This window comes from Paenibacillus sp. O199 (genome assembly GCF_001636635.1).
In the GTDB taxonomy this organism is placed as follows: Bacteria; Bacillota; Bacilli; order Paenibacillales; family Paenibacillaceae; genus Paenibacillus; species Paenibacillus marchantiae.
In genome coordinates, this window is sequence record NZ_LGRP01000005.1 from 163895 (window position 1) to 221565 (window position 57671).

61 protein-coding genes and 1 other annotated feature (1 of these 62 cut by a window edge) are annotated in these 57671 nt (G+C 45.2%); of the genes, 11 read left to right on the forward strand and 50 right to left on the reverse strand.

Annotation, left to right across the window (positions count from 1 at the left end):
* Positions 1–41 precede the first annotated feature (41 nt).
* From A6049_RS09835 to A6049_RS09850, 4 genes are all read right to left on the reverse strand, one after another.
* Positions 42–530: a DinB family protein gene (locus A6049_RS09835; protein ID WP_063564468.1), complete on the reverse strand. Its 489-nt coding sequence runs from the start codon at positions 528–530 to the stop codon at positions 42–44.
* 26 nt (positions 531–556) lie between these two features.
* A complete protein-coding gene (locus A6049_RS09840; protein WP_063564469.1) occupies positions 557–1468 on the reverse strand; it encodes a helix-turn-helix domain-containing protein in 912 nt (303 codons plus the stop codon).
* Between the two features lie 221 nt (positions 1469–1689).
* The gene (locus A6049_RS09845; RefSeq protein ID WP_063564633.1) at positions 1690–2658 is read right to left on the reverse strand and encodes an alpha/beta hydrolase; all 969 of its coding nucleotides are present in this window, start codon (positions 2656–2658) and stop codon (positions 1690–1692) included.
* Between the two features lie 28 nt (positions 2659–2686).
* Positions 2687–3751, reverse strand: a complete 1065-nt coding sequence (locus A6049_RS09850; RefSeq protein ID WP_063564470.1) for an LLM class flavin-dependent oxidoreductase — start codon at positions 3749–3751, stop codon at positions 2687–2689.
* 306 nt (positions 3752–4057) lie between these two features.
* Here A6049_RS09850 and A6049_RS09855 point away from each other — a divergent pair, with 306 nt between their 5' ends.
* The 3 genes from A6049_RS09855 (at position 4058) to A6049_RS09870 (ending at position 6059) form a co-directional block, all read left to right on the forward strand.
* Positions 4058–4642 carry a TetR/AcrR family transcriptional regulator gene (locus A6049_RS09855; RefSeq protein WP_063564471.1) on the forward strand — a complete coding sequence of 195 codons (585 nt, stop codon included), beginning with the start codon at positions 4058–4060 and terminating at the stop codon, positions 4640–4642.
* Positions 4643–4851: 209 nt separating this feature from the next.
* Entirely contained in the window at positions 4852–5115 is a 264-nt protein-coding gene (locus A6049_RS09865; protein ID WP_063564473.1) for a DUF2642 domain-containing protein, read from the forward strand.
* 371 nt (positions 5116–5486) lie between these two features.
* Entirely contained in the window at positions 5487–6059 is a 573-nt protein-coding gene (locus A6049_RS09870; protein ID WP_063564474.1) for a hypothetical protein, read from the forward strand.
* Between the two features lie 119 nt (positions 6060–6178).
* Here the strand turns inward: A6049_RS09870 and A6049_RS09875 are convergent, their stop codons facing one another.
* From A6049_RS09875 to A6049_RS09915, 10 genes are all read right to left on the reverse strand, one after another.
* Positions 6179–7231, reverse strand: coding sequence for a flavin-containing monooxygenase (locus A6049_RS09875; RefSeq protein WP_063564475.1), 1053 nt, complete (start codon positions 7229–7231; stop codon positions 6179–6181).
* A 199-nt stretch (positions 7232–7430) separates the two neighbouring features.
* Entirely contained in the window at positions 7431–7667 is a 237-nt protein-coding gene (locus A6049_RS09880) for a hypothetical protein (RefSeq protein WP_063564476.1), read from the reverse strand.
* A gap of 91 nt (positions 7668–7758) precedes the next feature.
* The gene (gene groL, locus A6049_RS09885) at positions 7759–9390 is read right to left on the reverse strand and encodes a chaperonin GroEL (protein ID WP_063564477.1); all 1632 of its coding nucleotides are present in this window, start codon (positions 9388–9390) and stop codon (positions 7759–7761) included.
* Between the two features lie 74 nt (positions 9391–9464).
* Positions 9465–9746, reverse strand: coding sequence for a co-chaperone GroES (gene groES, locus A6049_RS09890; protein ID WP_024630746.1), 282 nt, complete (start codon positions 9744–9746; stop codon positions 9465–9467).
* Between the two features lie 228 nt (positions 9747–9974).
* The gene (locus tag A6049_RS33230; RefSeq protein ID WP_161490575.1) at positions 9975–10172 is read right to left on the reverse strand and encodes a hypothetical protein; all 198 of its coding nucleotides are present in this window, start codon (positions 10170–10172) and stop codon (positions 9975–9977) included.
* Between the two features lie 23 nt (positions 10173–10195).
* Positions 10196–10978: a twin-arginine translocase subunit TatC gene (gene tatC / locus A6049_RS09895; protein WP_063564478.1), complete on the reverse strand. Its 783-nt coding sequence runs from the start codon at positions 10976–10978 to the stop codon at positions 10196–10198.
* A 78-nt stretch (positions 10979–11056) separates the two neighbouring features.
* Entirely contained in the window at positions 11057–11305 is a 249-nt protein-coding gene (gene tatA, locus A6049_RS09900) for a twin-arginine translocase TatA/TatE family subunit (RefSeq protein ID WP_063564479.1), read from the reverse strand.
* Between the two features lie 202 nt (positions 11306–11507).
* Positions 11508–11993: a MogA/MoaB family molybdenum cofactor biosynthesis protein gene (locus A6049_RS09905; protein ID WP_024630749.1), complete on the reverse strand. Its 486-nt coding sequence runs from the start codon at positions 11991–11993 to the stop codon at positions 11508–11510.
* Between the two features lie 37 nt (positions 11994–12030).
* Positions 12031–12534, reverse strand: a complete 504-nt coding sequence (gene moaC, locus A6049_RS09910; RefSeq protein ID WP_072734325.1) for a cyclic pyranopterin monophosphate synthase MoaC — start codon at positions 12532–12534, stop codon at positions 12031–12033.
* 15 nt (positions 12535–12549) lie between these two features.
* A complete protein-coding gene (locus A6049_RS09915) occupies positions 12550–13188 on the reverse strand; it encodes a 5-formyltetrahydrofolate cyclo-ligase (protein ID WP_063564480.1) in 639 nt (212 codons plus the stop codon).
* Between the two features lie 278 nt (positions 13189–13466).
* On the opposite strand from A6049_RS09915, the gene A6049_RS09920 reads away from it, so the two are divergent.
* Entirely contained in the window at positions 13467–15425 is a 1959-nt protein-coding gene (locus A6049_RS09920) for an ABC-F family ATP-binding cassette domain-containing protein (RefSeq protein ID WP_063564481.1), read from the forward strand.
* A gap of 524 nt (positions 15426–15949) precedes the next feature.
* Here A6049_RS09920 and A6049_RS09925 read toward each other — a convergent pair.
* The 8 genes from A6049_RS09925 to A6049_RS09960 form a co-directional block, all read right to left on the reverse strand.
* The gene (locus A6049_RS09925) at positions 15950–17506 is read right to left on the reverse strand and encodes a 2-isopropylmalate synthase (protein WP_063564482.1); all 1557 of its coding nucleotides are present in this window, start codon (positions 17504–17506) and stop codon (positions 15950–15952) included.
* A gap of 213 nt (positions 17507–17719) precedes the next feature.
* Positions 17720–18064: a binding site (T-box leader), on the reverse strand.
* A complete protein-coding gene (locus tag A6049_RS34560; protein WP_063564483.1) occupies positions 18039–18230 on the reverse strand; it encodes a hypothetical protein in 192 nt (63 codons plus the stop codon). It overlaps the preceding feature by 26 nt.
* 529 nt (positions 18231–18759) lie before the next feature.
* On the reverse strand, positions 18760–19815 hold the full coding sequence (tsaD, locus tag A6049_RS09935) for a tRNA (adenosine(37)-N6)-threonylcarbamoyltransferase complex transferase subunit TsaD (protein WP_063564484.1): 1056 nt from the start codon (positions 19813–19815) through the stop codon (positions 18760–18762).
* On the reverse strand, positions 19812–20333 hold the full coding sequence (rimI, locus tag A6049_RS09940; protein WP_063564485.1) for a ribosomal protein S18-alanine N-acetyltransferase: 522 nt from the start codon (positions 20331–20333) through the stop codon (positions 19812–19814). The genes tsaD and rimI overlap by 4 nt, the downstream gene beginning before the upstream one ends.
* Before the next feature lie 17 nt (positions 20334–20350).
* Positions 20351–21199, reverse strand: coding sequence for a tRNA (adenosine(37)-N6)-threonylcarbamoyltransferase complex dimerization subunit type 1 TsaB (gene tsaB / locus A6049_RS09945; protein WP_063564635.1), 849 nt, complete (start codon positions 21197–21199; stop codon positions 20351–20353).
* Positions 21200–21201: 2 nt separating this feature from the next.
* On the reverse strand, positions 21202–21684 hold the full coding sequence (gene tsaE, locus A6049_RS09950; RefSeq protein ID WP_063564486.1) for a tRNA (adenosine(37)-N6)-threonylcarbamoyltransferase complex ATPase subunit type 1 TsaE: 483 nt from the start codon (positions 21682–21684) through the stop codon (positions 21202–21204).
* Between the two features lie 193 nt (positions 21685–21877).
* Complete coding sequence (locus A6049_RS09955) at positions 21878–22054, reverse strand: H-type small acid-soluble spore protein (RefSeq protein WP_053783520.1); 177 nt, start codon at positions 22052–22054, stop codon at positions 21878–21880.
* Positions 22055–22056: 2 nt separating this feature from the next.
* The gene (locus A6049_RS09960; RefSeq protein ID WP_063564487.1) at positions 22057–22353 is read right to left on the reverse strand and encodes a hypothetical protein; all 297 of its coding nucleotides are present in this window, start codon (positions 22351–22353) and stop codon (positions 22057–22059) included.
* 197 nt (positions 22354–22550) lie between these two features.
* Here A6049_RS09960 and ku point away from each other — a divergent pair, with 197 nt between their 5' ends.
* From ku to ligD, 5 genes are all read left to right on the forward strand, one after another.
* Positions 22551–23462, forward strand: a complete 912-nt coding sequence (gene ku, locus A6049_RS09965; RefSeq protein WP_063564488.1) for a non-homologous end joining protein Ku — start codon at positions 22551–22553, stop codon at positions 23460–23462.
* Positions 23463–23769: 307 nt separating this feature from the next.
* Entirely contained in the window at positions 23770–24639 is an 870-nt protein-coding gene (locus A6049_RS09970) for a VOC family protein (protein WP_063564489.1), read from the forward strand.
* A gap of 217 nt (positions 24640–24856) precedes the next feature.
* Positions 24857–25954: a GerAB/ArcD/ProY family transporter gene (locus A6049_RS09975; protein ID WP_063564490.1), complete on the forward strand. Its 1098-nt coding sequence runs from the start codon at positions 24857–24859 to the stop codon at positions 25952–25954.
* 68 nt (positions 25955–26022) lie between these two features.
* Positions 26023–26988 (forward strand): ATP-dependent DNA ligase, encoded by a 966-nt coding sequence (locus A6049_RS09980; protein WP_063564491.1) that lies wholly within the window; start codon positions 26023–26025, stop codon positions 26986–26988.
* 79 nt (positions 26989–27067) lie between these two features.
* Positions 27068–27958, forward strand: coding sequence for a non-homologous end-joining DNA ligase (ligD, locus tag A6049_RS09985; protein ID WP_063564492.1), 891 nt, complete (start codon positions 27068–27070; stop codon positions 27956–27958).
* A gap of 59 nt (positions 27959–28017) precedes the next feature.
* Here the strand turns inward: ligD and A6049_RS09990 are convergent, their stop codons facing one another.
* Together A6049_RS09990 and cls are read right to left on the reverse strand one after the other, a co-directional pair.
* Positions 28018–28926, reverse strand: a complete 909-nt coding sequence (locus A6049_RS09990; protein WP_053783466.1) for a YitT family protein — start codon at positions 28924–28926, stop codon at positions 28018–28020.
* A gap of 347 nt (positions 28927–29273) precedes the next feature.
* Complete coding sequence (cls, locus tag A6049_RS09995; protein WP_063564493.1) at positions 29274–30713, reverse strand: cardiolipin synthase; 1440 nt, start codon at positions 30711–30713, stop codon at positions 29274–29276.
* A gap of 376 nt (positions 30714–31089) precedes the next feature.
* On the opposite strand from cls, the gene A6049_RS10000 reads away from it, so the two are divergent.
* Positions 31090–32433 carry a hemolysin family protein gene (locus tag A6049_RS10000; RefSeq protein WP_063564494.1) on the forward strand — a complete coding sequence of 448 codons (1344 nt, stop codon included), beginning with the start codon at positions 31090–31092 and terminating at the stop codon, positions 32431–32433.
* A 349-nt stretch (positions 32434–32782) separates the two neighbouring features.
* Here the strand turns inward: A6049_RS10000 and A6049_RS10005 are convergent, their stop codons facing one another.
* The 24 genes from A6049_RS10005 to A6049_RS10115 all read right to left on the reverse strand — a co-directional run bounded on the left by A6049_RS10005 (position 32783) and on the right by A6049_RS10115 (position 55249).
* Positions 32783–33862, reverse strand: a complete 1080-nt coding sequence (locus tag A6049_RS10005; RefSeq protein WP_240321363.1) for an AI-2E family transporter — start codon at positions 33860–33862, stop codon at positions 32783–32785.
* Between the two features lie 220 nt (positions 33863–34082).
* Positions 34083–34877, reverse strand: a complete 795-nt coding sequence (locus A6049_RS10010) for an ABC transporter permease (RefSeq protein ID WP_063564496.1) — start codon at positions 34875–34877, stop codon at positions 34083–34085.
* On the reverse strand, positions 34870–35778 hold the full coding sequence (locus A6049_RS10015) for an ABC transporter ATP-binding protein (protein ID WP_063564497.1): 909 nt from the start codon (positions 35776–35778) through the stop codon (positions 34870–34872). The genes A6049_RS10010 and A6049_RS10015 overlap by 8 nt, the downstream gene beginning before the upstream one ends.
* Before the next feature lie 32 nt (positions 35779–35810).
* Positions 35811–36062: a hypothetical protein gene (locus A6049_RS32935; protein ID WP_143038119.1), complete on the reverse strand. Its 252-nt coding sequence runs from the start codon at positions 36060–36062 to the stop codon at positions 35811–35813.
* 243 nt (positions 36063–36305) lie between these two features.
* On the reverse strand, positions 36306–36824 hold the full coding sequence (locus A6049_RS10020) for a hypothetical protein (RefSeq protein ID WP_063564498.1): 519 nt from the start codon (positions 36822–36824) through the stop codon (positions 36306–36308).
* Positions 36825–36912: 88 nt separating this feature from the next.
* Entirely contained in the window at positions 36913–37485 is a 573-nt protein-coding gene (locus A6049_RS10025; protein ID WP_063564499.1) for a VanZ family protein, read from the reverse strand.
* Positions 37486–37523: 38 nt separating this feature from the next.
* Entirely contained in the window at positions 37524–38441 is a 918-nt protein-coding gene (locus A6049_RS10030; RefSeq protein WP_063564500.1) for an LCP family glycopolymer transferase, read from the reverse strand.
* Positions 38442–38480: 39 nt separating this feature from the next.
* Complete coding sequence (locus A6049_RS10035; protein WP_063564501.1) at positions 38481–39812, reverse strand: UDP-glucose dehydrogenase family protein; 1332 nt, start codon at positions 39810–39812, stop codon at positions 38481–38483.
* Positions 39809–41197, reverse strand: coding sequence for a sugar phosphate nucleotidyltransferase (locus tag A6049_RS10040; protein ID WP_063564502.1), 1389 nt, complete (start codon positions 41195–41197; stop codon positions 39809–39811). Before A6049_RS10040 ends, A6049_RS10035 begins: the two co-directional genes overlap by 4 nt.
* A gap of 47 nt (positions 41198–41244) precedes the next feature.
* Positions 41245–42237 carry a polysaccharide pyruvyl transferase family protein gene (locus tag A6049_RS10045; protein ID WP_063564503.1) on the reverse strand — a complete coding sequence of 331 codons (993 nt, stop codon included), beginning with the start codon at positions 42235–42237 and terminating at the stop codon, positions 41245–41247.
* Positions 42203–43588, reverse strand: coding sequence for a lipopolysaccharide biosynthesis protein (locus A6049_RS10050; protein WP_095206037.1), 1386 nt, complete (start codon positions 43586–43588; stop codon positions 42203–42205). The genes A6049_RS10045 and A6049_RS10050 overlap by 35 nt, the downstream gene beginning before the upstream one ends.
* Positions 43588–44484, reverse strand: a complete 897-nt coding sequence (locus A6049_RS10055; RefSeq protein WP_063564504.1) for a glycosyltransferase — start codon at positions 44482–44484, stop codon at positions 43588–43590. Before A6049_RS10055 ends, A6049_RS10050 begins: the two co-directional genes overlap by 1 nt.
* Before the next feature lie 31 nt (positions 44485–44515).
* Entirely contained in the window at positions 44516–45661 is a 1146-nt protein-coding gene (locus A6049_RS10060; protein WP_063564505.1) for a glycosyltransferase family 4 protein, read from the reverse strand.
* Positions 45662–45700: 39 nt separating this feature from the next.
* The gene (locus A6049_RS10065; protein ID WP_063564637.1) at positions 45701–46783 is read right to left on the reverse strand and encodes a glycosyltransferase family 4 protein; all 1083 of its coding nucleotides are present in this window, start codon (positions 46781–46783) and stop codon (positions 45701–45703) included.
* A complete protein-coding gene (locus A6049_RS10070) occupies positions 46776–47930 on the reverse strand; it encodes a glycosyltransferase (protein ID WP_063564506.1) in 1155 nt (384 codons plus the stop codon). Before A6049_RS10070 ends, A6049_RS10065 begins: the two co-directional genes overlap by 8 nt.
* A 5-nt stretch (positions 47931–47935) precedes the next feature.
* Positions 47936–48253, reverse strand: coding sequence for a hypothetical protein (locus A6049_RS10075; RefSeq protein ID WP_145921914.1), 318 nt, complete (start codon positions 48251–48253; stop codon positions 47936–47938).
* A gap of 122 nt (positions 48254–48375) precedes the next feature.
* Positions 48376–49569 (reverse strand): glycosyltransferase, encoded by a 1194-nt coding sequence (locus A6049_RS10080; protein WP_063564508.1) that lies wholly within the window; start codon positions 49567–49569, stop codon positions 48376–48378.
* 25 nt (positions 49570–49594) lie between these two features.
* On the reverse strand, positions 49595–50557 hold the full coding sequence (locus A6049_RS10085) for an SDR family NAD(P)-dependent oxidoreductase (RefSeq protein ID WP_063564509.1): 963 nt from the start codon (positions 50555–50557) through the stop codon (positions 49595–49597).
* Between the two features lie 33 nt (positions 50558–50590).
* Complete coding sequence (locus A6049_RS10090; RefSeq protein ID WP_205412004.1) at positions 50591–51259, reverse strand: sugar transferase; 669 nt, start codon at positions 51257–51259, stop codon at positions 50591–50593.
* Positions 51256–52164 (reverse strand): UTP--glucose-1-phosphate uridylyltransferase GalU, encoded by a 909-nt coding sequence (gene galU, locus A6049_RS10095; RefSeq protein WP_063564639.1) that lies wholly within the window; start codon positions 52162–52164, stop codon positions 51256–51258. Before galU ends, A6049_RS10090 begins: the two co-directional genes overlap by 4 nt.
* A gap of 260 nt (positions 52165–52424) precedes the next feature.
* The gene (locus A6049_RS10100; RefSeq protein ID WP_063564510.1) at positions 52425–53108 is read right to left on the reverse strand and encodes a CpsD/CapB family tyrosine-protein kinase; all 684 of its coding nucleotides are present in this window, start codon (positions 53106–53108) and stop codon (positions 52425–52427) included.
* The gene (locus A6049_RS10105) at positions 53086–53838 is read right to left on the reverse strand and encodes a YveK family protein (protein WP_063564511.1); all 753 of its coding nucleotides are present in this window, start codon (positions 53836–53838) and stop codon (positions 53086–53088) included. Before A6049_RS10105 ends, A6049_RS10100 begins: the two co-directional genes overlap by 23 nt.
* 66 nt (positions 53839–53904) lie before the next feature.
* Positions 53905–54663, reverse strand: a complete 759-nt coding sequence (locus A6049_RS10110) for a tyrosine-protein phosphatase (protein WP_063564512.1) — start codon at positions 54661–54663, stop codon at positions 53905–53907.
* Positions 54664–54814: 151 nt separating this feature from the next.
* Positions 54815–55249: a hypothetical protein gene (locus A6049_RS10115; RefSeq protein WP_063564513.1), complete on the reverse strand. Its 435-nt coding sequence runs from the start codon at positions 55247–55249 to the stop codon at positions 54815–54817.
* A 332-nt stretch (positions 55250–55581) separates the two neighbouring features.
* Here A6049_RS10115 and A6049_RS10120 point away from each other — a divergent pair, with 332 nt between their 5' ends.
* Positions 55582–55950 carry a helix-turn-helix domain-containing protein gene (locus tag A6049_RS10120; protein ID WP_063564514.1) on the forward strand — a complete coding sequence of 123 codons (369 nt, stop codon included), beginning with the start codon at positions 55582–55584 and terminating at the stop codon, positions 55948–55950.
* A 102-nt stretch (positions 55951–56052) separates the two neighbouring features.
* Here A6049_RS10120 and A6049_RS33235 read toward each other — a convergent pair whose 3' ends face one another.
* Entirely contained in the window at positions 56053–56208 is a 156-nt protein-coding gene (locus A6049_RS33235) for a hypothetical protein (protein ID WP_157258495.1), read from the reverse strand.
* Positions 56209–56429: 221 nt separating this feature from the next.
* A protein-coding gene (gene gltB / locus A6049_RS10125) for a glutamate synthase large subunit (RefSeq protein WP_063564515.1) crosses the window boundary here: on the reverse strand, positions 56430–57671 show its 3' portion. 3357 nt of this gene lie beyond the right edge of the window; the window shows 1242 of its 4599 coding nt (coding positions 3358–4599); the start codon falls outside the window, past its right edge; it ends in the stop codon at positions 56430–56432.

The window sequence follows — 57671 nt, forward strand, 5'->3', positions numbered from 1 at the left end:
TTAGGCGGAGCTAATTACACAAAACTCATATTCTAAGATTTTTAAGCATACAGCATGAAAAAGTTCAACTCATGCCCCTGTTGTTTGAGGTAATTATACAACTGTGAACGGTGATGGAATACGTGAGTTAGCGTTTCAATCTGCCATTGAGCCTGCAAATGACCGTGCTCCATATAAAAAGCTTTGGTTGAGCGGTTCAACAGATCTTCTTCGCTGAGTGATACAATATAAGCTTTGTAGGCTTCCAAATTGCCCCAAAGTGTTGCCTCCAGTTTTTCAATATCCTCGATCCCTGACAGGATATTCTCTACCACACCAACCTCGGCTTCGCTCTTCTCCTGCATAATGGCAAGGTCCGATGCCGTGATTTGAATAAAATGATGGACCAGTTCCACCAGTGAACGCATATTGTCCTGCGGGCGGTACGCCCAATCCTCTGGACGGATCAGGCGGATCAGACTCACCCCCGTACGTACTCCCGTCTCCAATTCATTGAGCAGATGATCCCGAATTTGCAATGTTCCATTCATATATGATATCTCCTTTACTATTATTCTCACGATCTCAGTATATCTGAAGGGGCAACCGACTTATTGTACAAATCGGACAACCTTTGTTGATGTTCTTTGGCAGCGGTCAGCGGAGTTTCTCCATAAAACTTGCGGAATTGACGAATCAAGTGGGCTTGGTCAAAAAAACCATGATTCAGGGCCAGCGCTGCCCCATCCGCCGTATGCCCCTGATGGATACTGCCCAGGACGCGGTGAAAACGAACCACCTCACTGAATCGCTTCGGACTGATTCCGATCCATTCTGCAAACTTCCGATTCAGCTGGCGTTCGCTAACAACTTCACGCATGGCCAGCTCACTGACGCTCATACGTCCCCCATCGATAAAGATGCGATGCAATGCATTTTTCATCAAATCATTCTCGTATGTATTGGTTTGCACGGATAGTGGACTCAGATAGGCATTCATAACCTGTACCCGTTCTTCAAAGGTTCTTGTTCCAGCTATCCGCTCCTGAAGCTCACTTAACCTGACTGGCCAACATTCCTCAAGCGGAATTCGCATGTCCGTAAATCCTTCCAATGGCAAACCATGAAAGACGTACGCCCCACCCGGAAAAAAACGTACGCCAAATGTGTAATCTGCGGAAGGACTTACATCGGATGCCTCGGACACAGCAAATGGATGCGAATAATTGCCACAGTATGCATAGGAATGAGCCGAACGGACCGAGTCGTATGTAATCAGCATGTCCGTGCAGCCATCCGGTAATACCCGAGCGGGCACTGATATAGGTTCCTGATCTCGCTCTCCTGTGTGCGGAATAGAACCGGATTCCCAATAACAGGCTACATGAGCCATTAGGGAAATAGAAGGTATTTGTTCAATATAATACGTGTTCCGATCTGACCCATTCATCTGAATGGGTCTGAACAGCGGATGCAGGCTGGGGTCCACGAACCATCCCTCCGTTACTAGCATTTATGTATTTATCTATCATACCATCAACCGATGAAATGAAGAAAAAAAGTACCCCGCCGGACGATCCGACGGGGCTAGTCACACATCTATTTAACACGAGAAGGGGTTTACAAGACTTATCTTACCCCTGTTACCTTAACGGAATCTGAAATGAAGATGAAAAGAACATCAATTTTTATGGGCAACACCGGAGACATTTATTGCTCCCATGAAGGATTAAGTGCTCTAGCCATGGCACGGATATAATCCTGACAAGCCCGCTGACTAACTTCCGCATCAGGCACAAATACTTCGAAGCAGTGATAAGCACCGGGATACAGGTGCATTTCGACATCCACTCCCGCTGCCGCAAGACGTGTCACATATTCAATAGTTTCATCTCGAAACAGATCAAGCTGGCCAATACACGTATACAATGGGGGTAGCCCTGCCAGATTTTCAGTTCTTGCTGGGACAGCGTAAGAAGGCATGTTGTGTTCTTCGTTCTCCCCCAATCCCTCCATCTCTCCTCCAAGGTACATACTCCATGCCTCCAGGTTATTCGTCCGATTCCATGTGGCATTTTGTTCCGTAATTTCGTGGCTCGAAGCCGAAATATTCCGATCGTCCAGCATCGGGTACAGCGGCATTTGGAAGATCAGGCTCGGCCCACCTTTATCGCGGACCATTTGTGCAAGTGCTGCAGTCAGTCCTCCACCTCCGCTTGCTCCCGCAATTGCGACCCGGCTAAGATCAATACCGAGCGACTCTGTTTCGTCCGTCATCCATACCAGACCTGCATAGCAGTCATGAAGGGCAGCTGGATAAGGATGCTCAGGAGCCAGGCGATAATCAACCGATACGACTACACAGTGAGCCGCTTGTACAAAGCGCTCACATAACGCATCATCCATATCCGGATGTCCCAGCACATAACCTCCTCCATGAATCCACAGCATCGCCGGCAGCTTATCTCCAGTACGCTCAGACGGTTCATATAGTTTGACCAACATGTTTCCTGCTGCCCCAGCAATAATTCGATTTGTGGTGCGTACGTCGTTCGATTTCACAATTGGTGGGTTCACGAGCATCGCCCGGCTAACCTGCAATCCCCCCTTCAAATTAAAGCCCGGAAACTGGGTCAATGCATCTCTTAATTCAGGTACCACCCGATCTACAAAACTCATATGCAATTCCTCCTTCAGTGTATGTTCTTTATGCTCTTTGTCCATTCTCAGCTTCCCACTCAGCCAACTCTGTCCGCACTCGAGGTGCCACCTCTGTTCCGAGCAATTCAATCGCTCTCATCACCTGATCATGTGGCATCGTGGCAATCGGTACGTACATCATGAAACGTGTAATGCCCAAATTCTTGCGAAGGTGAATGATTTTCCGGGCAACCGTCTCTGGATCACCTACGTACAAAGCACCCTCATGGCTACGTGCAGCATCAAAACTGGCACGACTGTAATGTCCCCATCCGCGTTCCTTGCCAATTTTGTTCATGCCCGCCTGGGTAGAAGGAAAGAACAGATCAGCCGCCAGTTCTGTATTTTCAGCCACAAATCCGAGCGAATGCGACCCTACAGTAAGCTTCGAAGCGTCATGTCCGGCATGTGCCGCTGCCTGCTTGTACAACTGTACAAGGGGGCCAAAATTCCTTTCCGGGCTCCCGCCAATAATAGCCAACGTCAACGGAAGCCCCAGCAATCCTGCACGCACCACCGATTCCTGATTGCCCCCGCTGCCAATCCATATGGGCAAAGGGCTCTGCACAGGCCGTGGATATACGCCCAGATTATGTATTGCAGGTCTGTGCCCACCTCGCCAGTTGACTATTTCGGACTTTTGCAGGTTAAGCAGCAGTTCCAGATGTTCATCGAACAGCTCATCATACTCACCTAGCTCATATCCAAACAAAGGGAATGATTCGGTAAAGGAACCCCGCCCTGCCATAATCTCCGCACGTCCATTCGAAATGCCATCCAGTGTGGCAAAATCCTGAAACACACGTACCGGGTCAGCGGACGAAAGTACCGTTACTGCACTAGTCAGCCGAATACGCTTGGTCAGGGATGCAGCTGCGGACAGCACCATCGCAGGGGAAGAAGCCGCATAATCTTTACGATGATGTTCTCCTACGCCAAATACATCCAACCCCACCTGATCGGCAAGCACGATTTCTTCCACCACTTCACGCAATCGCTGTGCGTGACTTATGACCTCACCTGTCCGAAGATCGGGTGTTGTCTCCACAAACGAAGTAATTCCTATTTCCATAACTGATTTCTCCTTATTCAAAATTGGACTATCACTACTCGTAAAATAAATTACCGATCGGTATGTTATTTAGGTAGTTAATATATCTCAGTGTTTCTCTTACTGTCAATCTATTTATTTTGATTAAAAATGTATCTCATTTCTTAAATACATCCTCAAAAAGACGTTGGTTTGACAAATTATTGAGAGTTATATATTATATATCATACTGATGAGTACGAAATATAATTAGCAAAACACGATCTATATGATCCAATACAAAAAAATCTATACTTTAGAAAATATAAGTAACAAGGAGTATTTATTATGGCGAGAACTCGCGAATTTGACGAAGAGAAAGTGCTGGATGCAGCGATGCAGCTTTTTTGGGAAAAAGGATATGAAGCCACTTCATTAAGTGATCTGACTTCAAGAATGGGCATCCAAAGACCCAGTATATATTCCACTTTTGGAGATAAAAGAGAACTGTTCGAAACTTCGCTACGGAAATACACGATGGCTCGTGCCGCAGAGATGCGAACCAGACTGGCGGGTATTACATCGGTTAAAGAGGCCTTTCGTACTTTTTTTGCAGAAATCGTGGACGAAGAATACAACGCAGAGCGACTCAGTCGTGGATGCTTTTGCATCAATACGATGGTTGAGCTTGCACCCCATGATGAGAAATTTGAAATTCTCACCCGGGAACATCAGATGTACCTGTCGGTCATCTTTCAGGAAAATATCGAGCGGGGAATGCGATCAGGGGAACTTAACCCCTCCCTGGACGCTAAGGCTGTCGCGCAAGCACTTATTGTATCCCTAATTGGACTGACCGTTTTCATGAAGTCCCGTCCCAATCGTTCATTTATAGAAAACTCGATTCGAGTCACACTTTCCTTGCTGGGTTAAGTCCAAGTGATGATAAGAAAAAATAGCACTGCTGGCTAAAACGCCGGCAGTGCTTCATTCATTTCACTGTAAACTTGACCCTCTGCGATTGGCTGACAAACATAATACCTCATTCGGATTTTCCAAAAGTATATACTTTGGTCAAACGCCCAGTCGTTCGCGTGGGCAATCGCATAGGATGCCGTATAAATGATTTGGGAGGTTTTTTCTTGAATAAGTATCAAATGATGCATCCAATGGCTAACTCACATTATGTGCCCCATATGCCCCATAACATTGTTGTTCATCCAGTGGATCATTGCGTAGTCGAAAGTCTGATGTCCCTGGTGGGAAAAGTGGTTATCCTGGAAACGACTCGCGGTAGACTGGATGGATGTGTGGTCGCTGTTAAACATGACCATGTTGTACTAGAGGAAAGAAATAGAAAATTCTTCGTGCGCATTGCCGAAATCGTCTGGATTATGCCTGACTAAATACCGATTGAGGGCTAACAAACCAAACGCCTCTTAACAGGGGGATTAGACCACACTTAAGAGATGATTCCTGTACTGCACAGGGGTCATCTTTTTCGTCTGCTCGCTCCACTGTTCATATTTTTTAAAGAGACGAGTACAGGTTTAAAGTTTCTCGAAGGAACATTATAATGAGAGTACGAAATAACGATGCATTACGAGGTGAGAATTTGCAATATCTGTTTACAATACTATTCATCCTAGGCTTTATGGCTTTCTTCGTATTTATTGTTTTGATGGTCTTATCCATACGAAAACATAACCGGATACCAATAAGGCATGTGATTCTAACGGTGACATGTTTTGCAATTGCTTCGATAGGAATGTATGGCATGTTGACTTTACCTTCAAATCCTCCGCAATTATCTGGGACAGACCACACGGAGAAACACGGATCTGGCGCTGATACAACAGAGGAAGATCACGCACCTCTAACTCAAACGAATGCCTCTGGCTTCCATATGACAACGGAGGAATTCAAAAACAAGTTTAATGCCGCCGTGGGCAAATACCGACTGAATGGTTTGAGTATTACCCGCTTGAATATGAAAGACTCTTCAGAGCAGGGAACCGGCACTTTCGAGTATGTATTCAATGATGAATTACGATTGGTTGGTACATTAAATTTGGATCAAAAAGTACAAGAAGTCAGGTTGTACGAGAATGGTGATGTCAGCGAACCAACGGGTGGAATCTTTTTGACTGCTATCGCTACACTTATTCTGACAACCAATAACGAGTACACGTATAATGATGCGCAAGACGTGATTCAGGATATCGGCATATTGGATCGCGATGTAAGTCAGAGTAATTTTGATGGAGCGAAGGTTCGAAATGGATTTGAATATCGCTTCAGCATACAGGATCATGATCACTCTACTTTTGAAATAACTGTTGCGAAATAAGACCCAATGTGTAAAGAGGCCGCTCCATGAAGGAACGGCCTAACGTGTGATATGTACTGTTTGGATAGTTCAGTAATAATGAACACCTCCATAATGCGAGAGTTACTCAATGATGTGTCTTACCTTTGAATCACATGATTAACGATTCTCTGAGCATCGTATTTAACCCATCCCAACAGTGCTGAACCTCGTGATGTTTGCCAAGGCAGCCCTACAAAATATAGTCCAGCAACCGGTGATACTCCTCTCTCGTGTAAAATTTCACCTTGGGAATCAAAAGCAGTAGCGATATCAATCCAATCATCATTTCGTTTAAACCCAGTAGCCCAGATAATATTGTCTATTGGTGCCTCACTCCCATCCTCATATAGGATGCGGTTATCTATTGCATTTATAGCACGTGGACGCTTGTTAACTTTCCCTTTAGTGATCAACTCTTTTAACTCATAGCCATATACGTACTCAGGCTGATTTCGTAACCATTTTCCGACCATACGATCTGCACTTGCACGTAATACTCCGAGCTTTTCGAAATACCAGAATATACTTCGTTTCATGATATGCAAAGGTCTAAATGTTATATTTCGAGCTATGGATATGTATACGGTTTGTCTATCATCTGATGCTAACTCTACAGCAATTTGGGCGCCTGAATTCCCTCCGCCTACGACTACTGTTGTTCCAGGAAGCAATTGAGAGCGGTTTTTATACTCTGATGAATGAAGTTGAATTACATTCTCGGATAATGATGTCGCAAAATGAGGAACATTCTTGGTCTGGAAAGGTCCCGTCGCAACGATAATATTGCGCGCTTCTATCATTCCATCATTGGTTTCAGCATAGAACATCTCATCTCGTTTCGAGAGACGAGAGATTGAACAGTTTAACTTTATTGGAAGCTCCATTTGTTTAGCATAGTTTTCAAAATAATCTGCAATTTCATCCTTGCTTGGCAGGCTATTTTTATTTCCACTAAGAGGCATTCCGGGTAATCCGTCATACATTCGTGGGGTAAAAAGACGCAAGGAGTCGTACCGTTTACGCCAAGATTCCCCGACAGATGAGACAGCGTCAACGATTAAAAAGGTTAACCCCGACTGTTGAAGATAGTAACCTGCCGCCAAGCCTGCTTGCCCAGCCCCGATAACTAATACATCATACATATGTATCATCTCCAATATCGCTTATGTATTAATATATGAGCAATTATTCATATGTTTATTTTACTTAACTACTGTCTATTTAGCAATAGAAGAGACTATCATCATACTAATCAAAATTAAAAAGACTCCCTCACGGGAGCCTTTACTCATTTAATCCTAGTTTGCTTGTAACGTATCTTTAATGCTATTCCTGATATGCTGGTTAGTTTTACCTGGTGTATTGATCGATGTCATCAATCGCAGTTTGATGCTCTCTTCTATGATGATCTTCATGCTGTCGAACGTCGTTCTTTAACTTGGCTAAGAACCCCCATCCCATAAATACAAGTAAAAGCACGGTAATCAGCGCATAAGCAAAGCTATATAGATTCATATAGAAGTTGATAAAAATTGCAGCGAGCATCAAGCCCAGAATCCACAATGTCCACTTCGTACCCTTTCTCAAATGATTTCCTCCCTCGATCTTAGTAAATGAAAAAAGGCTCCCTTTCGGGAGCCTTCATCTATCGGCATTACAAAAGGTTTTTACACCTTTATTACATCATGCCGCCCATTCCACCCATACCGCCCATGTCAGGAACGCCAGCAGCGCCTGCAGGTTCTGGTTTGTCAGCGATAACCGCTTCAGTAGTCAGGAACATTGCTGCTACGGAAGCAGCGTTTTGCAATGCATAACGTGTTACTTTGGCAGGGTCAACGATACCCGCTTCGATCATATTAACCCACTCGCCAGTCGCAGCGTTGAAGCCTACGCCAGTTTGTTCTTTTTTCAGACGTTCCACGATTACGGAACCTTCTTCGCCAGCGTTAGCTGCGATTGTACGGATTGGTGCTTCCAAAGCGCGCAGGACGATGTTTACGCCTGTTTGCTCGTCACCGGACAGGGCTACGCCTGCAACCGCGTTGTATACGTTCATGAGCGCTGTACCACCACCGGATACGATACCTTCTTCAACCGCAGCGCGAGTTGCGTTCAGGGCATCTTCGATGCGAAGTTTGCGTTCTTTCAATTCTGTTTCAGTAGCCGCACCAACTTTGATTACTGCTACACCGCCGGACAATTTAGCCAGACGCTCTTGCAGTTTCTCTTTGTCGAACTCGGAAGTTGTTTCTTCCAGTTGTGTACGGATTTGGCTAACACGTGCATCGATATCGGATTTGTTACCAGCACCGTCAACGATGATTGTGTTTTCTTTCGTTACACGGATCTGACGAGCTGTACCCAGTTGTTCCACAACAGCGGATTTCAGGTCTAGACCCAGTTCTTCCGTGATCAATTGGCCACCAGTGAGGGCAGCGATATCTTGCAGCATTGCTTTACGACGGTCACCGAATCCTGGAGCTTTAACAGCTACAGCGTTGAATGTACCACGCAATTTGTTCACAACCAGCATCGCCAGTGCTTCGCCTTCGATATCTTCAGCGATCAATACAAGCGGTTTGCCTTGTTGAACGATTTTTTCAAGCAATGGCAAGATTTCTTGCGTGTTGGAGATTTTTTTGTCTGTGATCAGGATGTACGGGTTGTCCAAAACAGCTTCCATTTTGTCCGTATCCGTGATCATGTATGGAGAGATGTAACCGCGGTCGAATTGCATACCTTCAACCACTTCCAGCTCTGTAGCGAATCCACGGGATTCTTCAACAGTGATAACGCCGTCTTTACCCACTTTTTCCATAGCTTCAGCGATCAGTTCGCCTACTTCTTCGTCAGCTGCAGAGATCGCCGCAACTTGTGCGATGGATTGTTTGGTTTCAACTGGTTTGGAGATGGATTGCAGTTCAGCTACAGCAGCTTTAACCGCTTTGTCGATCCCTTTACGGATACCGATTGGGCTAGCGCCTGCAGTTACGTTTTTCAAACCTTCTGTGATCAGCGCTTGAGCCAATACAGTTGCAGTTGTTGTACCGTCACCGGCAACATCATTTGTTTTGGTTGCTACTTCTTTAACCAGTTGTGCACCCATGTTCTCGAATGCATCTTCCAGTTCGATTTCTTTAGCAATCGTTACACCGTCATTCGTGATGAGCGGGCTTCCGAATTTTTTCTCCAGAACCACGTTACGGCCTTTAGGACCGAGTGTTACTTTAACTGCATTAGCCAATGCGTCCACACCACGAAGCATGGAACGACGAGCGTCTTCACTGAATTTAATGTCTTTAGCCATGGTAAGAAAACCTCCCTAGTATATTGTGTAAAATGGTGTTGCTATATGGTTCGGTTAACCGATTAAAATTTGAATTAGTCGAGAATCGCGTGAATATCGCTTTCTTTCATAATCAAATATTCTTTACCTTCGAACTTGATTTCTGTACCGGCATATTTGGAGAAAATAACGCGATCTCCTTCTTTCACTTCCAGAGCTACACGTACTCCGTCTTTCAATACTCCTGCGCCAACAGCAATAATTTTACCCTCTTGCGGTTTTTCTTTAGCGGAGTCCGGCAGTACGATCCCGAAAGAAGTTGTTTGCTCTTGCTCCAGTGGTTCTACCAATACGCGTTCACCTAAAGGTCTGATCATGAAAAATAGCCTCCTTTTGAAATTATATAACGTTACATTGTAGGTTGTAGCCATATGTATTAGCACTCGACAGTGTTCAGTGCTAACAACCAACTTTATGATACTTCAACTTGAAGCATGATTTCAAGTCCTTTTCATGAATTCCTGCGAGATTTTACGTTGTATTTACACCAACCCAGCCAAAAAACTCCCGATTGGCCTGCGTAAATGCCATAATACCTCATTAACTTATTCCACAGAATCCGTAAGTCCTCCTGCATCGTTCTCAGGCAGCCCTTTTCCATTGTATCCATTGTTGAACATAATATGCCTGCCTGTCCCGTCCATCAGAATATATAACCGTAAAAGCTTGTCTCCCTTTAGTTCCCGGGTAAGAACTGGTCTCCTTATCCCGGGATGGGCACCATACAAGATTATCATAGTCATAACAATCAGATGGATCTCTCTTGTTATACTGCGCTCTGCTTATCCTCGGCACGGATGTAACGGGATTCAGCCTCTGCATCAGCTGCAAGCTGTTTGCGATACACAAAGCCAGACAGAAACACACTGATCTCATATAACAGGAGCAAAGGAATCATCACAAGAAAATCGGAAATAAAGTCAGGCGGTGTAACCACAACCGCAATGAAAATCAGGACAAAATAAGCGACTCTGCGCATTTTGCGAAGCCGGATGGGATTCAATATGCGCAGTCCTGTCAGGAACATAATGATTAACGGAAGTTCGAACAACAGGGATACCGGCAGTACAATGCCAAACAAAAAACTGAAATACTGCTTCATTCCGTAAGTCTCGACAAGCCCCATTTTTTCCGTAATCGATGAAGTAAAAGAAAGTGCCATCGGGAAAACAACGTAATAGGAGAAAGCTAACCCGATCAGAAATAACAGAAATACATAAGGTACATACTTCAACGTGGCTTTTCGCTCACGCGGCCTGAGACCTGGACTGACAAACTTCCAGAGCTGAAACACCGTAAACGGCAGCGTGATGACCAGTGAGAACAGACCAGCAATCTTCATGTAGATGCCAATCCCGTCCCAGAACGAGAATGCATGCAGTACAAAGCCCTGAGCGGTCTCTGCCTTCGTCAGATATTGATACACCGGGTCCGCCACCAGAAAGCCTGCCACCAGCCCCAAAATAAAAATACTCAACACATAAATCAACCGCTTGCGCAGCTCACTCAAATGTTCTGTAAGCGTCATTTCTTCCTTCTGCTGCGTCATGCCTGCCCCCCATTGTTGCCAGCTTAAAATACAAAACCCTTCCGGCAGGAAGGGATTTCTCTTTCATTGCCGTCAAAGTTATTCCGGCAGGCGTTTGTCCTCAGGCTTGTCTGCAGATGCAGTTTCAGATGCCAGCGGCTTCGCCTTTTCCTGCTCCTTGCGACTGGATGAATCATCATCCGCAATAATCTCACGTGCGCCTTCTTTGAATTCACGGAAAGTGCGTCCGACGGCCCGCCCCAATTCCGGAAGCTTGTTGGGTCCAAACAAAAGCAACGCGATAACGGCCAGCAAAATAAAACCTGTTGGTCCAATGGAACTTAACATTGATATTATTCCTCCTCGTTTCAAGCTTCAAAGATGCACACGCTAGGCCATAAGGTCATGGATGTCTTTGCTTCATTTTGAATTATGTCAATCATACCATAGATGTAACCACTTACATAACCCACATTATTCACAAAAGAGACCCCGACATCCAATCATTTTTCCTGCTTAATTCACACCTGCTACTATAGCTGTTTCACCCTTATTGCTTGAACTGACCCGTAACCATTAACAATGCTTCCGGAAGCTGGTCCATAATGGCCGCCAAATGCTCATGCACACCCTTCGGTGTACCTGGCAGGTTGACAATCAATGTACGTCCGCGAATGCCGCATACGCCTCGGAACAGCATGGCAGAACGATTCTTGCCCATAACACTGTATCTCATGGCTTCAGCCATGCCTGGAACTTCCCGTTCAATAACCCGCCGGGTCGCTTCTGGAGTAATATCACGAATCGCAAGCTCCGTTCCCCCAGTGGTCAATACCAAATCAGCGTGAAAATAATCTGTCATTTCAATCAAAGCCGCAATAATCTCATCGGGTTCATCCGGAACGATGCGGTACTCCACGATTTCCCCACCCAGTTCTTCTTCCACAAGTTCCCGGATCACTTGGGCACTCGTATCCTCACGTTCCCCGCGGGCCCCTTTGTCGCTGGCTGTCAGGATTGCTGTTCTCCACACCATAAAGATCACCCTTCTCCTCTATGAAAATAAATGTCCCTTATCGGCTGAAATCGCCGTTTTTGCCACCACTCTTGGAATTAAGCATGGTTGGACCGATAATCATATCTTTTTGCATGGCTTTACACATGTCATAGATCGTCAGTGCCGCAGCCGACGCCGCCGTGAGCGCCTCCATCTCGACACCTGTCTTTCCTTCGGTTTTGACCGTAACTTCAATCTGCAATTCATCGACACCGTTGTCATGAAAACGAATATCCACACCCGTCAATGCCAATGGATGGCACATCGGAATCCAGTCCGACGTTTTCTTGGCGCCCTGAATGCCCGCAATTTGAGCCACAGCCAGAACGTCACCTTTGCCGATTCGGCCCTCCCGAATCGCTTCAAGCGTAGCCGGACTCATCGTCACTTTGGATACCGCCACAGCTGTACGCACGGTACTTTCCTTACCCGAAATATCAACCATCCGAGCTCGTCCCTGTTCATTAAAATGAGTCAGTTTATTGCCGGAAGCCTGGTCGTTATTCGTTTCTGAATTCAATCACATCACAACCCTTTATACGATATGTAATATACCTTCGGTTGTTATCAACAGATCAATTCGCAGATCAAGTGGGTCCATCGGAATTTCATCCTGTAGCTGGCCTGGCAATACCAATGCAGCCATCCGTGGCCTTTTGTCCGTCATCGCACATTTCGCTGCAAGTGTCTCTGCAAAACGATCATAATAACCGCCGCCATAACCAATGCGCCCTCCATGAAGGTCATATCCCAGCCCCGGTACGATGATAAGATCAATATCCGGCCAGCTTTCAGGTTGCAGCACTTCAGAGGAATCCTTGGGTTCAGGTATCCCCCATATTCCCGGCTGAATATCCTGTTCACCCATGACACGTCGCAATTCCATGCGAGCCGGATTCGTCAGCACTTTCGGCGCGAGCATCTGATCTCCATGCTTCCAGCCTTCTTCAAATAAAAAAGCTGTAGATGCTTCGCTTCCATAAGACAAATAGCTGAAAATCATAAGCCGCTTGTTCCCCAGCTTCCATTTGTCCCGTCTAAGGCGCTCCAGCTCCCGTTTCGTCACATCATTAATCTCACTCATCGCCTGCTGACGCATGCTTTCATCCATCAGATCCCGGCTCTGTCTCAGCTTGGAACGAAGACGGATTTTCTGTTCCGTATGATCCTGCATGTCCTTGAATAACCTCCTGTTGATCGGGAAGGTAAACTAGCTCTCAATTAAAACCATTTATATGTTATGCACCAGTTGTCATCGTGTTGGAATCGTTAAAATGATTCATTTTCTGCAAAATCCTCATGTATTAACATGCCTTCTTTCAGTTTATCATTGATTGACCAAAAAGACTACACGCCCCAAGCACTCCTAATCGGTGCATTTGCTCTGTATTTCATGTAAACTGGGATATAGTTGTCATATCAAGAACTGGACCTATGGAGGAACTTAATTTTATGCTGCTGCAAGTATCCGGAATTATCAAACGTTTTGGTGTCGATCCAATCCTGGACGGCGTGAACTTACAAATATTAGAACGCGAGCGCATCGGACTCGTTGGTGTTAACGGCGCAGGGAAATCCACTTTACTCAAAATTGTGGCTGGAGAAATGTCCTACGATGGTGGACAAATTTTCAAATCCAAGGAAACAACGCTTGGTTACCTCGCTCAGAACAGCGGACTGCAATCCGATCGCTCCATATGGGAAGAAATGATGAACGTATTCGGCCACCTGACTCAGGCGGAAGCAGATTTGCGTCAGATGGAACAGGATATTGCTGATCCCGCGCAAATGGAAGATGAAAAAAAGTATGCCGATCTGCTTGAGCGTTATGCGAAACGCTCGGACTGGTTCAAGGATCATGGCGGTTATGAAATGGAAACCCGCATTCGCAGTGTACTGCACGGGATGGGCTTCGGTGAATTCTCACCAGATACCCAGATTGCCACACTGAGCGGCGGGCAAAAGACACGTCTTGCGCTTGCTCGCATTTTGCTTCAGGCCCCTGACCTGCTAATGCTGGACGAGCCTACCAACTATCTCGATATCGCCACCCTGACGTGGCTCGAAGATTACCTGAGAGGTTATTCTGGCGCCCTGCTGGTTGTATCTCATGACCGGTATTTCCTTGATCGGCTTGTAACGAACATCGTGGAGATCGAACGGCACCGCTCCAAAAAATATACGGGCAATTACAGCCGGTACATGGAACTGAAAGCTGCCGAGTACGAAAGCCAGATGAAGCAATACGAGAAACAACAGGATGAAATCTCCAAGATGGAGGAGTTTGTTCAGAAGAATATCGTCCGTGCTTCAACAACCAAACGGGCACAGAGCCGCCGCAAGGCACTCGACAAGATGGATCGACTCGACAAACCGATGGGAGATTTGAAGAAAGCTCATTTCTCGTTCGAACCGGCTGTGATGTCCGGCAAGGAAGTGCTCCGTGTGGATCAGCTTTCCGTTGCCTACGATGAGGCTTCGCCGTTATTCCGCAATGTATCTTTTGATCTAAGACGCGGGGAAACGGTTGCTTTGATCGGTCCGAACGGTATCGGAAAATCTACCTTGCTCAAATGCCTCACCGGAAGTTTGCGTCCTGTAAGCGGTGAGATCCAATGGGGTACCAAGGTGCAGATTGGCTATTATGATCAGGAGCAGACGGGACTTAATCCTTCCAATACCGTATTGGAAGAACTGTGGAGCGCATATCCAGGCATGGAAGAATCACGGATTCGTACGGTGCTAGGCAACTTCCTGTTCAGTGGAGATGATGTACTCAAAAAGATCTCATCTCTTAGCGGTGGAGAAAAAGCTCGTGTCTCCCTCTCCAAGCTCATGCTCAAGGAAGCCAATATGCTCATTCTGGATGAGCCTACGAACCATCTCGACCTGTTCGCCAAAGAAGTGCTTGAAGCGGCGCTGATGGACTATGAGGGCACATTGCTGTTCATCTCGCATGACCGGTATTTCCTCAATAAAATGGCTGAACGTATTGTCGAGCTGCATCCCGGCGGAACAGAGCATTACCTCGGCAATTATGATGATTATGTAGAGAAGAAACAGGAGCTTGAAGATATTGCGCGCGAAGCTGCTGAAGCACGCCAGGCCTCTAACAAAAACTCAGCCAAATCTGATCCAGGTCTATCCGCAACCGAAAAATCCGGTGCCGCCTCATTCGAAGCGGACAAGCAGGCCAAGCGCGAAGAACGTAACCGTCAACGCAAGCAGGAAGCTCTGGAACAACAGATTGCGAAGCTGGAAACGGAGATTACAGAGCTTGAGGCTCAGATGGCTCTGCCTGAAATATATCAGGACTACATGAAGCTGCAAGAGCTTCAGGAGAAAGCGGAAGATCACAAGCTTCAACTTGCCAAGGCTTATGAAGAGTGGGAAGAATTAGCTTTGGAATAAGAAAAAAAACAAAATAGACTGGATTTTATATCAAAAGCTGATTCCTTACGGGATTGGCTTTTTTTTGAGCATAAAGCGAGACAGATTTGAGTAGGATGATTCCCTATTTGTCAAATCCACTCGAATCAAGTAAAATATTTTTACGTTGTAAATCCTCTAATTTATCCACAAGAAAGCAAGATAGCAAGCAATTCAATTCATTTAATTATACGGCGGTAGAATAGCTTTTTTTGCACAAAAACCATATTTATCCACCGAGTTATCCACATTATCCACAACTTTGTGAATATAACTCGACCATTTTATCCCCTAAAGCCTTTTATTTTCGAAAACATTACTGGTTTGACTTTGAGATAGTTACCCACAATTTACACTGAATATGTGGATAACTATAATCACACCTTGACAAACACATTCGTTCTTTCAAATTTTTCTCCTATAAAAGGACAAAAGCAGACCTCTGTATTTAAGGCCTGCCTCTGGTTTATTTTTGACATAAAGTTATGTGATTTACTGGAGTACTATTACGCGTGCACTGATTCATCACTTTCGGAAGACTCCGCCTTCAGTCCGGCCGCATTGCAAGCTGCTACATAAGCCAAACCGGCTGCCATGACAATATCATTGTGCGTGGCAGTTCCTCTGAATTCACGTCCTGCACGTTCCACAGTAACTGCAGCTTCTGCACTCGCAGCCTCTCCTCCACTCAGTGCGTGCATTTCCATATCGACAAAAGTAATGTCGTCCGAGATACTTTGACCAATCGCACGAATCGTTGCATCTACCGGACCACCGCCAACCGCAGAATAGGATTGCTCCCCTGCGCTCGTGCGAATACGAACTGCTGCCATTCGATCCGTCATGCTGCCGGCCGTAACCTGCAATTCAACCAGTTCATAATCCTGGGCAGGAATATTCATGGTCTGGCTCACCATCTGCAATAACTGGTCATCACTGACCACTTTCTGTTGATCGGCAGTTTCTTTAAATATCTCATATAGCTGTTCCATTTGCTGCTCATCCGGTTCAAAGCCATATTTACGAACCCGATCTTTCAAAGCGTGACGACCGGAATGTTTGCCCAGAATAATCATGCTGCGTGGAATTCCCAGCGCTTCCGGGTCCATAATCTCATACGTACTCCGATTCTTAAGCAGACCATCCTGATGAATACCAGACTCATGCTGGAAGGCATTGCGCCCTACCACCGGTTTGTTGTATGCAATTGGGAAATGCATCGCACGGCTAATCTGACGGGATGTCTCATACATCTGGTTCAGTTTGATATTTGTCGTTGCGCCAATAACATCTCCCCGCGTCTCCAGAGCCATAATCAGCTCCTCCAATGCACAGTTACCCGTCCGTTCGCCCACACCGTTGATGGTTACTTCGATCTGGGAAGCACCGTTGGCAATCGCAGCCAGACTGTTGGCAACCGCAAGGCCCAAATCATTATGACAGTGAGCGCTGTATCGAACCTTATCTCCGCCTCTTGCGCCCTCACGTACCCGACGGAACATCTCTCCATATTCATGTGGCAGTGCGTACCCAACCGTATCTGGCAAATTGATAATACTTGCTCCCGCTTCAATGGCTACTTCGACCATCTCGATCAAATCATCCATCTTCGTGCGAGCCGCATCCATGGCAGTGAATTCCACAATATCCGTGAACTGACGTGCATAGGAGACCATCTCCCGGGCGGTAGCTACGACTTCGCTGCGCGGACGGCGCAGTTGATGCTCAATATGAATGTCCGAAGAGGAAATAAACAAGTGAATCCGGCGGCGCGCTGCGTCAGCCGTTGCTCGAACGGCTGCATCAATATCCCCTTTGACCGCACGCGCAAATCCGCAAATCTCCACGTTTTGCAGTTGTCTGGAAATCGCCTGAACCGCCGCGAACTCACCTGGACTTGAGATCGGGAATCCAGGCTCGATGACGTCAATGCCCAGAGAAGCCAATTGATGTGCCAGTTCAATTTTTTGTTCAGGCTGCAGACTCGCTCCCGGTGCTTGTTCTCCATCGCGCAGTGTTGTATCAAAAATCTCAATCATCCGTTTGTTATTGTTCGTTGTCATATTCATCAACCTCCATCAAATTTGAATGTATATTGGATTTTTAGGATCGGAACGAGGCGTTCACTTCCCGTTCTCTATGTTTATTCATTTTGCACTCCATGCCGGCGTGCACGTCGACTTGCACGCCAGTCCTATTTCTTTCTAAACCATGATTATGGATTCCCATCGCCCACCCTGCTGCCGGCAGCAAACACAAATAACCCGCCATCTCATCTAAGAGACGGCGGGTTATTATCCCTCCGCGGTACCACTCTTGCTTGATGGGTCAGGCTTGCGCCAGGCACCATCCACCTCGTCGTCTCCGGCCCAGATCCATTGCAGTTGCGTACACGCAACAATAACAACCGATCCAGCCGGAGAAACACCCTATAACGGAGGTTAGCCGTTGCTGTGTACCACGATGTCCTTTGGTTACAAGGACAAGGGATGAGACATCGTCTCACTGCTTCCACAGCTCCGTTCCCGGGCGAGATTCAAACGATTCCAGCCACTGCGTTGCACCAACCCGCAGCTCTCTGTGCGCTTTATCGTTTTACTGCTCCCGTTCATTACATTTATGATATGTGACCATGAATTCATCACCATTTTGAAAATCAAAAAAGCCTGCCATCTCCTGCAATAATGCAAGAGACGACAGGCTGTTCACCTTCGCGGTACCACTCTTGTTGACTTTCATTTCCTTCGAGCTGATCCTGTATGCGTCCATACCGTTATCATTGCCCAAAGTGACAAAAGCCCCCTCAGTTATTGTTGATCTTCTACAGATATGTCATCCGGATTCCATCAACAACGGCCCATTCACGGAGGCAACCCGTAACCATGTACTTTGGGCCATCATCGGCCTTCGGCTTCTCCCAGGGAGTTACCGTGTTCCATCGTTCCGCTTCCAGGTGAGTTTCAGGTTTCCTTCGACTGCGTTACACCACCCCGCAGCTCTCTATGACCGGGAAATACCCTACTGTTCCTGTTCATTGCGTTTCAGTTCAGGAATCTATATAAGTCAACAAATGAATATTTACACTGGCGCTCCGATGACAGAACAACCTTCCGATCGCTGTTATCCCCAGATTTCTTTGATTCCCTTCTCTAAGAGGGAAAATCCGGTGATAAAGGCGAACGCTTCGCTTCTTCAGGTTATTTCTGTCCTCTCCGCTATCGTGTAAATGTTTAGTTGAACATATCGTATTCCTGTTTTAATTTGTAATTAATATACAGTCTTCACTTGAGACTGTCAAGTATATACATAAATCATTCTAGAGCGATTGAACAGACCATGCTTCAAGTGAAAGTCCAGGATCAGCTTTGGCATCGAATTCCGAGATTTCTCCCCGCTGCCACTTCAAATACGCGGCAGCTCCAATCATCGCTGCATTGTCGGTGCAATACTCCATCGGCGGGATCAGCAATTCGAGCCCTTCCTTCGCACAACGTTCCTGCAAAGCTGAACGCAATCCCCGGTTTGCCGCAACGCCACCGCATAACAGCAATTGACGTGATCCGTACTCACGGACAGCCCTTACTGCTTTTTCTACCAGCACTTCGACGACAGCTTCCTGGAATCCCCGTGCCACAGCAGATGGTTCAAGCGTTTCTCCGCGCATTTTGGCTTGATTCAAAACATTCAGTACAGCAGACTTCAGACCGCTAAGGCTGAAATCATAGGAATCGGCTTCCAGCCAGACGCGTGGCAAAGGTACCGCCTGCTCTGCTTCAGCAGCCATCCGGTCCACATGTGGTCCTCCCGGATAGGGACAACCCAGTGCACGCGCTACTTTGTCATAAGCCTCGCCTACAGCATCGTCACGCGTACGGCCGATCAGTTTGAACTTGCCTTCGGATTCCATATGCACAAGCTCGGTATGACCACCTGAAACCACCAGTGCCATCGCTGGATATTGCAGCTCATGGGTAAGTCTGTTGGCATAGATATGTCCCGCAATATGATGTGTGCCAATGAGTGGTTTGCCAAGTGCCATGGCCATGGTTTTCGCCGCGACGATACCGACCAGCAATGCACCAACCAGTCCAGGCCCTTGCGTCACGGCGATTGCACTCAGATCACGCGGACGGATGCCAGATTGTTCAATAGCCTGTTCCAACATCAGTGTAATGACTTCAACGTGTTTACGCGAAGCCACTTCAGGTACAACTCCGCCAAATGCCTTATGTGTCTCGATCTGACTGGAGATCAGATTGGACAGCACTTCCCGTCCATCCTTGACTACCGCTACGGATGTTTCATCACAGCTTGTCTCCACGGCCAATATATAAGATGGTGCTGAACTTACCTTTTCATTGAAATCCTTCATGAATCCGTTACGCTTCCTTCCTCTTCGCCGCTCCGGCTCGCAGGCGGCAAATTCGCCCACATAATCATCGCATCTTCCCCATTGTCGGAGTAATACCCTTTGCGAAGACCAGCCGATTCAAACCCTTTTTTCTGATACAAGCTCTGGGCAATCCGATTCGAAACCCTGACTTCCAGCGTCATTCGTTCCATCCCGAGATAAGCCGCCGTTTTCATCAATTCGTCCAGAAGCTTCTCACCGAGCTTGCGCCCACGATAAGCTTCCCGGACTGCAATATTGGTAATGTGGGCTTCATCCATGATTGTCCACATGCCGGCATAGCCGATCGCTGTACCTTCCAATTCCATGACCATATATTTAGCAAAATGATTGTGTGTCAATTCATTTTGAAATGCTTCTTCCGTCCAGGGCAGGGTAAAGGCTTCATGTTCAATAATCATGACATCGGGAATATCATCCAGAGTCATGAACCTGAACTGAAGCGTTGCTTCCTGCTCATCATTCTCCACGTTGTCCATCTGCTTCCCCTCCCCCTTTAGCCTTTGCGTAGCAGGTTGGCTTCCGCTTCAGCCAGCTGAGTGTAATTAGGCACGAGCGCATACACGTCATCTCGCTGACCTGCAAGCAGCGCCTCGGCGCCTAAGCGCCCAACCCAGCGGCCCTCCAGCTCATAGGGTACAAGCTGGAGCGCCGTTCCTGCGGGGCAGCGAAGCTCAGCCGCTGCTGCCGCATGCGGGCCCGTCTCGCCGACAATCCAGACGGCAGCGGGCCGCTCTTCCGGCGCCGCTTCCGCCATGCGGGCGGCGAGGGCTTCCAGCCATCCGTCCACCATACGGATGGCATCTGGCGCCAGCCGCCGGGGCGCAGCGCTCCCCGCGGAGGCAAACAGCGCGGTATAGGCTTGACCGCGCCGTGCATCCACAAGCGGAACGATCCAGTGGACAGGGGCGGCACCAGTGCCGCCCTGGTCCGCGGATGGCGTTCCGCCAGCCCCTGCTGCGGCATCCTCTGCCGCAGCTTCGGCCTTGGCGGCGAGGCCACTGTGCCAGCCGCCCCAGGCCATAGCCTGAAGGCTGGACACCCCGACAACCGGGATGTCCCACGCCCAGGCTAACGTTTTCGCCGCGGTCACCGCAATGCGGATGCCCGTGTACGAGCCCGGGCCAATGCCCACGGCAACGCCGTCCAGCTGTCCCGGTTGCGTGCTGCTAGCTTCCAGCAGCTGCTCCATTACGGGCACGACGTGTACCGAATGGTTGCGTTCTGCCCGTTCATTCCGTTCTTCCAGAAGGACGTGGCCTTCCATAACTGAGGCTGCCATCACCGCAGTCGATGTATCCAACGCCAAAAACCGCTGGCGCGGCTGTTTTTGTAAATCTTCCATCATCATTTGACTCCATTCTGTCTGAACTGTCGGCACATGGCAGCATAAGTCTCGCCATACCCATCCAGCGTAATCGTTCGATCCTCTGGACCCGTCGTTTCAATCTGCACATGCAAGTGTTCCTGCGGCAGTAATTCGGGAATGATACTGGACCATTCAACCAGACTGACTCCGGTTCCATAGAAATACTCATCCAGTCCAAGCTCGTCCGCTTCTTCCAGCGATATGCGATACACGTCCATGTGATACAAGGGCAGACGCCCTTCGTATTCCTTGATCAGTGTAAACGTGGGGCTGTTGACCACATCACGTACACCCAAATGCCAGGCAAACTTTTGTGAAAATGCCGTTTTGCCCGCGCCCAGATCACCGTCCAATGCAATCACCATGCCGGCGGTTGCCTGTTCAGCGAGTGCGGACGCGAGTACTTCTGTATCTGTAATGCCATGGGAGTGATACACCCACTGCTCATGCGTCTGATTCAATATACGCCCCACCTTTGGCGGTCAAGCCGCCTGAGTTCACTTTGAACTTTATTATATCGGTCCCATTCTCCCCCCGCAACATCGAAGGAGCAGAAGCAGAGCAGAAGACAGGCCACCATTCACACGAACGACAAATAAACCGGTACCTGACGGCACCGGCCTTCCTAGACATCCTTCACCAGCACTTTGCCTTTTACTCTTCCAAACGGTCTACACGTACCGTCTGAGTATTCCCCGGTCTGCTGCCCACCTGCACCGTTGCCATGCCATTAGCTTCATCCACATTTTCGATCCAGACCGGATCTCCTTCCAATGTAACTGCAATCGTATCTTTGGAATCATAAATGGCTTTCGCGCGTTTCACATCCAACATTATTCATACTCCCCTTCCGGATCATCATGCGATTCCCGCACCATGCTATCTGTCGTACTTTCACCGATATAACCGTTATCTTCCGTGACTTGTCCACCGCCCAGACCCTCATTCACCATCCGGTCAATGTCCAGCATGAACGACTCCCGGTCAAGCGGCAGCTCTTCTGATGTGATAGCCTCCCAGTTAACCGCTGTTGCAGGTGTATGAAAACCTTCAGACCCTTCCGACTCGGCACGAGGATACGGAGAGAACGTATGGGCGTGAGCTTCAGCTTCGTCTCGTTTGTTCTTCATAGGGGTGCCTCCTGACGTGATAGTTAATAACTAACATCATCCTCTTCCAAAACCAGCGCCATACAGCACAGATCTTAAGGATGTTTCTGTTATCATCCCCCACTCTTTCTGAAGCATACCGCTTCCGGGGAAATACGGTTATCCCTCCTGTGAAATGCCCATACTATACATAAAATGTTCTCGGAAAGGAGCCGTTCATGCATACGGTCTGGAAAGGTGCAATTAGCTTTGGTCTGGTTCATGTTCCTGTCAAAATGTTTTCGGCTACCGAAGACAAAGACATCTCCATGCGTTACATTCACAAAGTCTGCGGCAGCCCACTCGCTTATGTACGTAAATGTCCTTCCTGCGAAGTTGAGGTTCAATGGGAAGAGATCACCAAAGGATATGAATATGAGAAAGGCAAATTCGTCTTGTTCGAGAAGGACGAGCTTGAAGCGTTAAATGATTCCAGCAGCAAAACCATTACCATTCTGGACTTCGTAGATTTAACGGAGATCGATCCGATTTATTTTCAAAAAACGTATTACCTCTCCCCCGATCAAGCGGGAGGAAACGCCTACCAGCTATTAATGACTGCCATGCGGGATACAGGAAAGATTGGCATCGCCAAGATATCCATTCGCTCCAAAAGCAGTTTGGCCGCGATCCGTGTACTGGACGATTGCCTCTCTATGGAAACCATTTTCTATCCAGACGAAATCCGTCCCGTCTCTCAGGTTCCCAACCTGCCCGAGGTCCTGAACGTAAACGAGAAGGAGTTGACGATGGCGAAACTGCTGATCGATCAGTTATCCACTCCTTTTGAACCTGGTAAATATACAGACGACTACCGCGCCAAATTGCTGGATCTGATCAATCACAAAGTAGCTGGTGAAGAAATCAAAATTGCCCCTGCCAAGCCGGAAGCGAATGTCATGGATCTTATGGCAGCATTGCAAGCAAGTATTGAAGCTGTGAAGCCCATTCCAACCGATCCCGGAACCACCACAGCCAAACCCAAAAAACGTGCTCCTAAGAAAACTTCGGTCCAAGCAGTGGCTGGAGGAGAAGAAGAGGCTCCTGCTCCTGCGAAAAGAAAGAAGGCTGCTCCTAAACCCAAGGCTTAAGCGGCAAACAACAAAGAGATTCGTTTGTCACCAACATCAACATTGGAGATCCGGCCATGAAGCCGGATTTTTGTTTTGTATTCCATAATAGAAGTAATATTCAACCAAAAATGACTACACCAAAATCGAAAATACAATTGACGAAAGTTGATTTATATTTTATATTAACTAATGAAAAGTAACTTATTTATAAATGTACAGTTGAGTCTCATATCTACATGAGCTATGACATTACAATAGCCCTATACCATTGCAAATGGGCGAACCGCAACAAACCAACTAAACTTGTTTACAGGAGGAAATCCTTATGACTTCTACTTATCAAATTCCTGCTACAACCCATCTGGGTGAAGTAAGTCTGCGAATCAGCAATTTGGAGCGATCCATTCAATTTTATACCGAGGTGGTCGGACTGAAACTGCTTGAACGCAGTGAAAAAGTCGCTACCATGACTGCCGATGGAAAGCATTCGCTTCTACGCCTTGAGCAGTTGACCAATGCCGTGACGATGCCTGTTCGCTCCACTTCAGGCTTATATCACTTCGCCATCCTGCTGCCCGACCGCAAATCGCTGGGCCTTGCCCTCCGTAATCTGGCTGAATCCGGCATTGAAATTGGTCAGGGTGATCATCTGGTCAGTGAAGCATTCTACATTTCAGATCCGGATCAGAACGGTATCGAAATCTATGCAGACCGCGCCCGCGACACCTGGAAGCGAGATGCAGATAATAACTACATTATGTCAAGTGATCCTGTTGATGTAGACAGCCTGTTCGCTCTGGCCGCAAACGAGCCTTGGCAGGGATTGCCCGCCGGAACCGTCATTGGTCATGTTCATTTCCACGTACGTGGTTTGGAAGAATCGCGCCGTTTTTATACAGGAGTCCTTGGTTTCGACATCGTTGGTAACTTCGCCAATATGTCCGCCCTGTTTGTGTCCGCAGGCGGTTATCACCATCACATCGGGCTGAACATTTGGGCTGGTACAGGCGCCCCTGTAAATCCTGACAATGCAACAGGCATTGACTACTTCACCATCGTTTATGACGAGAAAGAACAATTGGAACAAGCTGTAGAGCAACTGCGTCAGTCGAACACATCTATCGAACAGCAAGGTAAGGACTGGTTTACTGTAGACCCACAGAATATTCGCATTCGTTTGACCACAACGAGCTAACACGGGAAATCCGTGACGTGAATATTGTGTATTAAATTGAGTACTCTGATTAGCCCGGACACAAATTCCCTCGCTCCATATAGGGAATTCAGTTGTCCGGGCTTTTTTGCCTACCTTTTTTTATGTTGATATATGCCTTTATCCATTTCCTAATAAAATTGGTGCAATTGGCGTATCCTAACCAAATATCTAGATCGACATGCGAAGGAGAACCCACATGATTGAAAAGGGGCGTTTAACTGTAAGACAACTGGGCTCGCTGATGTTCTTATGCACGATTGGTGAACAGATTATCGTCTTCCCCTCGATGATCACTTCATATGCGCATCAGGATGCATGGTTGTCCGCATTATTGGGCGTTGCTGGAGGAGCAGGCATACTGTCCATTATGCTCGTTGTGTACAAACTGCAGCCCCGGATGAATCTGATTCAACATGCATTGCATACTCTTGGGCCCTGGATCGGGGCCTTCATCAGCTGTTTTTATCTATTCTATTTTCTAATGGGTACCTCCGCGTTTATACGAGAAATTGGGGATTTCATGACGACCCAGATCTTGCCTGAATCCCCGCTCTTCATTGTGAATTTGCTCTTTGTTTTCACTCTTGTCTGGGGGCTCTTATCTGGTCTGGAACCCATAGGCAGGAGCGCCGAGGTATTTCTTCCCCTGATTGTGCTATTTCTGCTCATTCTGACCGTCTGTCTGTTCCCGCAATCACATCTGGACAACATCAAGCCTGTTCTTGGAGAAGGATTTCTGAATCCCTTTAAAGGCTTTGTCGCTGTGCTTACCTATCCTTATTGTGAATTGTGCATCTTTCTTATGCTCTTTCCTTATGCCAAAAAGGAAGCTCATTGGGAAAAGGATATCCTGCTGGCAGCCATTATAGGCGGATTGATGCTTACCCTAACGCTAACCATCTGTCTGCTGGTCATGGGGCCATTTATGACGCAGCACCATTGGTTCGCAGCATTTAATCTGTCGCTGAAGATTAACATAGGCAACTCTTTGCAACGAATCGAAGCCTTTATGGCTTCCGTCTGGATTATTGCCGTCTTTTTCAAAAGCATTCTGTTTTTCTATAGCTTTGTACTCGGAATCACTCATCTCTTCAAATTGTCCAGCTATCGTCCACTCATTTTGCCTGGTGCCCTGTTGGTTCTGGCCATGTCCATTGTTCTAGCTCCAAACGAAAATTTCTATCTCAAGGTTGTTATTCCATATTGGATTGATTGGGACCTGACCTGTGGCATTGCAATTCCTTTGCTGCTCATTATGGTACATAAACTAAGGGTACGGCTGCGGAAGAGTTAAACTTGCGACAGTCAACTTAGGGCATCAACCTCCAGGCAGATTTGAAAGAGGAAAGGAGTTTTAGGCACATGTTCAATCCTCTGGTTCCTTTTGAACCTATATCCCGAGATGTGATCCCTAGCGGGCAAAACTGGATTGCCCAAATCAAATGGGATGGGGTCCGCATGCTTGCTTACGAGGACGGACAGGGAATTCAATTAATTAATCGCAGATTGCACAACCGAACTGCTCAATATCCTGAGCTGGTTCAGCCACGCAATCTGTGCTCCGTCCCTTCTTATATTTTGGATGGAGAGATTATTGCCCTTGACCCGAATACGGGAAAACCGTCCTTCTATCACGTGTTGCGGCGAGATCGCATGAGCAGACCGGATGGCATTGCCCAAGCTGTAAACCAGATTCCGGTGACTTATATGGTATTTGATATTCTTTTCTGCGATGGGGTATGGGTCACAGATCAACCACTTGCAAAACGTCAGCGTCTGCTGCATCAAGTTCTGAATCCTGCTCCCCATGTTCAGGAGGTGACCAACACGTCAGATCCGGACGCCCTGCTCACTGTGATGAGACAGCACCAGATGGAGGGAATTGTATGTAAAGACCTTTCCAGTACCTATGGAATCAACGGTAAGGATCAACGCTGGCAGAAGGTCAAGATTTTCCACGATCTATATGCGATGATTGGCGGGGTCACCTACCGCAGTGGTATCGTCAATGCAATCGCAGTTGGTGTATATGATGGGCCAAACTTTGTCTATATTGGTCATGTCGGCACGGGTAAACTGAACTCGGACTCCTGGCGTAAACTAACCGAAGAAGTACAGCCTCTCATCCGAAAGGATAGACCATTCCATAACATACCTGAGAGAAGCGCGGAGACGACATGGGTTGAACCACAGATCGGAGTCAAAGTGCAATTCATGGAACTCACCCACCATCTTACCCTACGTCACCCAAGCATCCAGGCTTTTGCTTCGGTAAAGCGAGAGGAGTGTGAGATCAGCCAGATCAGTCATCTTATCCCTGAACGATAAACTAATTTTTACATCCACCTGAAAAAGTAAAAAGGCTTTCCTTTTAAATTATACTTGTTCCCCAGAGGAGGTGTTATTCATGGCCCATACAATAAAGGGCACCATAACGATTAATGGAATGGAACTTACTGTGACTAATCCAGACAAGTTGTTATGGCCCGAAGCAGGTGTAACCAAGGCTATCTATTTGCAAAAGTTGGCGGCACTGGCTCCCTACCTACTTACTTACACCCGTAATCGGCTGCTCACCACGATACGTTATCCGCATGGTGCAGGCGGCGAGTTTTTCTATCAGAAAAATGCCCCAGAGCCAGTTCCGGAGTTTGTGCGAACCGAGATGCATGACGGGATACGATATGTGGTGATGAACGACCTCCCTGATCTGTTATGGCTTGGCAATCTGGCCGCTCTGGAGTTTCATCCTTCCTTGCATGCCGTAGGCAACCATCTGCCTTGCGAGTGGATGATTGATCTCGATCCTTCGCAGGAAGAAGAACCTCGCATTATGCAGGCGGCCTTAATCGTGGGGGAAACGCTAACTTCACTTGGTTTGAGATCGGTACCGAAAACATCCGGTGCCACAGGTGTACAGATTATTGTTCCGATTCGCCAAGGTGTAACCTTCGATGAATTAAGAGACATCGGTTATTTTGTAGGCAAATACGTCACTCAAAAACATCCGGATCTATTTACACTGGAACGACTAAAAAAAGACCGGGGGGATCGCATTTATTTTGATTACCTCCAGCATTATGGTGGCAAAACGCTGGCAGCTCCTTACACTCCCCGCGCCAAGCCAGGTGGCACTGTGTCTACTCCACTCACATGGGATGAAGTGCGGAACAACGTTTCGATCAAGGATTACCACTTGATGAACATCGTGGAACGCCTGACGAAGACCGGGGATCTGATCGCAGCTGTCGAACCCCAGCCTGTTGAACTGATCATCCAGCATTTAAAACAAAAATAGCCGGTCACCCTCAAACCAAGGGTACCGGCTATCTTTTCGTTTACGCGCGATGAGATTCGCTAATGTATACCTTTTTTCTTGAAACGTCCGCCCTTCACATCGTGAATGTTACCAATCGCCACAAAGGCATGTGGGTCCCAATCTTCAACAATGGACTTCAGTTTAGCTTCTTCCAAACGAGTAATAACCACAAAGATAATTTTCTTCTCGTCTCCGCTGAAGCCACCCTCTCCATCCAGGAAAGTGACGCCACGACCCAGACGGTCGGTTAAGGCTGAACCAATATCACGATACTTCTCGCTGATAATCCATACCGATTTGGATTGATCCAATCCTTCATTCACAATATCAATCATCTTCATTGCAATATAATAAGCAATCATGGAATACAGGGCGTTTGGCCAGCCAAACACAAAACCTGCACCTGCAAAAATAAATACGTTAATGAACAATACGATCTGACCTACAGACAATGGTGATTTCTCACTCAACAGTATGGCTACAATCTCCGTACCATCCAGTGAACCGCCAGAACGAATGACGAGACCAACACCAACCCCCAAGATCAATCCACCAAATACAGCTCCAAGCAGTGGTTCACCTGGCGTCAGTGCAGGAACGTGGTGTAACAATGACGTTCCAATGGACATTACGACGATCCCGAGCAGTGTAGATAGCGCAAACGTTTTACCAATTTGTTTATACCCCAGAATCAGGAAAGGCAAGTTCAGCAAGGTCAGGAAAATTCCGAGTGGCAGATGTGTAAGCTCTGACACCATAATCGAGATCCCTGTTATTCCCCCATCAATAACGCCATTCGGCACGAGAAATACTTCGAGTGACACAGCCATCAGTGCAGCACCGACCAGAATCATCACGATGCGCTGCAGAAGCTTCAGTGAAAACACCGAACTCTTCACATTGCGGTCCGGCTTGGATGTTAGTTCTTTAACCGATACATTGGACATGGTATCCCCCCCGTTTTGATCAAGATGTGAATCCATTTCATAAATCATTTAAGTACCCCAGAGGAACCCTACATACAGAGGAACAACGCCGTCCCAACGCTATATGCACCCCGTTATAAAAGCACCTAAAGGCTATATGAAATGTATTCAAGTATGTCTTAATTCCGGTTGACACTTCCAAAAGAGAGCAAAAGGGAGCCTGTTTTCCCGCAGACTCCCCTCCTTCGCCAAGACATAATTTATATAAACATTATATCATAAAAGATCAAATTTGAGCAAAATAGTTAGCAAAAAGAAGATAAATTCACAAAAAGTGAACTTATCTTGAGAAATCCGCCCTATAACGGCTAAAGCAGCGGAGAAAGCATGCGAGAAAGCATTTCTGCCCCTTTTTGCCACCGTGAACGCTGCTGAAACACCTTCACGTCAATCTGGCTGCATTCATCCAAATCACGTTCAAAATCCTCGGTCAGCCGTTCCATGGATGATTTTTCGAACAACACAGCGGTCAACTCGAAATTGCAGAAAAAGCTCCGCATATCCATATTGGCTGTGCCTACCGTCGCAAGCAAATCATCCACAATCAGGACCTTGGCATGCACAAAACCTTTGCGATATTGATAGAATTTCACTCCCGCACGCAACAGTTCTTCGACATAGGACAGTGAGGCCAAGTGCACAAGCCGGGAATCCGATTGATACGGAATGATGATTTTCACATCTACCCCACTCACGGCAGCCGTCTTAATCGCTTCATACAGTGCGGGGTCCGGAATGAAATAGGGTGTTGTGATGTATATGCGTTCGCATGCCACGGAAATCGCCCCAAAGCACATTTCTTGAATGGCATCCCAGTCCTGATCCGGCCCGCTGGCCAGAATCTGAATCCGCTCTTCCCCGCTGCAAATATGTGGAGGGAACAGCTCTGTCAGTTGAGGCTCTGTAATCTGCTCGCCGGAAGCAAGTTTCCAGTCGTTCAAGAACGTATTTTGCAGGAAATATACGGCATCTCCTTCAATCTGTACATGGGTATCGCGCCAGAATCCAACCTCCGGATATTGTCCGAGATAATCATCACCTATATTAATTCCACCCACAAATCCAATCCTTCCATCCACCACAACAATTTTACGGTGATTCCGGTAATTCACCCTTCGGTCAATCGTTGCAATGAGCGGCGGCAGAAAATAATGAAACTCCACGCCTGCGTTCTGAAACTTGCGGATAAAGCTCCAGCTCATCTTGTGACTGCCGAGTCCATCGCAGATCAAACGCACTTTGACGCCTTCTTTCGCCTTGCGAATCATCACGTCCTGAAACTTTGTACTGATGACATCATCCCGAAAAATATAAAATTCAACATGCAGATGGTGCTCTGCCTGTTCCATGGCCCTCAACATGGCTTCAAATGTCTCTTCACCATTCGTCAGTACTTGACTCCGATTGCAACCTGTAATTGGGCTCTCAGACAGGTGTGACAGCAGGTTGAACAAACGATGCTGATGATTGTATCGGCTGCCAGACATCTGATCGGCATGCTCGACAATATGAGCCTGCTCCCAGATCGTTTCCCGTATTTCCCGAAAGATTCGCGAACCGCCCTTACGGACCTTCTTTCGTTTGCTGTAGTCCTGGGCGACAAAATAATACACAACAAAGCCGATCAAGGGTACACAGAATAAAATAAAAAGCCATGCCACAGCTTTCGCCGGATTACGGAATTCCAGCAACAGAATGGTGGCTGCCTGAAAAGTAAATACGAGCAATATAATGACCAGCCAAAACATTCGGCTTCCTCCTCATGGCAAGGGATAACCTTGCCGTTCTCTCTCACTGTACAAGCTTTGACGATAAAGCCTTTAGCTAATCATTAGATACCCAATGTATGCACTGTTCGTAACGTTTGCTTAGATAAAATTTTACATACACAGCGCATCTGTAACAGTGCTCAGCCAGTTCTTGCCATGCTTTGGCGTTGTATATTCTGACTGTGTTCCCCTCTACATATGATTCATTCCAGTCTGCGGATCAGCACTCCATCGCCATTTCGCATACTCTGCCTTCCAGACTCTTCCTCTTTTCTTGATTGGAAGGTGGTCTTCTTACGTAAAATTAGATATAATATTCGTTAAAAACTTATTACTTAAAGGAGAAGACTAGTTAATGGAAAGTGAGAGGTATGCGTTAAATTTAGTATTGGTTGCATTTTTGATAGGACTTTCGGCGTTTTTTGTTGCAGTGGAGTTCGCTCTGGTACGGATTCGTCCGAGCCGGATTGACCAAATGATTGCAGAAGGAAACAAGCGTGCCTTGGCTGTTAAACAAGCCGTTGCCAACCTGGATGGATATTTGTCCGCCTGTCAGTTGGGTATCACGATTACATCTCTGGGACTGGGCTGGCTGGGAGAACCCACGGTAGAGAAAATTCTCCACCCTGTGTTCGAAAGCATGAACATGCCTGAGGCAGTTTCTTCATTCTTATCGTTTGTTATTGCGTTTGTTGCCATCACGTATTTGCATGTGGTAGTTGGCGAACTTGCACCTAAAACGATTGCAATCCGTAAAGCCGAAGCCGTTGCTCTGCTGACGTCTACACCTATCATCTGGTTTAACCGAATTATGTATCCTTTTATCTGGCTGTTAAACAGCTCAGCGAATCAACTGGTCAAGTTGTTCGGAATCAAACCTGCATCGGAGCATGAAGATGCGCACTCCGAAGAAGAATTACAGTTTATCATTAATGAAAGCTTTGAGAGCGGCAAAATCAACCAAGCCGAGTTCGGATATGTAAGCCGAATTTTTGCTTTTGATGAGATGCTTGCCAAAGAAATCATGGTACCCCGGACTGATATGGTCTGCCTTTATGTCAATAGATCGAACGAGGAAAACCTGGATATTATCCGTCAAGAACAATACACCCGTTTTCCAGTAGTAAATGAGAGCAAAGACGATATTATCGGTATCATAAATACCAAACAATTTTTCCTGGAGTTGTACGGGAACGAAGAACCTGTCGATCTCTCTTCCCTCATTCAGCCGGTATCGGCTGTTCACGAAACGACTCCGGTCAAGGACCTGCTCAAGAAAATGCAGAAGGATGGCGTGCATATTGCCGTGCTGGTCGATGAGTATGGAGGTACGTCCGGGATTGTAACGATTGAGGATGTGCTTGAACAGATTGTCGGAGAAATTCGGGATGAGTTCGACGCAGACGAAGTGGAGGATATTCAGGTTATCAATGAAAACTATGTCATTATGGATGGCAAGGTGTCCTTGTCCAAAGTAAACGATATGTTCACGTCAAACCTGGATGCGGACGAATGGGATACCATTGGCGGATGGCTTTATAGCCATCGTCCAGAGATGAATGAACAGGAAGAATATGAGTTCGAGAATCTCACCTTCGTGTTGCTGGAAAAAGACAAAAATCGCTTCTACAAAGTCGCCGTTGTTCCTAAGGAACCACTGACCATGTCCGACTACACTGATGAAGACGAGACGAATTAATAAACTCGCTTCTTCAATATAGATACACTAAAAGGTGGTGTCCATCGTCGTGAAGATGATGGACACCACCTTTTTCATATGGCAGGCGTATTGGGATGAGTCGCGGTTAGCGATACTTGCTGTTTAGCATAGTTCGCTCTCGCGGCGAATATCTAACGAATCGAGCACGTTCTATTGGCCCTATTTTCACTGTTACAACAGTTTAACGAATCGCAGACACTCTAATGCCTTGATCTGCTGGTCCTTTCGCATTTTTCCGGCGTAAAAGAGACCCTGAAGTTCGTTAGCCTTGGCCACTCATGCTAATTCACACGATAAGGTGCCTAGAGTTGTTAGCACCTTAGTTGAATTAATTGGCTGGATCTGCCTTGTCTTCGACGATTCGATTCTGAATCTTCCGGAAAATAATTTTGATGATCATATATAACGGAATAACGATAATCATCCCAAGAATGTTCCCCAGGTCTGCACCTACAAGCAGTAAGATGACGGTAGTCAACGGATGAATGTCCAACTGTTTGCCATAGACATAAGGAGAGATCAGATTATCCTGAATTTGCTGAGCGATAACAATGATGACAAGCGACCAGATCGCCATTGAAGGTGATTCAATGAACCCCACAATGACGACAGGAATGGCTGCCAGCAAAGCCCCTACATAAGGAATGAAGTTCAGGATAATGGATACGGCCGTCAGGAGTAATGCATATGGCAAACCGAGAAAGAGAAAACCAATATACATCAGGATGCCCAAGGCTACATTGACAATGACACGACCTACAATGTAGCTGCTCAAAGCTTCATCGATTTCATGTACCGTCTCTTCTCCATCTTTACGGTAACGTCTCGGGAGCAACAGTGTAAGATTAGTTCCAAATTTGCTGCCTTCCTTGAGCATGTAATACAGCATGATCGGGAACGTCGCCAGAATGATGACCAGATTAGATACGACAGAAAACAATCCGGATACATAATCCGTTACCTGGGCAATTCCTTGACTTAGAAAATCGGAGAAGCGTGAGAACAGATCGGAATCCTCAGGTATATATTTTGAAAGGAAACCACTCTTTTCGAATTCAGCCAACTGATCACTGAGCGATGTAACCAGTACCGGGGCATTCTCCACAAAATTCAACAGTTGTTCACGCAGTGAAGGCCATACAAGCACACTGAATCCTGCCATAATCAGCGCAATCACCACGTAAATAATAAGGACTGACAGTGCACGTTTCATTTTGTGCCGTTCCATATAGTCGACGAGCGGACGCAGCAGATAATAGAAGAAACCAGCAATCAGCAGCGGAATAATGATGATGTGAATCAGCGAGGTCAGGGGGCTGAAAATAAAGTTGACTTTATCCCCCAAATACACGATGAGCAGCAGCAAAATAATTGCTGTGCATATACGGTAAAACTTGTTGTTTATCAAGAAACGTGATCCCTCCATACGCTGCTCTGCCAAATACGACTGCGGCGATAATATGTATGTCATGCAACTTAATACAGCTTGGACAGCGTGTTCCATTCCAAGCCGTATTCTTATGTATGATTATATGTACCCTTAAATGCTAGTCATGCCACAGCGAATGCTGAATATACTCTCTTTTCCATCCTGAAGGAGAAATTGGGTAAAAAAAAGAAGCAGGCGATTAGCCTGCCACATCTCTTTTGTTGAATACAACCCATGAGATCAACATGAAAACAACATAATATACAGCTAGCACAGCAACAGAAAAGCCAAGTGTCATGCCTGTATTCCCACCGTCAAACATACTAAAGTCCGTCACTGGATCCATATACCGACTGAGATCCATGTTATTGAACAGAACATACTTGGCCCATTCATAACGAACGGGATTGAAGATCAATGAGAACAAATTCTGTGTAAACATGATAAATAGAGACAAACCGATGGCCAGAGCTCCCGAACGAAACACGGAGGAGACCATAAAGGCAATAGCGAGCGTAATAAACAAGTCCACGTACAGATATCCCCATAGTGCAAATGCGTGTGATGCAGAAGCACCGCTTCCATCCGGAGTTACGGAATGGGAGAACAGCATATACGACATTACGGTTGCCATAATAACAACAAGTAACGTACTCAGAATACTGAATCCAATCACGGACAAATATTTGGATGCCAGTATTTTGCTGCGTGACCACGGACGAATCAACAGTAGTTTAATGGTTCCCCAAGTGAACTCTCCGGCCACCGCTTCGGCTGCTATGACGACACAGAAGATAGTATTCAGGAAAAAGACGACCTGAACGGTAGTAATAGCTGCTTGCCAGTATGGAACTTCACTGGACCCCATGCCTTCATTGAGCAGAACCGGCATCAACAGCGAAATTAATGCCAGAATAGATAACATAATCCAAGTACGCGGACGACGGAAAATTTTCATGTTTTCATTCATAATGAGATTGCCGAAATTACCCAATGCTTCCGCCCCCAGTCACCTGCAAAAATTGATCTTCCAGCGTATGGGTTACGCTACGGATACCGTATACCTGGAACCCTTCACTGACCAGCCTCGCATTCAAGTCCGGAATCTGCTCACGGGATAAACGAATCACAATGGCATTGCCCTGAACTGTAGCTTCGCTAATTAGTTCGGCTGCACGTGGAGCATCATTTACTTCAAAAGCAACTTCAGTAAGTACGTCCACTCCTGCCTCAGCTCTTAGATTTCTTACATCAATCAATTTGCCATTTTGGATAATCGCAACGGTATCACACATCAATTCCATCTCCGACAACAAGTGGCTGGATACAAAGACGGTGATCCCTTCCTCTTGACAGAGCTGGCGCAAATAATCCCTAAGTTCCCTTATTCCCTGCGGATCAAGGCCGTTGGTGGGTTCATCCAATACCAATAACTTTGGTTTATGTAATATGGCTTGGGCCACGCCCAAACGCTGGCGCATACCCAGAGAATAGGTCTTTACCTTGTCATGAATGCGTGCTGTAAGCCCAACACGTTCAATCGTCTCGGCAATGCGTTCTTTCGTAATACCAGGTGACATCCGGGCAAAGTGAACGAGATTCTGATATCCAGTCAGAAACTTGTACATTTCTGGATTCTCGACAATAGCCCCAACCTGAGCGATGGCCTGCTCAAATTCATTCTTTACACTGTGTCCCGAGATGATGATATCTCCTTGACTGATGGACATCAGTCCTACCATCATTCGAATCGTTGTTGTTTTCCCCGCCCCATTGGGTCCTAAAAAACCAAAAACCTGCCCCGGAGAAATATCCAGAGTCAGGTCACTGACCAATGATCGGGAGGAGATGATTTTACTGACGCCCTGAAGACGGACGACCGGCTCCTGCTGCATTCCATTTCCTCCTTCATCAACGGGCATTCACATCATGCCCGCTTCTCATATGAAGATAGTGTATCATAATCTTTAGTATATTGTCCCGCAAACTGGGATTTACCCTGACGTTTCATATGAACTACACACGCTTCACAGCATCCAAGCGGCATCTCACTCCGATAAAATCCGGTGCGAAATACGTGATTGCCTCCACAGTCCTCTTCCTTTAGTTCGACAGAGCCCCTAGCGACCGACACAATCATCCCACAACTGACACAGTAAAAGCGGTCCGTTTCAATCAATGATATTCCTTCCCCTCACAAGGAGCATTGAAGTCCCTGTTATTTGTCGTTAGACGCTGAATTTTGATACATTTTGTATCTAACTCGTAATTTACTTGACACCGGGACTAATGTCAACCCCTTAAAGGTTTAAAAAGAAATGAAATGCAAAAAAAGCTCTATAAATGCGACTAAAGTCTCGCATTCATAGAGCCTTTTCAAGTACAAATGATACAATTCGGCACATAGTATGGGTTAATACTATCATTCAGTTTTGTCATGCTCAGTCTCTGTATCTCCATTCTTCGGATAATACCAAAGCAATGTCCAATCGTCCCCATCCTTTACGATATAACAATTCTGCACGATTTTAAATTGACCAAAGGTTCCCGTAAACTTCTGGGTAACACCAATGCGATATGCCTCTGCAAATGGCTTAACGCCATCAATTACCGTAACGTCAAACTCTCGCTCTGGTTTTTCCATCTCCAGATCAAAGGTTTCCACCCCAAAATGCTGCATGAAGATATGCGCTCTCGACTGTAAATAAGCGCTTTTGGGAAAGCGCTCTTTCATCAATGGATGAAACAACTCCCATGAACTGCCGAAATCACCCGTCTGCTCATATTTGTAAAACTCTTGGGCAATGGAAGCAGCTTCATCTGGTGCATCTGCACGAAACAGATATGGGATGGTTCTGACTATGAGCCACAACAGCAGCAGCACAAGTGCTATGAATCCGATCTTTTTAAGTAACGCATTCCGGTTCCTTCTTCGCAGCATGCCCCGTCCCCCCTTGTCCTACTTCCATACTTATGATGGATAGCAAGCAAGTAGAAGCGGGAACTAGCGAGCAGCATTTCCTGGGAAATCACTTTCTTTTGACTGATGATCGCCTTGGAGACCTGAATCTTCTGAAAACGACATTAACCCCTATATATAAGGCAATTCCGCCACATCCGCCAAGCAGATCTACGCCGACATCACGGATTGAACTCGTCCGGTTAGGGCTGAACTGTTGAATATATTCATCAATGGAGGCGATAACCGCTACTACGGCCAGGGCAGCAGCGATACAAGTGAACATCCGCATTTTCCTGTATCTCAGCCCACCATAGATAAGCACCGCCAGCACAGCATATACAAATAAATGTGCACTTTTCCGAAATATGAACTCAACAAAATCATACGGTCGTTGTCTTAAGGAATAATCAAGCTCACCGTATGTGAATTGCACATCAGGTAGCGCAAATCCGATCTTTACCTTTTCAGACCATTTATGCAGCCAAGGCTGGATGGTCTGCTGCTGATATGATTGGGTCGAAAAGTGCCAAATCACCAAAACCCACGCCGCAATCAGAAGCAGTGACAAGATATAAACATAAGGTCGTTTATTACGTCTATGCTTATGCCTTCGTTTCCCGTAATCCTCCTCCATAAGCATGGTCCTCACCACTTTCATAAGCCTTTCATTATTTCTGTTTATTTCTCCAAATGTTCTTCAATTATTCCGTGAATGCGATCTTTTTCCTGCTGATCCACGATGTAATAATAAATCCCATTGATTTTCTCGCCTTTACCCTTGATTTCCACCGTATCTACATTCTCCAGATCATTACGATAATCAAGGAGAAGTTCCTTCATTTCATCAAAAGTAACATCCGTTCTGACATGAGTACCTAGTTCATCAAGCATATTCTGGATATGAAGTACACTGGAGAATTGCATCGTATTCTTAAGCATCTGCTTCAGAACCTCACGCTGTCGATCATTACGCCCCAAATCCCCTTTCGGGTCATCATAGCGCATTCTTGAAAAACCGAGCGCAGCAACACCGTCCAGATGAATATTCCCTTGATCATAACTCTGGCCCTCATAATCAAATGCAAAAGGATTATTTACATCCACGCCTCCGACCAGGTCAATGATTTTGGCAAAGCCCTCCATATCCACTTTCATATAATAATGAATGGGGACTCCCAAAAATTGCTCAACGGTATTTACCGACATGTCCACGCCTCCGAAGGCATAAGCATGATTGATCTTATCTACTGTATTGTGTCCCACAATGTCTGTCCTTGTATCCCTTGGAATATTAAACATGAGCACTTGTTTTTTCCCTGGGTTCACACTCAGTACAATCATCGTATCCGAGCGCCCTCGATCATTAGGACGCTCATCCACGCCAAGAATAAGTGCATTAAAAGGCTCTTTACTGTTGATATCCACAGGTAGCCCACCTCTGCTATCTGTGACCGAGACGGGCTTTACAGGATTCCGGGGCTCATAGATTTGGTCAGCGGTTGATTTAACGGATTGGTAGAGATATATGGCATAACCAAACACAACAACTACAAACAAGGAAACAATCCAGATGGTAACTTTCATCCACTTTTTCATGTGTTCTTCCTCACTCACATTCAAGATGATGAATAGCGGTTAAATGATTGCTGCCGCTTTCCCTTCCAGCTTCGTCAAACCTGGACGACCAACAGAATAATATTGAAGATTAGATGCCTGCACCTGTTCAGCACTATACAAATTACGACCATCAATCATAATTGGGTCCTTCATGATTTTGGCCAGTTCATTCAAATCGATATGAGCGAATTCCTTCCATTCAGTCAACACACACAAGGCATCTGCTCCTTCAGCAGCATGAAGTGGATTCTCTTCCCACGTGATGGAAGCTACATCTACCTCTTTACGGAAATTCGCAGTTGCAATGGGATCGTAGGCCTTAATGACTGCTCCAGCATCACTTAAATGCTGAATGATATCGATCGCTGGAGCATCCCGCACGTCATCTGTCTCCGGTTTAAAAGCTAACCCCCAGACAGCAATTGTTTTTCCTTTTAAAGATCCCAGCGCCTCTTCCAGTTTGTGAATGACATGAAAACGCTGATCTTGGTTTACTTGGACAACGGATTTTAACAGTCTGAAATCATAATCAACCATACCCGCGATTTGAATTAAAGCCTGTGTATCTTTTGGAAAGCATGAACCTCCATAACCAATGCCTGCCTTCAAAAAGGAAGCTCCTATACGCTTATCATAGCCCATGCCTTCGGCTACTCTTGTAACGTCGGCTCCTACTTTTTCACATATATTCGAGATTTCATTAATGAATGAGATTTTGGTTGCGAGAAATGCATTGGAAGCATATTTAATCATTTCGGCTGATCGAATATCCGTAATGATCAGGTTCTCGGTCAATGGCCGATGAAGTTTCTTCAGTGTTTTAATTGCCCGATCACTGTCTGTTCCAATGACAATCCGGTCAGGATTCAGCGTATCCTTGACCGCAGATCCTTCCCGGAGGAATTCGGGAACAGAAGCCACATCGAAAGGCTGAGATGAAATACTGCTAATCAGCTCACGGACACGATCATTGGTGCCTACAGGAACGGTGCTTTTGGTCACGATAATTTTGTAGCTTTCAATGTGACTTCCAATCTCTATAGCTACTTGCTCCACATAGCTCAGGTTGGCTTCGCCGCTCGGAAGAGAAGGCGTGCCTACAGCGATAAAGATAATATCCGACTGGCTAATCGCTTCAGCAATATTGGAGGTGAATGATAGTTTGCCTGCTTGCATGTTGGAAGCCATCAACTCTTTGAGGCCAGGCTCATAGATGGGCACGTTGCCCTCGTTGAGCATCTCTACTTTGGCCTCATTGTTGTCCACACAGATGACTTGGTTGCCGATCTCCGAAAAGCATACTCCCGATACAAGACCTACATACCCTGTTCCAATCACCGCAATATTCATCTTGTTTTCCCCCAATTCACGCAATTTTGGATAATATCTGTCCATTCCATCTCGATTCGCACGATATCCTCTTCCACCAGCTCACTGCCCATCTGAACTTCAATGATTTCAAGTTCGGTTACGGCTTTCACACTGTGTTTACTACCTGCCAGGATGGAGATAACATCCCCTTGATTAAGCAATCTCAGTTCACCATCCAGAATCAGTTCGCCCTGTCCCGAAACAACTGTCCATACTTCATTTCGTTTGAGATGGTATTGATAAGAAAAATTCTTATCTGCCTCAACAATAATGCGTTTAGTTAATACCTCTTCTCCTCTGGCATTACGCGTGTAATCAAGCACTTTGTAACAACCCCAGCGGCGTTCCTCATACATAGGACGTTGATTATCATCCTTAAGAATCTCTTTAATCTGTGGACTTGCCTCTTTCTCACTAACCAGAATTCCATCCGGACTCGTCGCAACAATAAGATTGGATACTCCCAGCACACACACCGGAATATTCAACTCATTGATTAGATGTGTGTTTACCGAGCTATTCGTCATTACACCTTTGCCCACAATATGAGTACTCATTTCGTCCGTCAGCGTATTCCATGTACCGAGATCTTTCCAATATCCCTCATAAGGTGTAACCACAATGTGACTGGCTTTTTCGACCACTTGATAATCAAAGCTAATTTTCTGTAATCTTCCGTATTGTTTGAGCATCTCTTCATACTGAATTGGCAGTTCAAGGGAGATCAGCAGATTAATCAGATAGTTCAGCTTGAATGCAAAAACCCCGCAATTCCAAAGGGCAGATTGCTCTATCATCTCTGCCGCTTCAGTCTCACAGGGTTTTTCTTGAAAACGTGATACTTTGGCGTAATGGTTATGTTTTTCGGTTTCATGTGGATCAGGAATAATATAACCGTATTTCTCTGAAGGATAAGTGGGCTTTACCCCGATTAGTGCGAGCTCCGCACCAGACTCATCCAACACTCCTTCAAGCTCTGTAACTTTATAGAAAAAGGATTCCTCCACATATGGATCAACGGGAAGTACAGCAACCGTTTCGTTCAGACTGACGCCCTGTACCGAGTACAGATAAACAGCTGCCAAGGCAATTGCGGGAAAGGTATCTCTGCGTTCCGGCTCTACGACAAGATCAACCTCATCGCCCAGTTGACTCCGCAAAATCTCCACCTGTGGCTTACTCGTTGCAATCGTGGCCTGTTCGCTTAATCCCGTATGCTGCAGTTGCCTCCATACCCGTTGAACCATGGATTCCGTCTGCCCTTCAGGGCCCTCCAGTACTTTCAAGAACTGCTTCGATCTCGTATCGTTGGATAAGGGCCATAACCTCTTGCCTGATCCACCGGAGAGAAGTACGATTCTCATGGTTATCACTCCACTCTCTATATTTTACACACATTGAGCCCATTTTTTTAAACTGTTGCGGTTGTTTCCATATACTTAGGTGTAGGTTGAGAGATCGTTTTTGAGGAGGTATCCATGTTTGCCGTGTTTACTTCATGAGTCCATATTCGATAATATCCCGAGTTTTTCCCGTAGGAGTTATCAATCAGTACATTGGGTTTTGACATAAGGCAGGATAAGATATGTCCGTGTAATCTGGAAGAATGAATCATGCGATAATCCGCGAAACAACGAATAGCCTTATTCACCAGATAATCACTATATTTCATCCATAAAAACTGTGAAATGGCTCGTGACGCCCGCTTTTTCAGTCCTTTACTGATGTAATAAATAAGTTTCTTTTCATATCTGTTATATAATGTTGGCCAATCCTGATTATCGCCTTGTACTTCCATCTGTGTTTGTTCTGAATTTTTTTCAATATCGGTTCTATAAAAATTGAGTCTCTCTTTGCTTGGGTTAATCTTCACTTCTATTGGCCAAAGTTGATGCGCCATATCTGGAAGAAGAGCAACATGACAATTTATAAAATACGTAGATGCCAACAGATAAGATGACTCATCTCGCACATATAAATGGAGATTTGTATGTTTATTAAAAATTGCTGCTGTTTTAAGAATATTGCTTTCCTCTTTATAGAAGATAGTCTGAGGCAAAATCACTATTTTGTGTCGAGGATAATTCTGAACAACTGTTTCTCTCACCTTCTGATGAGCATCATACAAATCCCCGAAATTACCTCCCCCACTAAGAACAATAATGTGGTCTTCTGGGATATGAATGTTTTCATGAAAATCATGCACGCTATATCTTGCTGAAACGTGAATGTGGTTGCTCTTAAAAAAAGCCTCTGCTCCTTTCATTATTAATATATCGCCGCCGTTACTATAAACCGGATAATCAATATAATAAATTTTGGATTTAGGAGGTACGATCTCCAATATCAATTCAAGCCGCTTTTTTAACTCATCCATGGGATGAATCCTTTGCACGTTTGGCATCTTTTCCGGCTCCTTTGAGTATATTTTTCTCTCTCAATCTTTCCTTTAGAAAAGTAATATCTTCCTTGTTGTACAGCATCTTATGCATAGGCATTTTGAAAATAATGGATACGGATGCAAGTGACATCAACATGCGAACAAAGGAACCTAGCAATAATGCTAACCCTATTCCGTATAAGCCCAGTAGTGGAGTGAGCACAAAAAATAAAGTAATCGTCACTGCCAATGCTACAATCTGCCGGAGTACGATTACACCAGGTCTTCCCAACGCATTAAACGCCGAAGCCAGAATCCAGGATCCTCCGCCAACAATGCATTCCAGAGATAACAAATAAAACACACCGCTAGCTTCAAGAAATTCCGGTCCGAACAGTATTCCAATAAAAAAACGACCAATCAGCATACTAGGTATGATGATGATCGTCATAAGAACCATACTAATACGGAAGGCTCTGCCTACAAGAGTCAGTACCTTCTGCTGCTCCATGCCTGCGACCTTTGGAAAGATCACATTCGTTATCGCAGTCTGAACTACGTTAAACATTCGGGAGAGGGCAAAAACAACCGAATACAACCCAAAATCTTTGGGTGTAAGTAAAGCCAAAATAATTATTTTATCAAACTGGTTATACAAAGTACCAAGCAGCTCCACACCGTATACTCGAATACCATAACTGAATAGGTGAATACAGGTTCTAAATTGACTCACCAGCTTGCTTGCTGAACTGAATATTTGCTGCCTCATGGCATACATGTAACAGATTAATACAAGTATATTAGCTGCAAAACTAACAATGATTGCTCTTTCCACTGTTAATATGCCTGTTATCCACAGCAGTACCAGACCAACAAGATTAAATAAGGGAGCAAACAACCTTGATAGATTATAAATATGGAATTTATCCGTTCCTTGGGCGGCTGCTGCAAGCACTCCCATAAACAGCATTACAGGAACCATGGATACGGTATACCAGCGCGCAATGGAAACGACCGATTCCGAATATCCGGAGAGCCAGAAAGAGATGCCAAACCAACTTACAATCCCAGCTATCAAGCTGATAGGAATTTGAACCGCAAAGCTCATGCTGATGTATGTTGGTAATTGATTTATGTTTTTTTTCACATTGTAGATTAACGAGGTTGGTAGACCAAATGCAGCTAGACCAGATATAAAGGCGGGCCAAAACAGTACAGCAGCAAGTTCACCTTTACCTGTTGCCCCGAACATTCTGGCTGTAATAATAGAAGTGAGAGTCGTCACAGCCATAATAAGAATATTGGCAACACTGGTCATAAAAATGGTCTGCACGATGCTAAGCTGCCTTGGCTTTTTGGCAATTGCCATATTCATCAGGTGTTCAGTCCTCTGCTGTTCCGGAAAGACCCTACGATCGTTCCGTTACGATAAGATATTTTTGCCATTTCACTCATTACCTTTTGGACATTATTAAATGAGATTAATATTAATAACGCCGCCTGAACAATCCTAATAGTATGCTTGAATATTCCCCATCCACTCTTCTTATAACGTGTTGCATCACTAATGCCTTGCCAATAAACTCTTCGCAGTAACCAACGTTTAGTTAGCCTACTTTTTGCTATTTTGTGCTCTACAATAGCGTATGGACTGTAAAAAACTTTATATTCTAGACGAACTCGACCAATTAGCTCGCTTTCTTCACTTGACATTAAATTGCTACCTACACGTCCCAAATCTTCTCTAAATGGTTTAATCTGCTGAAAAATACTCATCCTGAAAGCTACATTAGCTCCAAAAGGAATAGAGGGCGCCTGCATTTCCACAATTTCGCTAGAAAAATCCATCAGCGTGTACAGACTAACGATATCATGTGGTATCCAATCAGGTTTCCCCCCCTCCCAGATAGGTACTATTTTTCCACCAACACAACCAATTTGGGAATCCATATCAAAAATTTTAATGACTTCTTTAATCCAGGTAGAACACGCTAGTGCGTCATCATCCAGGAATAAAATAAACTCTCCCTTCGCTTCCTGTATCGCTCTATTTCTTGCATAGGATAATCCTAATTGAGGCTCGAAAATATAGCGAACATGCGCTGGCATGTTAAGAGAGTCGAATAATTCTTTTGTGTTATCCGTTGAATTATTATCAATAACCAGAATCTCGTAATCAGCACTACCCGTGTCCCCATTCAAAACACTTTCAACAGCTTGCATCGTGTCTATTGCTCTGTTGTGTGTGCAAATGGATACTGAAGCCCTCATTATCTCACCCCAAATATACAGTTTTATTTGTTCAGGCTAATTGCTTCAACAGCTGTCCGCGATGCGACCATAAGCAATGATTAATAACCCAGTCATGACCGTTATTTCCCATCGTTCTGGCCAGTCCTTCATCTGTAATCAATTCTTCGATACGATTGGCAATTTCCTTTTCATCCAGAGGATTTACAAGATAACCAGTTATCTCGTCCTTTACTGCGTCAGGAATTCCGCCGCTGTTGCCCGCAATCACAGGTAATCTGTAGTAATTGGCTTCAAGAAATACAATTCCGAAACCTTCCACATCACCTTTTTCCTTAATATCACGGCTAGGCATGACAAACAGATCAGAACCTTCATATAACTGATGCAGCTCGTGGTCAGTGATACCGCCTGTGAATACGACTACAGAATCTAACCCGTACTGCTTCACCAGACGTTCCAATTCGCCTCTGTATGGACCATCTCCACATATTAGATATTTCAGATTAGGAATCCGCTTGATTACATGACTAATAGCTTTAAGAGTGACATCATGTCCCTTGCGCTCAACCAAACGAGAGACGGTTATCATCACTTTTTTGCCATGCAGATCATATTTATCGCGAATGTCTTCATTGAAATCAGAACCACCGTTTAGTTTGCTTACGTTTAACCCTGGTGGAATAATGACAATCTGCATCTCCGGAATGCCGAGCTCCACCAGCTTTGACTTGGTATACTGGCTATTGGCAATCACCTTGTCAGACCGCCTCAAAATGAACAACAGGAGTGGGAATAACTTGCTGTTCACCATCCCCATAACATCCAGGCCATGAACATAAGGGAAATATTTAACCCCAAAAAAAGTTTTCATAAACGGGCCGGCGATGCCTACTGGGAATATGTTAACAAAGTGTATTTCGTCGGCCTTTTTGCGCCATTTCAGAATAATAAGCTGGAAGACTAGGATAAGCTGCGATACGATGAGCAGGAGCTTATTGGAATTCCAAAAGATTCGTTTCCGGATAATCTCGAAATCGGTCTTCTGGTCAAATTGTTCGGACGCTGCAACATCCTTTATTTTATTCGTTAGAACCGTGGTCTCTTCTGCCGAAATCTGAGATATAAGTCCATAAGCATAATCATGAATCCCTCCTTTTTCCGGCGGGAAATCAATAGCAACAAATACCTTATTCATACATTTTATCTCCCTTGAGAGGTCTTATGGAAAGAGTATCTACATCGTGTTCATAATGATGTTCACCGTGTCTTTAGCACATTTGTTCCAGGAAAACAGACCCGAGTGATCTTTTCCTTTATAAGACATTTGCTTGCTCAATTCCGGATTTGATGTAATTTCAATCAATTGTGAAGCTGCTTCTTTCGGACTATCTGGATTAAAATACAAAACAGCATCCCCACAAACTTCTGGAATGGATGCACGAGAAGATACAATAACCGGGCAACCTGCCGCCATTGCTTCCAAAGGCGGCAAGCCGAAGCCTTCATACAAGGAAGGGAATATAAACCCAGCCGCATCCTCGTAAAGCGCCTTTAATTCCTCATCTGTAACATAGCCCACCCAATTAACTGCATCGGATTTGGCCCATGTCTGTTCACCAAAAACTTTACTGTTTTTAGACCCAACAATAACAACGTTCAGATTGTGAGCTTCGATCTCAGGTAAAACTTCAAAAATCAAGTTGAAGTTTTTATAGGGATTCATCGTACTCACGGCTAAGACATAAGGTGATTGAATACCATATTTTTCGATCGTTCCTGCAGCTGCCTTTTTTCGATGAATGTGATCAATACCCAGATGAGTGACCACGAGCTTGTGCTCCGCTATTTTACAGTGCTGCATCAGTTCTCCTTTGGAGAAGTGAGATACAGTAATAATCTTCTTGGACGTTTTCCCCAGTCGAACCATCAAAAATTTGTACCAAGCACGGAAAGCAAAAGAAAAAGCCTTTGGGTAGTTGAACACAGCGGCATCATGGATGGTTACAATCTGATTTTTGTTAAAAGCTGGCCCTGTGTTACATAGATTGATTAACAGCCCATTTTTCGCATGAAAGGGGAGCTCGAGTTGTTCCCATAGATGTCCTTTCAGCTTACCGACTTCTTTGTGATGAATATGCTTGAAATCAGGCTGAGTGACTATGTTGGAAGGTGACAGCAGACAAAACTCGTACTTTGCAGGATCGATTTCTCCCCGATCAATCATCTCATCCATCTCTTTCACAAGTTCAAGTGCATATCGTTGCACTCCAGTAATAGTTTGGGTGAGAAACCGGGCATTAATATATATTTTAGTCATGAACATCTCCAGCTCTCTTTGAAAGTTCCAAACGACCCGTTGCAGCCCCTCCCTGGGATGAACTTCCTGCATAGGCATGATGATAGAGACTTACAATCTCTTCATTCATTCGCTCAGCGCTAAACTTTGTCTTATACAAGGCATATCCTGCTTCACCCATCCTCTTCAGTTCATCCTTATTAAGATGTTTGAGAATCTGCAGCAGTTCATGAGAATGTTCGATGTCAAATAAATATCCGCTTCTTCCGTGCTCAACCAGTTCAGGCAGAGCTCCGCGATTGCTTGCAATAACAGGCTTGAAGTTTTTCATAGCCTCCACAGCGACCAGTCCAAACCCTTCCCAACGAGAAGGCATGATTACTGCGTCACACTGCTGATAATAACGATCGATATCTGCATTATTCACCCAACCCAAACGGATAACATTGTCTGGAAAGTTCCATTCATTATTCTCCAACACGCTATCCCCAATAACATATAAACGAATATAATTCTGCAATTCAGGATGATCATTCAATATTTGCAGCAGCACATCCAGTCCTTTTTGCCGATCATACCTGCCTACAAACAATAACCGAACGATTTCAGGCTCTCTGTCTGCCTCATTCCATAAGTTAAAATTGACACTTTCACGCTCTCGCACACCGTTATACACCAACTTGGACTTGGAGGCCGACAGCCCCAGCTTTATAGAACTTTCGAGCTCATGTTTAGAAATATTAATAATTACATCCGTTTTATATGACATCAATTTCTCGATAAACAAGTAGCCCTTCTTATATAACGGCTTCGTATCCATAAGAAATGCCCAACCGTGAGAACAATAAAAAATATGGGCCTTCCTTGGCAGAACAAAAAACAAGCCCCTTACGAGCAATCCCGCAAATGAGCTGTGAATGTGAATAATATCCGGTTTCAATTTACGTATAGTCTGGTAAATCTGCCACATCGCCGAGAGAAAGTACTTAGGATGACGCTTGTATTTGTATTGCAAAATATGATCCTGCTCCAAATCAAAACTTGTGGCGCTATTATTTGCGCTCATTAGCAAATAGACATCATAATGTTGCCGCTGGTATGCAACAACCTCATTGAGATAGGTTGCCATACCACCAACAACGTATTCCCCAATATGCAAAATCTTCACTGTGCTCACCCCGCTTTCTGTGGCTTATCATATTCATCACGAGACTGTACAAGAGCCTTACCAATAACAAACCATAAGAACACATTGGCAGGAAATATTTCAAGTACATTAGTTGTAAGACTTGCAGCTGCAATTCCAGCCAGTAGTGCAATGGCCACCTGCTGCAAACGGAACTCATCTAAACTAGGCAGCATATTCTTTTTACGAACAAGCGCTACAGCGAGCGAAACAAACAAGACAGCAAAGTATATTAAATCAATCCACCCTGTCTGTTCGTAAAAGGAAAAATATTGATTATCCACTGCAAAGTTATTCGATTTCAACCCGATGATGTGCGTTCGTCGGCTGGCAGCTCAGCGATACCATAAACAGCAGATGGAGACTCTGATCTCACCTGAACGAATGGATGAGATCTGTCATTCAGTGAAATCATTTGGGTGTTAACTTAACCTCCACGCGTGATTAACCTCTCATAGATATCACTATGTTCCTTAAGAAGATAATCTGCATTAAAGGACTGGCAATGCGCAAAACATTGATGCTTCAAATCTCTTTTGGCGGGTCCAGACAGATTGTAATAGTGGAAAATAGCCTTGATAATCTCCTCTACGCTATGGGAAGTAAATGAAAATTGCTCAGCGTCCAATAGAATCTCTGGCATCCCCCCAACCCTTGAAGCATAGACTGGCGTACCCACCTGATAAGACTCAATGACCACTCTGCCGAACGGTTCATTCCATGTGGAAGGTACTATGGTCAGATCCATGTCTTTCATCTTTTGGGCAATTTGCGATTTGTCCAGTTTCCCCATAAAGATAATACGTGTGTCCGAACCGGCCATCTCCTTCAACTGATCCAGCATGGGACCATCCCCAAAAACAAATAATCTTCCCGCAATCTTTTCATCCACTCGTTTTACTGCATTGATCAAATACTGAACACCCTTCACTTCGGTCAGCTGCCCGAAATATCCAATATCCAGCGGCAGATTATGACGAACCTCTTTGCTTGCATACAGATCCTGAACTACTTCGTTCTTCTCCACAATATTATGAATCACATGTTTGGTGGAGTGTTCGAAGAACCCCATCACTGTATGCGTCCGGAGAATATGCCCTGATATACCAATAACCGCAGAGATCATTCGGCTATATCTCTTGGAAATTTGTCTGTACATTTTGGAGTAGGCTGCGATCTTAATAGGCTCAATCAAAGAGAAGTCTCGAAGCGTGTGCACCACCGGGATATCCAGTTCATACGCCGCTTTCCAGATCGCCAGGCTAAGCCCCGGAATGTTCTGAGTATGGATTACAGACGGACGAGTCTGCGTAAGATAACGTTTAATTTGCTGATATTGCCTGACGTTAAAAATATCCTTAACTCGCCACAGCACTTTATCCGGAGTTGATAATTGCTTGGCCGAGTCACCAATCCAGTACCGATTGTTAAATGGTAATCTCAATATCTCAATTTCATTGACCTTATCTATCCGCAATTCTCCTTCCTTATGCCCCCCAACGGTAATGACTTTAACGTCATAAGTGGGATTGAGGGTTTGAGCGAGAATTTGCGTTGATATTTCAGCCCCGCCAATAACATCCGGCGGATACAAACTGTGGGCAATTAATATTTTTTGCACTCATCTCATCTCACTTTGATTGGTTTCACGGAGTTTCCTGCAACGTGGCACGAACGTTCTCAATCGTTAGTTTTAATCCATCTTCTAGTGAAATTTCCGGATACCAACCGAGCACTTCCTGTGCCTTTTGAATAACAGGGCGGCGAACTTTAGGATCATCCTGAGGCAAAGGCAGGAACACCAACTTGCTGTCCGATTGGGCTAACTTTTTTACCAAATACGCCACTTCAAGCACGCTGTACTCTGTAGGATTTCCGATATTAATAATCTCTCCATTCGCTTCTTCCGTTTCCATCAATTTTTGCAGACCACGAATATTATCATCTACGTAACAGAACGAACGAGTTTGCGAGCCATCCCCATAAACGGTAATGTCCTGCCCCGTAAGTGCCTGTGTCACAAAGTTAGAAATAACACGGCCATCATCGTTCCGAAGCCCTGATGAATACGTATTAAAAATACGTGCTACCCTCACGGAAACACCGTGTTTCGTGTAGTATTCATAACAAAACACTTCACCCAAACGCTTGGCCTCATCATAACAAGCTCTAGGCCCCCAAGTGTTCACGTTACCTCGATAACTCTCCGGCTGGGGATGAACTTCGGGATCTCCGTAAGCTTCACTCGTACTCGAATATAGGAACTTTGCTCCTTTGGTACGGGCGAGCTCCAACAAATGATAGGTTCCTCGAGTGTTCACCCAGATCGTTCCGATCGAATCTGCCTGATAGAACTTGGGTGAAGCGGGTGAAGCCAGATGATAGACTTCATCTACTGGCTGATCTACCAGAAAATCCAGTGAGTCGGACAACGTAACATCAGCTTCACGGAAAAAAAAGAGGGGGCTGTTAGCCACCTCTTGCAGATTTTTAGAAACGCCTGTTGAAAGGTTATCTATTCCGGTAACCTGATGTCCTTGATCAATTAATGATTTGACTAGATGTGAGCCTAGGAAACCGGCCGCGCCAGTCACTACAACATGTTTCAATGCGATCACACTCCATATTATCTAATGAGTAGGTTAAAATGTATTACTTTTGATCATAACGCCAACGGTTTTAAAAATGATAATGATATCCATCTTCATAGAGACGTTGGAGATATAATGAAAATCATATTGCAGATTATGGTGAATCGGTTCCTTGCGAACATCACTTACTTGCCACAGCCCGGTAATTCCTGGTTTCACCAGAAAACGTCTGCGCTCCAGATCCGTGTAGCTTTCTTCTACGATTCGTTTCATTTCAGGTCTCGGACCTACGAAGCTCATATCTCCTTTGATAATATTAAGCAATTGAGGCAGCTCATCCAGGCTAGTCTTCCGAAGTAATCTTCCTAGTCTGGTAATTCTGGGATCATCGCTTGTCGTTGGCGATATGCTATATTTCGGTGCATCCGTACGCATCGTTCTGAATTTATAGATACTAAATTTAACTCCGTTTTTCCCGTAACGTTCTTGTCTAAATATCACAGGTCCTTTGGAATCAAGTTTAATCATAATCGCTGCAACAAGCATGACCGGTGATGTAATCAGCAACAGCACAGCCGCAATAATAAAATCGATAAACGGTTTTATTACGTCAGCATATCCGCCAACACGTTGCGAGTAAGGCTGTTCCAATACTGCCGAAGTGCCATCCTTAGCCAGGGCATCTCCACTCCCTAAGTATTCCGGTCTTGAAAGTTTCACAGACTATCCCCTCCTGCTACAAGCATTTGGTTCAATTGTTCCTTCATCAAAATCTCTTCAATAGCCATTAGGACTGGCGCACGCAATTCTTTATTTTTGAGAGCAAAATCAAGTGTGGTCAGAATATACCCCAGCTTCTCACCCACGTCAAAACGTGAGCCTTCAAAATCATAAGCACTAATTCCTTCATCCCGATTCAGCATTTGCAACGCATCCGTGAGTTGGATCTCACCACCTGCACCCACATTTTGCTCTTCCAGATACTCAAAAACTTTAGGTGTCAAAATGTAACGACCCATAATTGCCAAATTGGAAGGTGCTGTACCCAATGGTGGCTTCTCAACCATGCTGTTTACAGAAGACAAACGCCCCTCTGTATGCAATGGATCAATAATTCCGTAGCGGTAGGTTTCACTTGGACTCACGGTTTTCACACCGAGTACTGATTGTTTGACCTTCTCATATTGCTGAATTAACTGCTTCGTGCACGGCACATCAGAAACCACAATATCATCACCAAGTAATACAGCAAACGGTTCATTTCCAATAAAGTTTCGAGCACACCAGACAGCATGCCCAAGTCCCAGCGCTTCCTTCTGTCTTATGTAATGAATATCAACGTTGGAGGACTTCCGGACTTCTTCCAGTAAGCTGAGCTTTCCTTTTTCGAGCAGATTTTGCTCCAGTTCAAACGCGCTGTCAAAATGATCTTCAATCGCACGTTTTCCCTTGCCCGTTACAATAATAATGTCCTCAATCCCGGAAGCTACAGCTTCTTCAACGATGTATTGAATGGTCGGTTTATCCACAATAGGGAGCATTTCTTTAGGCATTGCCTTTGTAGCGGGTAAAAATCGGGTTCCCAATCCGGCTGCGGGAATGATTGCTTTCCTCACTTTAGTCATAAATACCACCCTATCCATTATTATTTTTTTATGTTTAAAAGCATGAGTTGGATCATTTAAATCCATGAAACCATGAAATAAATTGATGCAATTCTTACTTTTAATTTCATAAAAGGGCATTAAACCCAACCTCACATCACACCCTTGACGATATACGTCTAAGGTACACTACCCACAGTGTGACCGAGTGCCTACATTGATAAAGGTATAGTAGACATGACCTTGAAGCTTTTATTATTTGACTTCAATCCCCTTAATCTTTATGCATCTTCCCCATAGTTAGCATTTCTACCCTTCGGCACCTGGATATTGTTTAATACCGCTCCAAGAATTCGTGCGTTCACATGTTCAAGATGTGATTTTGCTTTTTTGACCAGATCCTTCTTAACCTTGCCTGCGCTCACTACCAGAATTACGCCATCACACAGTGAACTAATAATTAGTGCGTCTGTAACCGCAAGAACAGGGGGGGTATCAAATAAAATCACATCATATTCTTCTTTCAGATCCTGGAGCAGAGCCGTCATTTTACGTGAACCAATCATCTCCGAAGGATTGGGCGGTATAGGACCCGAAGACAGGACTTGCAATCCTTCCACATCCGTTTCCCTCAAGACTTCTTTAACTTTATATTGACTTGACAAAACACTGGTCAGACCCACATGGTTGGGTAAGTTAAACATACGATGCACAGCAGGCTTACGTAAATCCGTATCCATAAGCAGAACCTTTTTTCCTTCTTGAGCATAGGCAACTGCAAGATTGCCTATCGTTGTTGTTTTTCCTTCACCAGACAAAGCAGAAGCAATCATGATCGTTTGAATCTGACTATCAATGGATGAAAATTGGATATTGGTTCTCAACTTCCGATAAGCCTCTGATGAACTAGACTTGGGATTAGCCATTGTAACTAGACTCCCTTTATCTTTGGTTAACCGTGGCATATTGGCCATCACCTACCTGCTTTTGAGATGTTGTCTGCTTAGAGATGCGAGCTTCTTCTTTCTTAATTTTGGATATAACAGCGAGTGCCGGAATACCCAGTTCTTTCTCTAATTCATCTTCAGTTTTTAAGGTGTCATCCAAGTATTCCAAAAGAAATACAAAACCTATAGCCAGTAAAAGTCCTACAAGAAAACTGACGAGTATGTTTAAAGAAGGATTTACATTAATGGGTCTCGAGGAATCCGTAGTCTTCGCTTCACTTAGAATGGTTACATTATCAACTTTCATAATTGCGGGGATTTGGGATTTGAACACTTTGGCAACGGCGTTAACCGTTTTGGCCGCTTTTTCGGAAGATATACCTATGGCGGTTAAACTCATAACCTGGGATTCTTTGGCAGTAGTGACCTGAATGTTCTGCCCCAGTTGGCTCCCACTCATGCCTAGATCGGGGTATTTAGCAGAAACTTTATCGAGAATTGCTGGAGATTTAATTATTTCTATATAAGAGTTGATTACCTTAATGTTGGACTGGATTGAACCAATATCAAGATTGGGGAAACCTTCTGCGTTATATGCCTGATTAACGATTAATTTAGCATTTGCCTCATAAACAGGTACGGTAAAAAAATAATTTTTAACACCTGCTCCGATGCAAGCAACAACAACAAAGGCTACGATGATCCAAAAACGTTTACGTAAAATGTGCATATACTCTTTTAACTCCATCTCGTATTCCTCCCATTTAAATCAGCAATTATGATGAAGAACGGTGTCTTATATATAATTTGGCTGTTACCAGAACAACAATCTACGCTTCATGATCGTGGGTTCTTCCGGCTCTACGAATTGATTGTTCCATACCGAGCACGCATTATTTTGCAAATTTTGAACTAGACGATCTCCAAATCGGCGTTCAAGCAGGTGATATGCGGCCTTCATTGAAAATGTTCTTCCTTCCATATTGTGGGCGTCTGATGAAATGAAATGAAATCCGTTTTCTTTGCAAAAATGAAAACACCATCTCTGAACTTTTCGCCCGAAAAGTCCTATGACCGATTGAGCCGTGATTTGACATAAAGCACCTTGCCCAAGATATTCAACCAATAAATCGGGATTGTTCTGGATTGGACGATTTCGTTCGGGATGAGCAATAATAGGAATGATACCCGCCAACTTAAGTTCTTGGAGTATCCCGGGGAACTGCGAGGGGATATGACCAAAGGGCAATTCCAGCAACATGTATCGGCTCCCGGCGAGTGTGCAGCACTTTCCTGCGTATAAGTCTGCAATCAGGTTGTCGTGCACCCTGATCTCCTGTCCGGGACGGATCTCCAAGCAAATGTTGCGTTTGCGAAGTTCTGCATGTAGCAGGTCCACTGCCTGATTGACCACGTTGGGTTGATTGTTGTACTGCCCGTTCAGGTGATGCGGAGTAGCAATGATCGAGGTAATTCCTGAGGCTGCCGCTTTCTCAGCCATCGCAATGGACTGTTCCATATGAACAGGGCCATCATCCAGACCGGATAAAATGTGGCAGTGCATTTCAACCATATCCAAACGTCCTCAATGTATGATCCCCCTCGCCCCTTTATTCATTGCGCAAATGCTTTTGGTGTTAAAGAACTAATGCATAACGCTATGAAATATAGTAAAATGGCGTTAAGTACATGCTTGTTCAGAATATGTTTAGAATGTGTTCATTTCATATGGTAAAATCAATGTAATGATAGGTTTCCTGCAAGTTAGGTTGTTCCGATGCCTTCTCATACTGAAACCGGGAAACGGTCGGAAACTGAACTTCTCGAATCATTGTATTTAACTGTCCCGTTATATATAGTGTCTGCTCTTGCTGAATATGCAAGTTTGAATGATACAATGTGAGCTCACCGAAAGGCTGTTTCCATTGCAACTTTGCGTGGAGTCGCACACATACATGGCTATCTTCTACATCCAAACCAATTAGCATCTCTGGTGATATCGGCAAGTCCAGGTCGCTCAGGAAGGTGATCGCTCTTGTGTCCATACCTAGCAGCAGAACGGGGCGTCTTTTGCGGTCTACCAATTTGCCATGAAACTCCTGAATGTACATATGGACATTTAATTTGAGATCCGCCCATTCCTGAATCATTGAATTCATGGCTTCATTCCTTTAGAATGGATTAGCTTGCAAGAGTTGCCTATACTCCTTCTCACAGGTATATTGGGTAGGCAACGTGGTCATACTTAAAATATCCCAAATGATACATTTTGTAACTCCATACGTCCAATTTACGATACATTTTGTATCATGTCAAGCAGTATTTGGACATGGTTCTTTTGATTTACGACAATATGAGATGTCCTTAGACAGACCTATATACAACTAGGACTACTAAGGCGTTACGATGATGCAGGAAAGCTGCCCTGATCAAACACTTGGCTCAGGATTGTTTCAATATATATTTGATGGCGTTCAGGGGGAAATAGCATATGAGCTACGGAAATCGCATTGCTGAATTAAGGGAACAGCGGGGACTTACTCAAGAAGAACTTGCGAGCTCCATTCATATTACAAGAGCTGCTCTCTCCCACTACGAGAAAAACCGACGCAAACCGGATTTCGAAGTGTTAACGAGACTTGCTGACATCTTTGGCGTATCTATTGATTATCTCATTGGACGGACGAAACAAAATGATGTCGTAATGGATGAGGACGTAAGGGAGTTCGTGGACGCCCTTGAATTATCAGATAAGGAAGTGCTGGAACGCTTCGGCCTGATGATTGATGGCAAACCCTTAACAGAAGAAGAGGCACGTCGTTTTATTGCTTTTGTCCGCATGGAGCGTAGTATGGATTAAACCGCAAAGAAGACCCAGTACCGAGAAAACATCACTCTCCGGTTGCTGGGCTTTTTTATGTCTTGATTTCCCTCCATCTATTCTAGGCTTGTCGATGTGTTGTCAAGCACGCTTGTTGTTGTCGGAGGATACGAAATGGTTCCAACGCTCCGGGTCGATTCCGCATTGCAGTAAAACTTTCATGATGTCCATCTGGGTTGCTTCGACTGGTTTACCTTTCGGCTTACGATCGCCCCTGTTTGGTTGCTTCATATTCATTCCGCTAACCTCTCTTATCTTTATACTTTCCCTGCACTCCAAAACTAGCCTAATTATACTTGAGAAAGTTCTTCAATGTTGTCGTCTCATGGCGATAGCGTTTTTTGTGCGGGTTCTAATTTTGTCGAAAACCAAATAGGAGCTCTACAGCGCCGCATTGGCCGCCATAAAGCTCCTATTATTCTTAATACAACCCTTTCATGCAATCGGACAGGAATATATTAACCTCCTGTACGTGCAAGTTCACGCATGTTGGCTTCAAAAGCAGCCAGCAAAGCAGCCTCTCCGGTCAGGCCCGTTGCCTGAATCCGTTCGATTTGCTCGGTCATTCGTTTGAAGTCCTTCGGAATAACACGAACAAATTGATCTACAGATTGCTGCCAGTTATCCAGAATGCGATGACCAACGGCACTACCTGTATTCGCAACATGACGTTGAATCATGCCTCGCAGATCTGCACTCTCAGAAACATCTTCGATACGCTCCAAAAGTACCATTTCCAGATTACAACGTTTCAGGAATGTGCCTTTTGGATCATACACATAAGCAATACCTCCGGACATCCCGGCTGCAAAGTTACGACCTGTATCACCCAGAACGACGACACGTCCACCCGTCATGTACTCACAACCATGGTCGCCTACACCTTCAACAACCACTTTGGCACCCGAGTTCCGTACAGCAAACCGCTCCCCGGCGATACCACGAATATAAGCTTCACCACTGGTTGCCCCGTATAGAGCGGTGTTACCAATGATGATGTTATCTTCGGCATCAAATGTGACTTTTGGAGAAGGCATGACGATCAGTTTACCTCCAGACAACCCTTTACCTACATAGTCATTGGAATCCCCTTCAACGGTCAATGTCATACCTTTAGGTACAAAGGCCCCAAAGCTTTGTCCAGCGGAGCCGACAAATTTGAATTGAACCGTATCTTCCGGTAATCCTGCAATTCCATATTTGCGCGTGATTTCACTACCCAAAATGGTTCCTACTGCACGGTTAACGTTGGTAATTGGAAGCACCGCTTCAACCGGTTGACCAGATTCAAGCGCAGGTTGCGCCAATGGCAGCAACTGCTGCATATCCAGCGTCTCCTCCAATTGGTGGTTTTGATGCTGTGTACGATAACGTGCAGAGCCTTCCGGCATTTCAGGCACATGCAGTAATACGGACAGATCTACACCTTTCTTCTTCCAGTGGTCTACAGCCTCTACTGTTTCAAGGCAATCTGTACGACCCACCATTTCCTGAATCGTACGGAAACCAAGATCAGCCATGATTTCACGAACGTCTTCAGCGACAAAACGCATGAAGTTAACGACATGAGCAGGATCTCCCGTGTAATTTTTACGCAATTCAGGGTTTTGTGTTGCTACACCTACCGGACATGTATCCATCTGGCAGACACGCATCATGATACAGCCGAGTGCAACGAGTGGTGCTGTAGAGAATCCATA

Bases quoted from the DNA above. Each gene is read 5' to 3' on its own strand.
- A6049_RS10050 (WP_095206037.1), bottom strand. From the start codon at position 43,588: ATGAATATGGCAATTGCCAAAAAGCCAAGGCAGCTTAGCATCGTGCAG.
- groES (WP_024630746.1), bottom strand. From the start codon at position 9,746: ATGATCAGACCTTTAGGTGAACGCGTATTGGTAGAACCACTGGAGCAA.
- A6049_RS09835 (WP_063564468.1), bottom strand. From the start codon at position 530: ATGAATGGAACATTGCAAATTCGGGATCATCTGCTCAATGAATTGGAG.
- A6049_RS09870 (WP_063564474.1), top strand. From the start codon at position 5,487: ATGTTGACTTTACCTTCAAATCCTCCGCAATTATCTGGGACAGACCAC.
- A6049_RS10015 (WP_063564497.1), bottom strand. From the start codon at position 35,778: ATGCAGCAGGAGCCGGTCGTCCGTCTTCAGGGCGTCAGTAAAATCATC.
- cls (WP_063564493.1), bottom strand. From the start codon at position 30,713: ATGTTTTGGCTGGTCATTATATTGCTCGTATTTACTTTTCAGGCAGCC.
- A6049_RS09845 (WP_063564633.1), bottom strand. From the start codon at position 2,658: ATGAGTTTTGTAGATCGGGTGGTACCTGAATTAAGAGATGCATTGACC.
- A6049_RS10040 (WP_063564502.1), bottom strand. From the start codon at position 41,197: ATGAGAATCGTACTTCTCTCCGGTGGATCAGGCAAGAGGTTATGGCCC.
- tsaB (WP_063564635.1), bottom strand. From the start codon at position 21,199: ATGGAAGATTTACAAAAACAGCCGCGCCAGCGGTTTTTGGCGTTGGAT.
- A6049_RS10000 (WP_063564494.1), top strand. From the start codon at position 31,090: ATGGAAAGTGAGAGGTATGCGTTAAATTTAGTATTGGTTGCATTTTTG.
- A6049_RS10110 (WP_063564512.1), bottom strand. From the start codon at position 54,663: ATGGTTGAAATGCACTGCCACATTTTATCCGGTCTGGATGATGGCCCT.
- A6049_RS09980 (WP_063564491.1), top strand. From the start codon at position 26,023: ATGTTCAATCCTCTGGTTCCTTTTGAACCTATATCCCGAGATGTGATC.
- galU (WP_063564639.1), bottom strand. From the start codon at position 52,164: ATGACTAAAGTGAGGAAAGCAATCATTCCCGCAGCCGGATTGGGAACC.
- A6049_RS09915 (WP_063564480.1), bottom strand. From the start codon at position 13,188: ATGCAGGATCATACGGAACAGAAAATCCGTCTTCGTTCCAAGCTGAGA.
- A6049_RS10115 (WP_063564513.1), bottom strand. From the start codon at position 55,249: ATGAATTCAATGATTCAGGAATGGGCGGATCTCAAATTAAATGTCCAT.
- A6049_RS10055 (WP_063564504.1), bottom strand. From the start codon at position 44,484: ATGAGGGCTTCAGTATCCATTTGCACACACAACAGAGCAATAGACACG.
- A6049_RS10060 (WP_063564505.1), bottom strand. From the start codon at position 45,661: ATGAATAAGGTATTTGTTGCTATTGATTTCCCGCCGGAAAAAGGAGGG.
- groL (WP_063564477.1), bottom strand. From the start codon at position 9,390: ATGGCTAAAGACATTAAATTCAGTGAAGACGCTCGTCGTTCCATGCTT.
- A6049_RS09970 (WP_063564489.1), top strand. From the start codon at position 23,770: ATGACTTCTACTTATCAAATTCCTGCTACAACCCATCTGGGTGAAGTA.
- A6049_RS09850 (WP_063564470.1), bottom strand. From the start codon at position 3,751: ATGGAAATAGGAATTACTTCGTTTGTGGAGACAACACCCGATCTTCGG.
- A6049_RS09960 (WP_063564487.1), bottom strand. From the start codon at position 22,353: ATGAAGAACAAACGAGACGAAGCTGAAGCTCACGCCCATACGTTCTCT.
- A6049_RS10065 (WP_063564637.1), bottom strand. From the start codon at position 46,783: ATGACTAAAATATATATTAATGCCCGGTTTCTCACCCAAACTATTACT.
- A6049_RS09975 (WP_063564490.1), top strand. From the start codon at position 24,857: ATGATTGAAAAGGGGCGTTTAACTGTAAGACAACTGGGCTCGCTGATG.
- A6049_RS09990 (WP_053783466.1), bottom strand. From the start codon at position 28,926: ATGTCCAATGTATCGGTTAAAGAACTAACATCCAAGCCGGACCGCAAT.
- tsaD (WP_063564484.1), bottom strand. From the start codon at position 19,815: ATGAAGGATTTCAATGAAAAGGTAAGTTCAGCACCATCTTATATATTG.
- A6049_RS10025 (WP_063564499.1), bottom strand. From the start codon at position 37,485: ATGCTTATGGAGGAGGATTACGGGAAACGAAGGCATAAGCATAGACGT.
- A6049_RS10020 (WP_063564498.1), bottom strand. From the start codon at position 36,824: ATGCTGCGAAGAAGGAACCGGAATGCGTTACTTAAAAAGATCGGATTC.
- A6049_RS09920 (WP_063564481.1), top strand. From the start codon at position 13,467: ATGCTGCTGCAAGTATCCGGAATTATCAAACGTTTTGGTGTCGATCCA.
- A6049_RS10100 (WP_063564510.1), bottom strand. From the start codon at position 53,108: ATGCCACGGTTAACCAAAGATAAAGGGAGTCTAGTTACAATGGCTAAT.
- ku (WP_063564488.1), top strand. From the start codon at position 22,551: ATGCATACGGTCTGGAAAGGTGCAATTAGCTTTGGTCTGGTTCATGTT.
- A6049_RS09875 (WP_063564475.1), bottom strand. From the start codon at position 7,231: ATGATACATATGTATGATGTATTAGTTATCGGGGCTGGGCAAGCAGGC.
- tatA (WP_063564479.1), bottom strand. From the start codon at position 11,305: ATGTTAAGTTCCATTGGACCAACAGGTTTTATTTTGCTGGCCGTTATC.
- A6049_RS09925 (WP_063564482.1), bottom strand. From the start codon at position 17,506: ATGACAACGAACAATAACAAACGGATGATTGAGATTTTTGATACAACA.
- A6049_RS10105 (WP_063564511.1), bottom strand. From the start codon at position 53,838: ATGGAGTTAAAAGAGTATATGCACATTTTACGTAAACGTTTTTGGATC.
- A6049_RS33230 (WP_161490575.1), bottom strand. From the start codon at position 10,172: ATGACTATGATAATCTTGTATGGTGCCCATCCCGGGATAAGGAGACCA.
- A6049_RS10120 (WP_063564514.1), top strand. From the start codon at position 55,582: ATGAGCTACGGAAATCGCATTGCTGAATTAAGGGAACAGCGGGGACTT.
- A6049_RS33235 (WP_157258495.1), bottom strand. From the start codon at position 56,208: ATGAATATGAAGCAACCAAACAGGGGCGATCGTAAGCCGAAAGGTAAA.
- ligD (WP_063564492.1), top strand. From the start codon at position 27,068: ATGGCCCATACAATAAAGGGCACCATAACGATTAATGGAATGGAACTT.
- A6049_RS10045 (WP_063564503.1), bottom strand. From the start codon at position 42,237: ATGCCAAACGTGCAAAGGATTCATCCCATGGATGAGTTAAAAAAGCGG.
- A6049_RS10030 (WP_063564500.1), bottom strand. From the start codon at position 38,441: ATGAAAAAGTGGATGAAAGTTACCATCTGGATTGTTTCCTTGTTTGTA.
- A6049_RS09905 (WP_024630749.1), bottom strand. From the start codon at position 11,993: ATGGTGTGGAGAACAGCAATCCTGACAGCCAGCGACAAAGGGGCCCGC.
- rimI (WP_063564485.1), bottom strand. From the start codon at position 20,333: ATGGACAACGTGGAGAATGATGAGCAGGAAGCAACGCTTCAGTTCAGG.
- tatC (WP_063564478.1), bottom strand. From the start codon at position 10,978: ATGACGCAGCAGAAGGAAGAAATGACGCTTACAGAACATTTGAGTGAG.
- A6049_RS10035 (WP_063564501.1), bottom strand. From the start codon at position 39,812: ATGAATATTGCGGTGATTGGAACAGGGTATGTAGGTCTTGTATCGGGA.
- A6049_RS09855 (WP_063564471.1), top strand. From the start codon at position 4,058: ATGGCGAGAACTCGCGAATTTGACGAAGAGAAAGTGCTGGATGCAGCG.